Origin of the sequence: Algibacter amylolyticus, from assembly GCF_014202225.1 — a bacterium.
GTDB classification, from domain to species: Bacteria; Bacteroidota; Bacteroidia; order Flavobacteriales; family Flavobacteriaceae; genus Algibacter_B; species Algibacter_B amylolyticus.
The window spans coordinates 1-57,671 of record NZ_JACHGE010000006.1; the positions used below are offsets into that span (position 1 = coordinate 1).

At 32.8% G+C, this 57,671-nt stretch carries 56 protein-coding genes and 1 tRNA gene (1 of these 57 running past the window's edge); 22 read left to right on the forward strand and 35 right to left on the reverse strand.

What is annotated here, in order from left to right; all coding sequences use genetic code 11:
* Nucleotides 1-340: integrase core domain-containing protein (locus HNQ90_RS11920; protein ID WP_183822351.1), on the forward strand; the 340-nt coding region annotated here is incomplete at its 5' end.
* Nucleotides 341-401: 61 nt separating this feature from the next.
* The gene (locus HNQ90_RS11925) at nt 402-1,109 is read left to right on the forward strand and encodes an FkbM family methyltransferase (protein WP_144116267.1); all 708 of its coding nucleotides are present in this window, start codon (nt 402-404) and stop codon (nt 1,107-1,109) included.
* A 200-nt stretch (nt 1,110-1,309) separates the two neighbouring features.
* Here HNQ90_RS11925 and HNQ90_RS11930 read toward each other — a convergent pair whose 3' ends face one another.
* The gene (locus HNQ90_RS11930) at nt 1,310-2,302 is read right to left on the reverse strand and encodes an IS110 family RNA-guided transposase (RefSeq protein ID WP_144116268.1); all 993 of its coding nucleotides are present in this window, start codon (nt 2,300-2,302) and stop codon (nt 1,310-1,312) included.
* A 260-nt stretch (nt 2,303-2,562) separates the two neighbouring features.
* Between HNQ90_RS11930 and HNQ90_RS11935 the strand changes: the two genes are divergently transcribed.
* The 3 genes from HNQ90_RS11935 (at nt 2,563) to HNQ90_RS11945 (ending at nt 4,137) form a co-directional block, all read left to right on the forward strand.
* On the forward strand, nt 2,563-2,805 hold the full coding sequence (locus tag HNQ90_RS11935; RefSeq protein ID WP_028284019.1) for a type II toxin-antitoxin system ParD family antitoxin: 243 nt from the start codon (nt 2,563-2,565) through the stop codon (nt 2,803-2,805).
* On the forward strand, nt 2,802-3,104 hold the full coding sequence (locus HNQ90_RS11940; RefSeq protein WP_144116269.1) for a type II toxin-antitoxin system RelE/ParE family toxin: 303 nt from the start codon (nt 2,802-2,804) through the stop codon (nt 3,102-3,104). The genes HNQ90_RS11935 and HNQ90_RS11940 overlap by 4 nt, the downstream gene beginning before the upstream one ends.
* A gap of 277 nt (nt 3,105-3,381) precedes the next feature.
* Nucleotides 3,382-4,137: a DUF5995 family protein gene (locus HNQ90_RS11945; protein ID WP_144116270.1), complete on the forward strand. Its 756-nt coding sequence runs from the start codon at nt 3,382-3,384 to the stop codon at nt 4,135-4,137.
* Between the two features lie 84 nt (nt 4,138-4,221).
* Here HNQ90_RS11945 and HNQ90_RS11950 read toward each other — a convergent pair whose 3' ends face one another.
* The 13 genes from HNQ90_RS11950 to HNQ90_RS12010 form a co-directional block, all read right to left on the reverse strand.
* Nucleotides 4,222-4,926, reverse strand: coding sequence for a response regulator transcription factor (locus HNQ90_RS11950; RefSeq protein WP_144116271.1), 705 nt, complete (start codon nt 4,924-4,926; stop codon nt 4,222-4,224).
* A 2-nt stretch (nt 4,927-4,928) separates the two neighbouring features.
* The gene (locus HNQ90_RS11955; RefSeq protein ID WP_144116272.1) at nt 4,929-6,461 is read right to left on the reverse strand and encodes a sensor histidine kinase; all 1,533 of its coding nucleotides are present in this window, start codon (nt 6,459-6,461) and stop codon (nt 4,929-4,931) included.
* 115 nt (nt 6,462-6,576) lie between these two features.
* Nucleotides 6,577-7,161, reverse strand: a complete 585-nt coding sequence (gene coaE / locus HNQ90_RS11960; protein WP_144116273.1) for a dephospho-CoA kinase — start codon at nt 7,159-7,161, stop codon at nt 6,577-6,579.
* Nucleotides 7,158-8,114 (reverse strand): CdaR family protein, encoded by a 957-nt coding sequence (locus HNQ90_RS11965; protein WP_144116274.1) that lies wholly within the window; start codon nt 8,112-8,114, stop codon nt 7,158-7,160. Before HNQ90_RS11965 ends, coaE begins: the two co-directional genes overlap by 4 nt.
* Nucleotides 8,114-9,121 (reverse strand): glycosyltransferase family 2 protein, encoded by a 1,008-nt coding sequence (locus tag HNQ90_RS11970; protein WP_144116275.1) that lies wholly within the window; start codon nt 9,119-9,121, stop codon nt 8,114-8,116. Before HNQ90_RS11970 ends, HNQ90_RS11965 begins: the two co-directional genes overlap by 1 nt.
* A 796-nt stretch (nt 9,122-9,917) precedes the next feature.
* Nucleotides 9,918-10,742 carry an enoyl-ACP reductase FabI gene (locus HNQ90_RS11975; RefSeq protein ID WP_144116276.1) on the reverse strand — a complete coding sequence of 275 codons (825 nt, stop codon included), beginning with the start codon at nt 10,740-10,742 and terminating at the stop codon, nt 9,918-9,920.
* A gap of 56 nt (nt 10,743-10,798) precedes the next feature.
* A complete protein-coding gene (recN, locus tag HNQ90_RS11980) occupies nt 10,799-12,451 on the reverse strand; it encodes a DNA repair protein RecN (RefSeq protein ID WP_144116277.1) in 1,653 nt (550 codons plus the stop codon).
* A gap of 64 nt (nt 12,452-12,515) precedes the next feature.
* Nucleotides 12,516-13,403: a type IX secretion system protein PorD gene (gene porD, locus HNQ90_RS11985; RefSeq protein ID WP_144116278.1), complete on the reverse strand. Its 888-nt coding sequence runs from the start codon at nt 13,401-13,403 to the stop codon at nt 12,516-12,518.
* Nucleotides 13,396-14,607, reverse strand: coding sequence for a bifunctional phosphopantothenoylcysteine decarboxylase/phosphopantothenate--cysteine ligase CoaBC (gene coaBC, locus HNQ90_RS11990; RefSeq protein ID WP_144116279.1), 1,212 nt, complete (start codon nt 14,605-14,607; stop codon nt 13,396-13,398). Before coaBC ends, porD begins: the two co-directional genes overlap by 8 nt.
* A gap of 87 nt (nt 14,608-14,694) precedes the next feature.
* Complete coding sequence (locus HNQ90_RS11995; RefSeq protein ID WP_172625860.1) at nt 14,695-15,024, reverse strand: DNA-directed RNA polymerase subunit omega; 330 nt, start codon at nt 15,022-15,024, stop codon at nt 14,695-14,697.
* Between the two features lie 11 nt (nt 15,025-15,035).
* Entirely contained in the window at nt 15,036-15,875 is an 840-nt protein-coding gene (locus HNQ90_RS12000; protein WP_144116281.1) for an outer membrane protein assembly factor BamD, read from the reverse strand.
* A 118-nt stretch (nt 15,876-15,993) separates the two neighbouring features.
* Nucleotides 15,994-16,872: a 4-hydroxy-tetrahydrodipicolinate synthase gene (dapA, locus tag HNQ90_RS12005; protein WP_144116282.1), complete on the reverse strand. Its 879-nt coding sequence runs from the start codon at nt 16,870-16,872 to the stop codon at nt 15,994-15,996.
* A gap of 3 nt (nt 16,873-16,875) precedes the next feature.
* Nucleotides 16,876-17,397, reverse strand: a complete 522-nt coding sequence (locus tag HNQ90_RS12010) for a DUF6913 domain-containing protein (RefSeq protein ID WP_144116283.1) — start codon at nt 17,395-17,397, stop codon at nt 16,876-16,878.
* 82 nt (nt 17,398-17,479) lie between these two features.
* Between HNQ90_RS12010 and HNQ90_RS12015 the strand changes: the two genes are divergently transcribed.
* The 3 genes from HNQ90_RS12015 to HNQ90_RS12025 all read left to right on the forward strand — a co-directional run bounded on the left by HNQ90_RS12015 (nt 17,480) and on the right by HNQ90_RS12025 (nt 19,589).
* Nucleotides 17,480-18,214 carry a 5'-nucleotidase C-terminal domain-containing protein gene (locus HNQ90_RS12015; RefSeq protein ID WP_144116284.1) on the forward strand — a complete coding sequence of 245 codons (735 nt, stop codon included), beginning with the start codon at nt 17,480-17,482 and terminating at the stop codon, nt 18,212-18,214.
* Nucleotides 18,215-18,217: 3 nt separating this feature from the next.
* Complete coding sequence (locus tag HNQ90_RS12020) at nt 18,218-19,135, forward strand: bifunctional metallophosphatase/5'-nucleotidase (RefSeq protein ID WP_144116285.1); 918 nt, start codon at nt 18,218-18,220, stop codon at nt 19,133-19,135.
* A gap of 67 nt (nt 19,136-19,202) precedes the next feature.
* Complete coding sequence (locus HNQ90_RS12025) at nt 19,203-19,589, forward strand: DoxX family protein (RefSeq protein WP_144116286.1); 387 nt, start codon at nt 19,203-19,205, stop codon at nt 19,587-19,589.
* A 2-nt stretch (nt 19,590-19,591) separates the two neighbouring features.
* Here HNQ90_RS12025 and HNQ90_RS12030 read toward each other — a convergent pair whose 3' ends face one another.
* The 4 genes from HNQ90_RS12030 to HNQ90_RS12045 all read right to left on the reverse strand — a co-directional run bounded on the left by HNQ90_RS12030 (nt 19,592) and on the right by HNQ90_RS12045 (nt 23,732).
* The gene (locus HNQ90_RS12030) at nt 19,592-20,323 is read right to left on the reverse strand and encodes a hypothetical protein (RefSeq protein WP_144116287.1); all 732 of its coding nucleotides are present in this window, start codon (nt 20,321-20,323) and stop codon (nt 19,592-19,594) included.
* Between the two features lie 78 nt (nt 20,324-20,401).
* Nucleotides 20,402-22,399 carry an NAD-dependent DNA ligase LigA gene (ligA, locus tag HNQ90_RS12035; protein ID WP_144116288.1) on the reverse strand — a complete coding sequence of 666 codons (1,998 nt, stop codon included), beginning with the start codon at nt 22,397-22,399 and terminating at the stop codon, nt 20,402-20,404.
* Entirely contained in the window at nt 22,399-23,244 is an 846-nt protein-coding gene (gene prmC, locus HNQ90_RS12040) for a peptide chain release factor N(5)-glutamine methyltransferase (protein WP_144116289.1), read from the reverse strand. Before prmC ends, ligA begins: the two co-directional genes overlap by 1 nt.
* Entirely contained in the window at nt 23,241-23,732 is a 492-nt protein-coding gene (locus HNQ90_RS12045) for a GNAT family N-acetyltransferase (RefSeq protein WP_144116290.1), read from the reverse strand. Before HNQ90_RS12045 ends, prmC begins: the two co-directional genes overlap by 4 nt.
* A gap of 54 nt (nt 23,733-23,786) precedes the next feature.
* Here HNQ90_RS12045 and HNQ90_RS12050 point away from each other — a divergent pair, with 54 nt between their 5' ends.
* Genes HNQ90_RS12050 through HNQ90_RS12065 form a run of 4 tightly spaced genes read left to right on the forward strand, consistent with a single transcriptional unit; the run spans nt 23,787 to nt 26,467 of the window.
* Entirely contained in the window at nt 23,787-24,242 is a 456-nt protein-coding gene (locus tag HNQ90_RS12050; RefSeq protein WP_144116291.1) for an LEA type 2 family protein, read from the forward strand.
* Between the two features lie 2 nt (nt 24,243-24,244).
* On the forward strand, nt 24,245-25,249 hold the full coding sequence (gene ribD / locus HNQ90_RS12055; RefSeq protein WP_144116292.1) for a bifunctional diaminohydroxyphosphoribosylaminopyrimidine deaminase/5-amino-6-(5-phosphoribosylamino)uracil reductase RibD: 1,005 nt from the start codon (nt 24,245-24,247) through the stop codon (nt 25,247-25,249).
* Nucleotides 25,242-25,853 (forward strand): HAD family hydrolase, encoded by a 612-nt coding sequence (locus HNQ90_RS12060; protein ID WP_144116293.1) that lies wholly within the window; start codon nt 25,242-25,244, stop codon nt 25,851-25,853. The genes ribD and HNQ90_RS12060 overlap by 8 nt, the downstream gene beginning before the upstream one ends.
* A gap of 5 nt (nt 25,854-25,858) precedes the next feature.
* Nucleotides 25,859-26,467 (forward strand): IMPACT family protein, encoded by a 609-nt coding sequence (locus tag HNQ90_RS12065; protein WP_144116294.1) that lies wholly within the window; start codon nt 25,859-25,861, stop codon nt 26,465-26,467.
* A gap of 1 nt (nt 26,468) precedes the next feature.
* Here HNQ90_RS12065 and HNQ90_RS12070 read toward each other — a convergent pair whose 3' ends face one another.
* Nucleotides 26,469-26,867, reverse strand: a complete 399-nt coding sequence (locus tag HNQ90_RS12070) for an acyl-CoA thioesterase (RefSeq protein WP_144116295.1) — start codon at nt 26,865-26,867, stop codon at nt 26,469-26,471.
* A gap of 187 nt (nt 26,868-27,054) precedes the next feature.
* Here HNQ90_RS12070 and dnaA point away from each other — a divergent pair, with 187 nt between their 5' ends.
* The 4 genes from dnaA to HNQ90_RS12090 are packed head-to-tail and all read left to right on the forward strand — an operon-like array spanning nt 27,055 to nt 31,142.
* Complete coding sequence (gene dnaA, locus HNQ90_RS12075) at nt 27,055-28,482, forward strand: chromosomal replication initiator protein DnaA (protein ID WP_144116296.1); 1,428 nt, start codon at nt 27,055-27,057, stop codon at nt 28,480-28,482.
* Nucleotides 28,483-28,497: 15 nt separating this feature from the next.
* Nucleotides 28,498-28,947 carry a low molecular weight protein-tyrosine-phosphatase gene (locus HNQ90_RS12080; RefSeq protein WP_144116297.1) on the forward strand — a complete coding sequence of 150 codons (450 nt, stop codon included), beginning with the start codon at nt 28,498-28,500 and terminating at the stop codon, nt 28,945-28,947.
* 59 nt (nt 28,948-29,006) lie between these two features.
* Complete coding sequence (locus HNQ90_RS12085) at nt 29,007-30,425, forward strand: PQQ-dependent sugar dehydrogenase (RefSeq protein WP_144116298.1); 1,419 nt, start codon at nt 29,007-29,009, stop codon at nt 30,423-30,425.
* Nucleotides 30,426-31,142, forward strand: coding sequence for an SAM-dependent methyltransferase (locus tag HNQ90_RS12090; protein ID WP_144116299.1), 717 nt, complete (start codon nt 30,426-30,428; stop codon nt 31,140-31,142). It begins immediately after the preceding gene.
* A 6-nt stretch (nt 31,143-31,148) separates the two neighbouring features.
* Here the strand turns inward: HNQ90_RS12090 and HNQ90_RS12095 are convergent, their stop codons facing one another.
* The 5 genes from HNQ90_RS12095 to dapF form a co-directional block, all read right to left on the reverse strand.
* Complete coding sequence (locus tag HNQ90_RS12095) at nt 31,149-31,808, reverse strand: lysozyme family protein (RefSeq protein WP_144116300.1); 660 nt, start codon at nt 31,806-31,808, stop codon at nt 31,149-31,151.
* A 112-nt stretch (nt 31,809-31,920) separates the two neighbouring features.
* Nucleotides 31,921-32,793, reverse strand: coding sequence for a DUF2279 domain-containing protein (locus HNQ90_RS12100; protein ID WP_144116301.1), 873 nt, complete (start codon nt 32,791-32,793; stop codon nt 31,921-31,923).
* Nucleotides 32,794-32,831: 38 nt separating this feature from the next.
* Nucleotides 32,832-33,875 (reverse strand): endolytic transglycosylase MltG, encoded by a 1,044-nt coding sequence (gene mltG, locus HNQ90_RS12105; protein WP_144116302.1) that lies wholly within the window; start codon nt 33,873-33,875, stop codon nt 32,832-32,834.
* Nucleotides 33,876-34,400, reverse strand: coding sequence for a GNAT family N-acetyltransferase (locus HNQ90_RS12110; RefSeq protein ID WP_144116303.1), 525 nt, complete (start codon nt 34,398-34,400; stop codon nt 33,876-33,878).
* Nucleotides 34,397-35,170, reverse strand: a complete 774-nt coding sequence (gene dapF, locus HNQ90_RS12115) for a diaminopimelate epimerase (RefSeq protein ID WP_144116304.1) — start codon at nt 35,168-35,170, stop codon at nt 34,397-34,399. The genes HNQ90_RS12110 and dapF overlap by 4 nt, the downstream gene beginning before the upstream one ends.
* 313 nt (nt 35,171-35,483) lie before the next feature.
* On the opposite strand from dapF, the gene HNQ90_RS12120 reads away from it, so the two are divergent.
* The 3 genes from HNQ90_RS12120 to HNQ90_RS12130 all read left to right on the forward strand — a co-directional run bounded on the left by HNQ90_RS12120 (nt 35,484) and on the right by HNQ90_RS12130 (nt 39,305).
* Nucleotides 35,484-36,887, forward strand: coding sequence for a trypsin-like peptidase domain-containing protein (locus tag HNQ90_RS12120; protein ID WP_144116305.1), 1,404 nt, complete (start codon nt 35,484-35,486; stop codon nt 36,885-36,887).
* A 181-nt stretch (nt 36,888-37,068) separates the two neighbouring features.
* On the forward strand, nt 37,069-38,517 hold the full coding sequence (locus tag HNQ90_RS12125; protein ID WP_144116306.1) for a glyceraldehyde-3-phosphate dehydrogenase: 1,449 nt from the start codon (nt 37,069-37,071) through the stop codon (nt 38,515-38,517).
* Nucleotides 38,518-38,675: 158 nt separating this feature from the next.
* Nucleotides 38,676-39,305 (forward strand): tRNA (guanine-N1)-methyltransferase, encoded by a 630-nt coding sequence (locus HNQ90_RS12130; RefSeq protein WP_144116307.1) that lies wholly within the window; start codon nt 38,676-38,678, stop codon nt 39,303-39,305.
* A gap of 60 nt (nt 39,306-39,365) precedes the next feature.
* On the opposite strand, the gene HNQ90_RS12135 is transcribed toward HNQ90_RS12130, so the two are convergent.
* The 4 genes from HNQ90_RS12135 to HNQ90_RS12150 all read right to left on the reverse strand — a co-directional run bounded on the left by HNQ90_RS12135 (nt 39,366) and on the right by HNQ90_RS12150 (nt 44,871).
* On the reverse strand, nt 39,366-40,667 hold the full coding sequence (locus HNQ90_RS12135; protein WP_144116308.1) for a leucine-rich repeat-containing protein kinase family protein: 1,302 nt from the start codon (nt 40,665-40,667) through the stop codon (nt 39,366-39,368).
* A gap of 307 nt (nt 40,668-40,974) precedes the next feature.
* A tRNA-Tyr gene (locus HNQ90_RS12140) sits at nt 40,975-41,056 on the reverse strand.
* 174 nt (nt 41,057-41,230) lie between these two features.
* The gene (locus HNQ90_RS12145) at nt 41,231-43,963 is read right to left on the reverse strand and encodes a TonB-dependent receptor (protein ID WP_172625862.1); all 2,733 of its coding nucleotides are present in this window, start codon (nt 43,961-43,963) and stop codon (nt 41,231-41,233) included.
* A gap of 29 nt (nt 43,964-43,992) precedes the next feature.
* Entirely contained in the window at nt 43,993-44,871 is an 879-nt protein-coding gene (locus HNQ90_RS12150; RefSeq protein ID WP_144116309.1) for a GLPGLI family protein, read from the reverse strand.
* Nucleotides 44,872-45,062: 191 nt separating this feature from the next.
* Here HNQ90_RS12150 and HNQ90_RS12155 point away from each other — a divergent pair, with 191 nt between their 5' ends.
* Both HNQ90_RS12155 and HNQ90_RS12160 read left to right on the forward strand, forming a co-directional pair.
* Nucleotides 45,063-45,842, forward strand: a complete 780-nt coding sequence (locus tag HNQ90_RS12155; protein ID WP_144116310.1) for a hypothetical protein — start codon at nt 45,063-45,065, stop codon at nt 45,840-45,842.
* A 4-nt stretch (nt 45,843-45,846) separates the two neighbouring features.
* On the forward strand, nt 45,847-46,461 hold the full coding sequence (locus HNQ90_RS12160; protein ID WP_092852665.1) for a deoxynucleoside kinase: 615 nt from the start codon (nt 45,847-45,849) through the stop codon (nt 46,459-46,461).
* Between the two features lie 3 nt (nt 46,462-46,464).
* Here HNQ90_RS12160 and HNQ90_RS12165 read toward each other — a convergent pair whose 3' ends face one another.
* The 7 genes from HNQ90_RS12165 to HNQ90_RS12195 all read right to left on the reverse strand — a co-directional run bounded on the left by HNQ90_RS12165 (nt 46,465) and on the right by HNQ90_RS12195 (nt 57,390).
* A complete protein-coding gene (locus HNQ90_RS12165) occupies nt 46,465-48,210 on the reverse strand; it encodes a hypothetical protein (protein WP_144116311.1) in 1,746 nt (581 codons plus the stop codon).
* Nucleotides 48,198-49,394 (reverse strand): DUF4249 domain-containing protein, encoded by a 1,197-nt coding sequence (locus HNQ90_RS12170; protein WP_144116312.1) that lies wholly within the window; start codon nt 49,392-49,394, stop codon nt 48,198-48,200. The genes HNQ90_RS12165 and HNQ90_RS12170 overlap by 13 nt, the downstream gene beginning before the upstream one ends.
* A gap of 2 nt (nt 49,395-49,396) precedes the next feature.
* Nucleotides 49,397-52,171 (reverse strand): TonB-dependent receptor, encoded by a 2,775-nt coding sequence (locus HNQ90_RS12175; protein WP_144116313.1) that lies wholly within the window; start codon nt 52,169-52,171, stop codon nt 49,397-49,399.
* Between the two features lie 22 nt (nt 52,172-52,193).
* Nucleotides 52,194-52,910, reverse strand: coding sequence for a hypothetical protein (locus tag HNQ90_RS12180; protein ID WP_144116314.1), 717 nt, complete (start codon nt 52,908-52,910; stop codon nt 52,194-52,196).
* A 337-nt stretch (nt 52,911-53,247) separates the two neighbouring features.
* A complete protein-coding gene (locus tag HNQ90_RS12185) occupies nt 53,248-54,246 on the reverse strand; it encodes an App1 family protein (RefSeq protein ID WP_144116315.1) in 999 nt (332 codons plus the stop codon).
* A gap of 83 nt (nt 54,247-54,329) precedes the next feature.
* Nucleotides 54,330-56,726, reverse strand: coding sequence for a sodium-translocating pyrophosphatase (locus tag HNQ90_RS12190; protein ID WP_144116316.1), 2,397 nt, complete (start codon nt 56,724-56,726; stop codon nt 54,330-54,332).
* A 130-nt stretch (nt 56,727-56,856) separates the two neighbouring features.
* Nucleotides 56,857-57,390 carry an inorganic diphosphatase gene (locus HNQ90_RS12195; protein WP_144116317.1) on the reverse strand — a complete coding sequence of 178 codons (534 nt, stop codon included), beginning with the start codon at nt 57,388-57,390 and terminating at the stop codon, nt 56,857-56,859.
* A gap of 216 nt (nt 57,391-57,606) precedes the next feature.
* Between HNQ90_RS12195 and HNQ90_RS12200 the strand changes: the two genes are divergently transcribed.
* Nucleotides 57,607-57,671, forward strand: the beginning of a protein-coding gene (locus HNQ90_RS12200; protein ID WP_144116318.1) for a M1 family metallopeptidase. It continues 2,155 nt past the right edge of the window; only the first 65 of its 2,220 coding nucleotides appear in the window; its start codon is at nt 57,607-57,609; the stop codon falls past the right edge of the window.

Sequence of the window (57,671 nt, forward strand, 5' to 3'; positions counted from 1 at the left end):
GAGAGCGCTTAATAAAGCCATAAATCAATCTAAAGATATTAAACATCTTATTCATCATTCAGACAGAGGCATACAATATTGTAGCAATGTATACAAACAAATACTTAAAAGAAAAAAGATAAATATTAGCATGACAGAAGAAAATCATTGCTACGAAAACGCAATGGCTGAACGTGTAAATGGAATTTTAAAAGATGAATTTTATCTCGACCAGACCTTTCATAACATGGCTCATGCAAAGAGAGCTGCAAAAAATGCAATTAATTTATACAACGAAATAAGATTACACTTATCTTTAGATTATAAAACACCAAATATGGTATATAAATTATCAGCTTAATTCAATTTTAACCTGTAGCCATATTTCAGGACATGACATTTAAACGAAGAAAATACTACCTATGAAAAGAGAGATTAGAAAACTTATTAGAAAGTTTGGTTTTGATATTACAAAATTCCAAAAAGATAAAATGGGAATTTACCCGTTTTACGATATGGCAAAATTTGTAAAATCTAATAACCCTATTTTTTTAGATATCGGAGCGAATACCGGACAAACTGTTAAAGACATCAAAGAAGTTTTTAAAGAGGCAACAATACATGCTTTTGAACCTAGCCCAAGTACATTTGAAATTTTAAAAAAGAACACTTCAAGTTTTAAAAATATACAATATTGGAATTGTGGTATTGGCTCTTCTAATAATGTGCTAATATTTAATGAATATGCGCTTTCAAACATGAGCTCTTTCTTCGAGTTACAAAATGTAAACCCTAGTGATTTAAAAAATAAAATTAAAGTCAATGTTACATCAGTTGATCAATTTATCGTTGACAATCAAATCCAAATGATTGATGTCTTGAAAATTGACACAGAAGGTTTTGAGCTTGAAGTTTTTAAGGGTTCGATTAATTCCTTTAAACAAGTAAAAATTGGAATGATTTTGTTTGAAGCGAGTTTCTCATTAGGAAATGAAAATATGCCATCATTTACAGATTTATATGATTTTGTGATTGAAAATGATTTCGAGTTGGTTTCCATATATCCTGTGATTCACAGAAATAATATGGGGGCTTACACAAATATTCTATTTAAACATAAAAGCTATTGAACAAGAGTTTATCAATGCATGAACCTTACTGAAACTATGCAAAACAATGGCTATACATAATGCGAGCGGAAGGACTGATATGAAAGTAATTACATTAAATGAACCAAATGCTAAATTGAAAGGTAAGTACATTGAAATCCCGCACTACGCATAGCCGATACCGCGTCCAAGATCAAATCCTAATAAATTAGTCTTTTTTTTTAAGCTGCATGTTGTTGAAGAACCACATAAGGTGTTCCTCTTTTAACAACCGCAAAAGCTCTGGCTATTAATGTATTTCTAACATTATTTATAGCAAGCATTTTATCTTTTCCTTCTGCTAATTTTCTCTGATAATACAATCGTAGTTCAATATCATGTTGTATAGCACTTACACTTGCCATACTTAATAAACTTTTCATCTTTCTATCTCCTAAATAATGACATTGTTTTCGTCGGTGAATACTGGTTCCAGAGCGATGCTCGAAAGGTGCTGTGCCGCAATAACTTGAAAACGCACGCCAACTGTCGAAGCGTGTAAAGTTTCCTGTATGATAAATAAGCTGACATGCGACAACCAAACCAACTCCTTTGAGGCTTGTAAGTAATTCGTGATTTTTATTCATAGAATCATCCCCTGAAATGATTTCCTTAATTCTAGACTCTATACCTTTTACTTGTTTTGACAAGTAGTCTATACTTCGTTTTAAGCTTATACAACCAAAATCGGTTGTTGGACTAGATAAAAGCACTTTCAGCTCTTTTAATGTTCCTTTAAGACCTGCATTGTTTCTTACTAATTGATCACGTAAAGCTAATAACCTCCCTAACTCTAAATGAGACATACTTTTTACTGTACTTGGGCTTAACTCTTCTCTATAAAGCCAAGCAAAACGAGCGATTATACTCGAATCCAATTTATCTGTCTTTTCTTTTACAATACAAGATGAACGCTTGATTTTCAATGGACTTTCTTCTACATAAACAACTCCTTGACCATGTAAATAAAGGGCTAGCTTTAAGGAGTAATAATCCGTATTCTCAAAACAATAAAAAACCTTGCTTGATTGTGTCTCTTTAGAAACCCATTTTAATAGACTTTTATAACCTATTAAATCATTAACAAACTCCTTGTGTACTTGCCCATGATAGCAATAAGCATCAATCATCTTTTTTGATACATCAATTCCGACTACTTCATCATAATTTTTCATATTATTACAATTAGAGTGAATAAATATGTTGCTTTAACTACTTCCTTTATCGGGAGTTTATACTCTTGGTATTCCAAATGGTTCTTGGCAACTGTATAGAAAGAGAGGACTCGTACGTGTACTGGATCGCTATTCTAAAACACGTTATAGTTCTCCTCTTTTTCTATATAAAGATATTTATTACAAACTAAAGAAACACGTTGTGTGCTATTTGGCTACGTTACCAAGATTTGGTATTTTTGAGTAAAAATATAGTCAAAATGGGAAAAAACACATCAATATCACTCGGAAATCATTTTGAGGATTTTATAAGAGAAGAAGTAAATTCTGGAAGATATGGTTCGGTTAGTGAAGTGATTCGTTCTGCTTTACGATTGTTAGAACGTGAAGAAAAAAAGGAAAGGGAACTGATTAAAGCTCTCGAGGTTGGTGAAAATAGTGGATTTGTTGAAAATTTTGACCCAAAACAACATCTGAAAGAATTACATCGTAAACACTTATGAGCAAATACAAATATCGCATAAGTCAACAAGCGATTGAGGATTTAGATAAAATTTGGATTTATACGCTCAATAAATGGTCTAAAGAACAAGCTGACAGATATTACGACTTGATAATTACGGAAATTGAATTTATAGCTGACAATTTTATGATTGGAAAGTCAGCGGAACAAACTCGAAAGAATTATCGAGTGACTAAAATAAAATCCCATTTGATTTTTTATAGAAAAGTGGAAAATGATATTGCGGAAATAGTTAGAATTTTACACCAGCGAATGGATATTAAAAAACGACTGAAATAAAAAAACTGCACACAACAATGGCTCTAAGTAATTGCTTGATGTCGCCTACTTCCGAAAATCCTCGAGGAATTTCAGTATAGTGTGAACTTGCTAAGTTTAACGCTAAACCACGCAAGTAACCATAAACAAAACCTTTATAACCAAAGACTATATCCCTACTTTTATAACCAAAGACTATATCCCTACTTTATCCTACCAATTTTATAAAGCAAAAAGCTTTTACATTTCTATAAATTATTTTGTATATTTCTAGTTGTAAACTAGTTACAATAAAACTATGCCACGCGCAACCACCATACAAAGTGTTTTAACCCAGCTTGATGATATTATTAACGAGTGTGTAAAAACCAACAGCAGACTTGGCTTATTTGCATATATTTATAGAAGAACAACTACCGAAATAGCCTCTGAGATTGCCTTAGGTCGCTTTGAAGACAATGCGCGTTTAGAAATCCTAGACGTTGAGTTTGCTAATTTATATTTAGATGCTTACAACGCTTATAAAACTAATCAAACCATAAGCGATGCTTGGAAGTTTGCTTTTATAAATGCCCAAGAACCATTAACCATTGTCCAGCATATCATGTTGGGTATGAATGCGCATATAAACTTAGATCTTGCTTTAGCGACTGCTAAAACTATGACTGGTTTAGAGCTTAATGATATTCAAAAGGATTTTAATAACGTAAACGATATCCTGTTCCAAATAGTTAATGAGTTGCAAGATCGTCTAAGCCGCGTTTCGCCATTAATGATATTGTTAGATTGGGTTGGGCAAAATGAAGATGAAAAACTAATTGATTTTAGTATGCGTAAAGCTCGAGAACAATCTTGGAATTCGGCAAATTTATTATGGTCGTTGGGAAATGAACATAATGCAAACACCAAAAAGAATATAGATACACTCGTTGTTAAATTGAGCGAAATAATTAAAACCCCAAAAACAAGGTTGGTTCAATTTTTATTAAAACTAATTGCTAAGTTTGAAACTAAAGATGTAGGACGAATAATTTCTAAACTAAAAGCAGATTAAAATTTATATTAATAAACCTAAATAGTATTTCATAAAAAAATCCAACTGTAAAGTTGGATTTTTAATATCATAAAGTGTATTGTCTTAACTGTTTACAACCAAACGAAAGCCTTCGCCGTGTATGTTAAGTATTTCTACTTTTTCGTCTAATTTTAAGTATTTACGAAGCTTAGCAATATACACATCCATACTACGTGATGTAAAATAATTATCGTCGCGCCATATTTTTGTTAAAGCCAATTCACGTGGCATTAAATCATTTTCATGCAATGCTAATAAACGTAATAACTCGTTTTCTTTTGGCGATAATTTTACTGGATCTGCACCATCAAATTTTAAGAAACGTAATTTTGAGTTTAGATCGAAACGACCTATTTTAAACTCAAACTGTTTGCTATCTGAAATCGTTTCGGTAGCCTTACGTTGAATAATAGCTTTAATCTTCATTAAAAGCACCTCACTATCAAACGGTTTGTTTAAATAATCGTCTGCTCCTACTTTATACCCTTTTAAAACGTCTTCTTTCATCGTTTTGGCGGTTAAGAATATTATGGGCACATCGGTGTTTTTTTCTCTTATCTCTTTAGCTAACGTAAAGCCATCTTTATAAGGCATCATAACGTCAAGGATACATAAATCGAAATCGTCTTTTTTAAATTTCTCAAAACCTTCCATACCGTTTTTGGCATGGGTAACTTCATACTCATTCATCATTAAATAATCTTTAAGTACGGTCCCAAAATTTGGATCATCTTCAACTAATAATATTCTTTTTTTAAATTCTTCCATAGTTATGATATTAGCGGTAGCTTTATAATAAATGTGCTTCCCTTATCTTTTTCTGATTCTACTGATACATGACCTTGATGGTCTTCCACAATTCTTTTAACATAAGCCAAACCTAAACCGTGGCCTTTTACGTTATGAATATTTCCTGTGTGTTCTCTATAAAATTTTTCGAACACACGTTTGGCAGCTGCTTTACTCATACCACTACCATAATCTTTAATTTTTAATAAAATATTTGTTCCTGCATTTTCGGTATAAACCTCAATTTTAGGAGCTTCTGGAGAATACTTAATGGCATTATCCAAAATATTAACTATAACATTTGTAAAGTGAGTTTCGTTTGCTAATACCGATGATGTTTCGGCATCTAAAAAGGTTTTAATATACCCTTGTCTATCTTCCACTATTAACTCTACATGCGTTAAAGCATCTTCTACTAAGTCGTGCAAGTCTACTCTATCCTTACTTATATTCAGCTCATTTTTTTCTAGTTTAGATATACGCAACACATTTTCTACCTGCGCGTGCATACGCTTGTTCTCTTCCTTTATCATTCCAAGATACCTTAAAACCTTTTCCTTATCGTCTATAATTTTTGGATTCTTAATAGAATCTATTGCTAAATTAATAGTAGCGATAGGCGTTTTAAACTCATGCGTCATGTTATTGATAAAATCTGTTTTTATTTCTGAGATTTTACGTTGTTTAACCAACTGAAATAAAGCACTTGAATACGCCAAAATGATAATAGATGTAAATGTTATGGATAACAAAATCATACCAATAACACCCGATAAAATAAACTTTCTGTCGTCTGGAAAATTTACATGTAATCTATATGGTGTTTGATTATTTTCATCATAAAAAATGGGCACTTTAAAACTAGAATTAGGATCGTACTCAAAATTATCACTTTTAACCTTAGTTGCTAAATTGTTACTATAAATAGCAAATTCAAAGTCAATATCGATATCATCCTTTTTAAGTTTTTCGGTAAGCAGTTTTTTAATTTCATTTTCTGAAACACGCTTATGTATTGGATATGTTTTTCGCATTTCCTTAAACCCACGTTCAAAACTTAAACGCTGCGCTTCATCAATACTACCACTTCTTATAATTTTTGATATTGGGCTTTTTATATCCTTATCAGAATCGCCATTACCACTATAAATTTCGGTAGTAGATTTTGTTGTGATATTTTTAATATCAATACTATCTAAACCAATGTCAAAGAGCGAAGAAGTAAGTTTATAGTTTTCTTCTAAAACATCACCTCTGTAAACAAACATTTCTTTTGTGCTGTTGTTTTTTTGATAAATTAACAACTGCGAAACGGCATCTTCATCTGCTTTTTTCTCACTATCTAAGCCTAAAAACTTAGAAAAATATTGTTCCGATTCGTTTTCCTCGATTGTATTAGAAACGTAATTAAGTGCCTTAATAACGTTAAACTTAAAACGCTCTTTTTCGTTGTTAACCGAATCGTTAATATAATAAGCTTGAATTGCTATAATACCTATTAGAGATAAACTCATAAGTATTATTAACAAAATGAATAATTTTTTGCCCATCAATCAAAATTAACATTTTAACATTTAGCAATCTTATGTTTTAACCTTACATTAACAAAAATGTTAAATTTTAACGTATTTATTGTTTAATAAGAAGTTTCTTATGGATTTGAAGCACTTGATTTAAGGTTTCTTCAAGATTGGTGTTTTCAATTACGAAATGAGAATGTTTAATTTTTTCTTCATCTGTCCATTGATTTTTCATGATAGCTTCAATTTTCTCTTTGGAAGTATCATCGCGTTTTAGCAAACGCTCTACCCTTATTTTTATAGGCGCAGTAACTGTAATTACATAATCGCAAGCTTTATCGCCTCCGTTTTCAAACAAAATAGCCACCTCTTTTATTACGTAAGGAGCCTCTTGTTTTAATGCCCATTTTTGAAAATGCTTTCCCACTCTAGGGTGCACAATAGCATTCATTTTTTGCAAATACGATTTATCATTAAAAATGATATTGGCTATAAATGGTTTGTTTAATTGGCCATCTACATAAACCTCTTCGCCAAATAAAGCGATAAGTTTTCTTTTAATTACTTTCGATCTTCGCATTAAAGCCTTAGCCTCATTATCTGCAATGTAAATAGGTACTCCTAACTTAGCAAACTCTTTTGCTACGGTGGTTTTACCACTTCCTATACCGCCTGTAAGTCCTACTACAATCATTTTGTAATTATAAATTCTATGCGTTGTTGGCTAATTTTAGCATGCTGAACCAATTCGGGTGTTTGTATCAACTCCGGAATTAAAAAAGATTGCTCTTGGTTGGTTTTATTAAAATCGCAAACCACCTTAAAGTCTTTTGCTTTTATGGCTTTAAAATTAGCTAAACTTACATAATATGAAACACTTACAAATTTAGGAAAATATTTAATCTTTGTATTTATGGGCGCATTTATAACCGTAAACGGAATTTTAAGTGTGCCTTCTGTAAATTTTTCTATTTTAGCCTTTAATTCTACTTGGCTTGCCGAAAATTTTAAATCGGAGACATTTTCGGGTAGCTTAAGTAAAGCTGTTTTTGAAATATTGGTTCTCACATCATTAAAAACAAGGCTTTCGGTTTCTACACTATTAATTTTGGACACCAAAATATCGGGACCAACCACGGTTACCGAATCTGGATTAGCCGTAATTTCTCCAGTTATATTAAAACCTGGAGCAAAATTAATATCGGTTTGAAATTTAACGGGTACTTTTTTCACCATATTAACGCCATACCTAAACGTTATGGGATCTGGCGATATATTTAGTATCTCTACATCTTTATCAAATTGGGTGTTGTTTAAATAGGCTTTGGATTTGTTCCAAACAAAAACAGATTCTTTTTTAAAGACATCCTCACTAAAATCTATAGTAATTTTTGGTTGAGTCCAATAATAAGATAACCACCTAAAACCATGGGTTTTTAATGTGATATTAATTTGAGTAGAATCGTTTAAAATAACATTTTCTTGCGGAATGTTTAGTTTTTCTACACTAAAAGGAATGGTATTGGTGTATTGTTTTGATAGTTTGGTAAACATTAAAATTACAAACGATACAAACAGAAAAATAAAGAACACATTAATTCTTTTATTTTTAAAGGCTTCTATGATGTTAGCTTTTATTTTCTTCATTATTTTAATTTGAAAAATAATTTAGGAAAATGTGTTTCTGGTGTTTTGTTTAATACTGAAACAGCTAATGTAGATTTAAAAAATCCATAACCATAACCAAAAAACTGAATTAAGATTGCAGGAATTGCTAATACTGAAACTACGATGTTTTTAGTATTGAATACAGCCAAAACAAATGCTAAAGCAAAGTAACACGCATACCCTAACAAAAACCACTTAAACCCTGTTAAAAACAACAAAACGGATACTATTAAACCTAAACTAAACAGCGTAGGAAACCAATAGGTTATTTTTTTAGTTGAAGGATGCCATTTGTTTAAAATAGGACGCACCAAACCAAATTTATTAACTTGTTTATAAAAGTTGCTCCACGATATACGACGCTTATGGTACACAAAAGCTTCTGGTATTAACTTGGTTTTATAACCCAAATTCCAGAGTCTTATGGATAAATCTGGGTCTTCGCCTGGGTGAATTCTACCAAAACCTTTGGAGTCTTGAAATGCTTTTTTAGACAGCCCCATATTGAAACTTCTGGGTTGAAAGGTATCGACGCTATTTTTATTTCCTCTAATACCACCGGTAGTGATAAAGGATGTCATGGAAAAATTAATGGCTTTTTGCAGGTTTGAAAACGACTCGTGTGCCGCATCGGGACCACCAAAACAATCTACATAATTGGCTTTTAAACTTTTATCGGCCTCTACTAGATAGTTTTCGGGTAAAATGCAATCGGAATCTAAAATGATAAAATAGTTGCCTTTGGCCTGTTGCATGCCAAAATTACGAGAATCTCCAGGTCCGGAGTTTGCCTTAAAATAATATGAAATATTTAGTTTACCTTTAAAGGTATCAACTACCGCTTTTGATGTTTGGGTAGAGCCATCTTCTACAATTACAATCTCGAAATCGATAGCGCCCTTTAAAGCTTCAAAGCTCTGTAAAAGCTCCTGAATTTCGTCTGGACGGTTGTATACCGGTATTATAAATGAATATTGTAATTGCATAGTACAAATGTAATTAATCCTGTTTACCTGTGTTTTAAATTTTGATATAAATTATAAGGGTAATTTAGTAATGAAGTCCGCTTTGTAATTAGAATTAAGAGTAGACCGCAACTATGCCATTGCGAGTGTCTTACTCGTTGCGGTTTTAGTCAAGTAAATCGAACACAAACAATTAATAGGACTGTTTAGAATATAAGTTTAGCCTGTTTGACGGCACAAGCAAGATGCTTGCGCTAGCAAAGGGAATAAAGTCCGCTTTGTAATTAGATTTAAGAATAGACTGCAACTATGCTATTGCTAGTGTCTTGCTCGCGACGGTTTTAGTCAAGTAAATCTAACACAAACAATTAATAGAATGGTTTAGAATATAAGTTTAGTTTGTTTGACGGCACAAGCAAGATGCTTGCGCTAGCTAAGGGAATAAAGTCCGCTTTGTAATTAGAATTAAGAGAAGACTGCAACTATGCTATTGCGAGTGTCTTGCTATTGACGGTTTTAGTCAAGTAAATCGAACACAAACAGTTAATAGAACGGTTTAGAATATAAGTTTAGTTTGTTTGACGGCACATGCAAAATGCTTACGTTAGCAAAAGTAAACAACAACTAAAACGGTTTGCTCTTTGTTAGCAAATACTCCCGCGCTAGGGATTGTAGCGACATCCTTTTTTTGCTGCTATAAATGGCAAAAAAAGATATAGCGGAAAGCCCGACCCTTGAGGTAGCGCCCTTATTTTTTAAGCAAAAAAAAAAGAGCACCGTAATTAGGATGCGCTTTTTTTTTATAAATTATTGTTTTCTATTTTTTGTCTTCGGCATCTACAAAAGCACTCATTACAGCGTCGCTTACTCCCATGTTGCTAAAGCCTCCATCGTGAAATAAGTTTTGTAATGTTACACGTTTTGTTAAATCGCTAAACATTGATACGGTGTAGTTTGCACAATCTAGAGCGGTTGCATTACCAAGTGGCGACATTTTATCGGCGTAGGCAATAAACCCATCGAATCCTTTTACTCCACTACCTGCTGTTGTTGGTGTTGGCGATTGCGAAATGGTGTTTACACGTACTTTTTTATCTCTACCAAAGAAGTAACCGAAACTACGTGCTACGCTTTCTAGATATGCTTTATTATCGGCCATATCGTTATAATCTGGAAAAACACGTTGCGCTGCCATATAGGTTAAGGCCACGATACTTCCCCACTCGTTCATAGCATCTGCTTTGTAAAGCGTTTGCATAACTTTATGAAAAGACATTGCAGAAACATCTGTTCCTTTTTGTGTCCATGCATAGTTTTGGTCTGTATAATGTTTTCCTTTACGCACGTTTATTGACATACCGATTGAATGTAAAACGAAATCGATTTTTCCACCAAGAATTTCCATAGATTGGTCTACTAGGTTTTTTAAATCTTCTTCTGAAGTTGCATCGGCAGGAATAATTTGAGAACCTGTTTTTTCGGCTAACTCATTTATTTGTCCCATTCTCATGGCAACCGGAGCGTTTGTTAAAACAAATGTGCCTCCTTCTTCATGAACACGTTCGGCAGTTTTCCAAGCGATTGAGTTTTCATCTAAAGCTCCAAAAATAATTCCTCGTTTACCTTTTAATAAGTTATACATATGTATTGGTTTGTAAGTTGATTTTATAATTTGTTTTTAGGTGTCAAATATACTAATTAATTGAGTAATTCTTTGGCATGAGCTATTGCAGATGATGACATTTCTGTACCACCCAACATTTGCGCTATTTCTACAATACGCTCATCGTGATTTAGCTTTACTAAATTGGTTTGCGTTACATCGTCCACATCTTCTTTATACACTTTAAAGTGAGAGTGTCCTTTGGCGGCCACTTGTGGTAAATGTGTAATAGAAAAGACCTGCATTCTTTTACTCATTTGCAACATAATATCGCCCATTTTGTTTGATATTTCGCCGGATACACCCGTATCGATTTCATCGAACATAATGGTTGGCAACTGAATGTATTTTGCTAAAACTGATTTTATGGCTAGCATGATTCTAGAAAGCTCACCACCAGAGGCTGCTTTTTTAAGCTCGTTAAAACTACCGCCTTTATTTGCTGAAAACAGGAATGATAACTCGTCTTTTCCGTTTGCAAAAAAAGTTTTACCAAACTGTGCCTCTATTTTAAACTGTGCATTTGGCATTCCTAAATCTGCCAAAATAGTTTCTAACTGCTTTTTTAACTCTGGAATAACCTTTAAACGCTTGTCGTGAATTCCTTTAGCAATGGTATTTAATTGACTTTCTTGCGCTGTGATTTCTTCGGATTTCTTTAAAATATTAGCATCTAAATTTTCGGTTACCGAAACTTTTTCTTCTAGCTGATTTTTAATTTCTATTAATTCTGAAACGTTTGATGCTACATGCTTTTGCTTTAAACTATGAAGCATTTTAAGCTTAGCATCGACTACCTCTAGCCTATTTGGATCTGCATCAATATTTTCTTGATGGTCGTTAACCTCGCTATACAAATCGTCCATTTCTATTAAGCTACTGGTTGCACGATTGTACAACTCCTCGTATTTAGAGGAATATGTAGCCAATTTTTGAAACACATTTTTTAAGGTTGTAAGCGCTGTTATAACACCTACTTCGTCTTCACTTAAAAGATGGTCTGCCTCGGCAAGTTTTTCTTTTATACCTTCTATGTTGTTTAAGGTTTCGTACTCTTCTTCAAGACTTTGCTCTTCATCTTCAACTAAATTAGCTTCCACTAATTCGTTTAACAAAAACATATTATAGTCGTGTTCCTTAATGGCTTCAGCTTGAAACACTTTAAGTTCTTCTAATTCTTTTTGAAGTGTTTTATAAACCTTAAGTTCGGTTTTATAATTTAATAAAGCGCTGTAGTTATTAGCCAAGGCATCGATAACTTGAAACTGAAAATCGTTACTTGTTAATTGCAGTGTTTGGTGTTGCGAATGCACATCAATTAATCGTGCTCCCAAAGCTTGCAGACTAGACAAATTTACAGGCGAATCGTTTACAAAAGCTCTTGATTTACCAGATGGCAAAATTTCTCTTCGGATTATGGTTTGCTCTTCATAATCAAAATCTTCTGCCTTAAAAAGTGCTTTTAGCTTATAATTAGAAATATTAAAAACAGCTTCGATTACACATTTTTGTGATGCATCTTTTAAGCTACTTAAATCTGCTCGCTTACCTAAAATTAAAGATAATCCGCCAAGTAAAATAGATTTACCTGCACCAGTTTCTCCTGTAATTATTGAAAACCCATCGTTAAAATCGACATGAAGTTTATCAATTAAAGCGTAATTTTTTATTGAAAGTTGAGTTAACATATTTCGCTATAGGTATGAAGTATTTTGGTTTAAATAACCAAGTAGTGTATCTTGAATCTTATTATTACAACTTAATATTTTGCCATTTACTGCTGTGCATTGGCGCTACTTTTTGTAGTGTTTCATTTAAAGCAACAATATCAACTTGTGGTCCATCTGAAAATATTTGTTGGATTTCCTCGGCTTTAGCATCAAAAAATGTACGTAGTAAAAAAGAATTAGGTCTACGACTATTCATTTCCTTAAAAGACTGTAAGGCCGAAGCAATTTCACTTTTCCCTTCTTTTACATTAGTACTCATAACATCTAATCCGTTTCGGTGGTAATTATACATTACCTGTCTAAACTCTTTAAATGTTGGAGATAAGATATTATCTATTAATGCAAATCGACTTTGTAAACCATCTTCTAACTTCCAACCTTTAAAATTACCTTGTTGTGAATAGTTGGTAATTACTTGTGCTTGCTTAAAGTATTCATCGCCACCCTTATCTGAAAACGAATCGGCATCTAAGCCTAAAACCATATTAATATGAAACGCTAAAACAGAAATTAAATTAGACTCAAACTGTGTTGGGTTATAGATTAAATTTTGAAATTCAAGGTATCTGAAATTAAAATCTTTATCGTTAAAATTATAAACAGGTGTACTATAAGATGAGCCATAAACTGGTCGTGAAGACTGCACCTGCAATGTACCTTGAAAAGACTCGCCACTATAATTTGTAATGTTTAAAAACAAGTTACAGTTTATACGCTCTTGATCTTTAAAAGTTTTTTTAGTCCATTTGGTATTATTAACAAACTCGGTAAGTTGTTTTTCTAGAGTTTTAAAAATGGGAAAGTTTTCGTTACCTGTTTGTTCTGCATTTACAACAACACTACAGTTTAACTCTTGAGCAAACCCTTTAATTCCGAAGCAAATTATTAATACAAGTAGAATATTACGCATCAATTTCTGATATAATTTTATTTAATAAATCTGAAGCAACTTCTGTTTTAGACTTTAACTGAAACTCTAAGATATTATCCTTATCATCAATAAAAGTTACTTTATTGGTATCTGTTTTAAAACCAGCACCTTTGTCATTTAACGAATTTAATACAATTAAATTTAAATTCTTTCTTTTTAATTTTCCTTTTGCATTTTCAAGCTCATTGTTTGTCTCTAAAGCAAAACCAACTAAAAATTGTTCTTTTTTAATTGCGCCTAAGGATGCCAAAATATCTTTAGTCTTTTCTAGCTGTAAAGTTAACGTATCGGACTTCTTTTTTATTTTCTGACTAGCAACTTCTTTAGGAGTAAAATCTGCTACTGCTGCTGAAAGTATAGCAATATGAGAGGTATCAAAATGCTTGTGTACTTCATTATACATATCTTCTGCGCTAACCACAGGACAAACTTGAATACTAGAATGTGATGTTTTTTGATTTGTTGGACCAGAAACCAATATAACTTCTGCGCCTAAGTTAGCTGCAGCTTTAGCAATTTCGAATCCCATTTTACCACTAGAATGATTACCTATAAAACGTACAGGATCGATGGCCTCGTAGGTTGGACCAGCAGTAATTAAAACCTTTTTACCACGAAGCGGTAATTTACCTAAAACATCTTGCTCTATAAACGTAACAATATCTTCGGGTTCTGCCATACGGCCTTCGCCAACTAAACCACTAGCTAATTCTCCTCTTCCTGCAGGAATCATGATATTATTAAAACTTTTTAGCTTTTTAAAAGACTCTAGAGTTGATGGGTGCTTATACATGTCCAAATCCATTGCTGGAGCAAAATAAACAGGACATTTAGCCGATAAATAGGTTGCCAACAATAAGTTATCGCTGTTTCCATTTACCATTTTAGCTAAGGTATTTGCTGTGGCAGGAGCTATTATAAATAGATCTGCCCATAACCCTAAATCTACATGATTATTCCAAATGGCATTATCATCGTCTTCATTAGTAAAGGTGGAATGCACGGGGTTTTTAGAAAGCGTAGATAAAGTTAACGGCGTAATAAAATCTTTTGCAGATGGCGTCATTACAACTTTTACGTTGGCACCAGATTTTATAAACAAACGAACAAGCGAAGCTGTTTTATAAGCAGCAATACCACCAGTTATACCTAATAATATGTTTTTTCCGCTTAATATACTCATAGCAACTTTCTTTAATAAGCAAACAAACTCCAAGACCATTTGGTAAAACGGTTTTGGAGTTTATTTAATGGTGTTTAAATTTAGAAATTATTCTTGACTATCTTGGTCAGTATTTCTAAAATAAATTTTATCAGTTAACCATTCTTGAACAGCTAACGCATGAGGTTTAGGTAATTTTTCGTAAAATTTAGAAACCTCTATTTGCTCTTTATTTTCAAAGATCTCTTCAAGACTATCATTGTAAGTAGCAAACTCTTCTAACTTATCAATAAGTTCTTTTTTAATCTCAGTGTTAATTTGTTCGGCACGTCTTGCTATGATAGAAATTGATTCGTAGATATTCTCTGTTGGCTCATCAATTTGATTTCTGTCATACGTTACCGTATTAACTGGAGCATTGGTTTTTTTTAAATCCATTATTTTATAATTTAACTTTTTGCGCTGTAATTTTTTAACTCTTCGTTTATTTCTGTAATCATACTATTAACATCTTCTGTATACTTAGAATCTGAAAATGATTTTATAAAGGCTTCCGAATATTCCTTGGCATCTTCTAAACGTTTCTTTTTCAAGTAAACTAAACCCGATTGAAGCGTTCTTTTAACTTCTACACTATTTACCGCTAATTTATAAGCCGAATCTAGTCTATAATATAAAGCCTCTTCACGTAATTTAGAACCAGGAAAATCAAAAATAAAATTATCAAACGATCTTACTGATGCTGGATAATCTGAAATTTGATTGAATTGCTTTGCTATTTCGAACGCTTTCTTTTCTAATTTAAAATCCAGTTCTTGCACCAAAGTGCTTGCTTCTGATACATGATTAGATTCTGGATATACGTTGATAAACTCTTGAAGCTTTTCAATAGCCTCTTTAGTTTCTGTTTGATCCTTACTAAAAACTGGAGATAACATATAAGCACTTTTAGCACTTAAAAAGGCTGCCTCTGCTACTTTTTCGCTTTTAGGATAACTTGAAGCAAAACGCTCAAACTGATAACCTGCTACGTAGTAATCTCCCATTTGATAAAATGAGTTAGAATACAAATACATGAGCTTCTCTGCTTGTGGTTTACCTCTGTAACTTGGTACAATTTGAGCAAAAAGCTTATTGGCTTTTGCAAATTTACCTTCGTTATAAAACTCCTCTCCCATTTTAAATTTTGTAGCTATAGCTCCTTCTCCATCGGCTTTTAACACCTTTTGATACTCACTACAACTGCTTAAAACAGTAAGAAACACTAATATGTAAAAAAATTTGTTCATAGATTTTTAATACAGCACGCAAAAATACGCTATTTATATGGATTTTAAAAATAATATTTAAGCGCTAAAATAACAGCTAAAACACAGTAATTATAAGGTTTAAGTAATATTTAACACACTAAAATGATTTTACAAAATCTTGAATTTTTGCTTTTAGAGCATTAGATGCAGGAACTATTGGCAACCTTACCGTGTCTTTACACAAATTTAAGGCTTCAAAAACCGCCTTAATTCCAGCAGGATTATTTTCTTCAAAAATATAACCAATTACATCCATTAGTCTATAATGCAAGGCAAAACCTGCTTTGGCATCGCCTTTTAATCCTAAACGAATCATTTCTGAAAACTCTTTTGGATAAGCTTGACCTATAACCGATATAACACCTGCTCCACCAGCTAAAGTAACGCTTAAAACTAAGTCGTCGTCACCAGAAATCACTAAAAAGCCTTCAGGCTTATTTTTAATAAGCTCGTAATATTGTGCCATGTTATTCCCAGCTTCTTTAACCCCAACAATATTTTTAAAATCGTTGGCTAAACGTAAAGTTGTATCAACTTCCATGTTTTTTGAAGTTCGACCAGGAACATTATATAAAATGATATCTATTGGACACGCCGTAGCAATGGCCTTAAAATGCTGATAAATCCCTTCTTGTGTTGGCTTACTGTAATATGGCGAAACAGATAATATAGCATCAATTCCACTTAAATCTGTAGAGTTAATTTCCTCTATAACGCCCATTGTATTATTACCACCAATACCTAACACTAACGGTAAACGCCCGTTATTGGCTTTAGAAATAGTTGCAATGACATCCTTTTTCTCTTGTTTTGTTAGTGTAACACTCTCTGCTGTTGTGCCACAAATGACCAAATAATCTGTACCATTATCAATATTATAATTAACAATATTGGCTAAGGCCTCATGATCTATACTTAAATCTGAATTAAATGGTGTAACTAACGCAACTCCCGTTCCTACAAACTTATTATTCATTACTTATTTAATTTTTTTTAAAATGGTTAAATATTTAAACACTTCTTCTTTAAACAGATCGAATTGTTTTAAATTGGTTTTTATAATTAAATCATTTAAACGCTCGTCGGTTTGTAAAATTCCTATTTTAAATTTTGCTTTAGACTCGGCCGTAATTAATTTTAATTCTAAAATTTCTTTTTCATAATAACTAATCAATACATCAAACTCCTTGTTTAAAAAAGTTTGTAATTCTGTATTTTTAATTGCTCCTTTCCATCCAAAATCCTTAGGATTATAACAATCATCCCAAGACAGTAAACTTTGTTTTTTAACAGAAGAAAAGGCAATAACCTTCATTCTATTTGGTCTAATTTTAATGTAATCAGCAAGTTCTCTAAAGACCTCAAAATCATCAAATTCATCAACATTTATAATAACACCTAGGCTTACAACCTCGCTATTATTAACAATAACCTCACGGTTAGCTAACAATTTGTTCAAGTACTTTTTAATAGAATTTTCTTTAAAACCCTTTAAAATCATTTATCTTTATAACTTTGCGCAAAGGTAGCAAAAGTACATTCAAATTATAGGTTTTCTAATGAGGTTTACACATTTCTTTTTTTTGTTATATTTTTTAGTTTTTCTTAATTGCGAACAGGGAAAATTACGACTTTCTAAAATTGAAGGGACACAAATAGCAATTTCCGATTCTATAACTACAGATTCGGAAATAGAATCATTTATAAAGCCCTACAGAGTTAATATTCAAAAGGATTTAGACAGTGTTTTGGCTTATTCCGCTGGTACTTACTCAAAAAACGATGGCGAATTTAACACTGCTCTAGGAAACTTTATGGCCGATGTTATTTATAGCGAAGCCAACCCGATTTTTAAATCTAGAACTCAAAAAGATATTGACATGGTTTTACTAAACCATGGAGGAATAAGAGGTCTGCTAAATAAAGGTAATGTATCTAAAAGGACCGCTTTTCAACTTATGCCCTTTGAAAACAGTATTGTTGTAGTAGCCCTTAAAAAACCCCAAATTGATAGCTTAATTGATTATCTATCTACACAGAAAAAAGCACACCCAATTTCAAAGCTAAAACTAACTTTAGATAAAAATTATAATGTTATTGAAGCGAAAATAAAAGGAAAGGAGATTACCAACAATAAAACTTATTACGTAGCCACAAGTGATTATTTATATAACGGTGGAGACAATATGAACTTTTTTAAACCTAATGACACTTTATATAGATTAGATTATAAAATTAGAAACGCCATAATTGATAATTTTAATAAACTTGATACTATTAATCCTGTAATCGATAATCGTTTTACACAAATAAAATAAGACATGAAACGTAGAAATTTTATCCGGAAAACCTCTGCAGGAACAGCACTAATGGCATTAGGAGGTCTTGGACTTCAATCTTTTTCGAGAACAAGCGCGTCTACTAAAATTACAATTTTACATACTAACGATGTACATAGCCATATTGACTCTTTTAATCCTAATGATGCTAAATACGCCAATAAAGGCGGTGTTGCTAGACGAGCCACTTTGGTAGAGTCTATCCGACACGAAAACCCAAATACGCTATTATTAGATGCTGGTGATATTTTTCAAGGCACCCCTTACTTTAATTATTATGGTGGCGAATTGGAATTTAAACTCATGAGCAAGTTAAAATATGATGCTGCTACCTTAGGAAATCATGATTTTGACAACGGTATTGATGGTTTATATGCGCAATTACCTCATGCTAAATTTCAATTTATAACGGCTAATTACGACTTTTCTAACACGATAATGGATACACATACTAAGCCTTATAAAACTTTTTTTAAAGACGGTATTAAAATAGGCGTTTTTGGTTTAGGTATAAAATTAGAAGGACTGGTAGCACCAAATATGTTTAAAGAAACCAAATATTTGGATCCTATTGAAAGTTGCCAAGAAATGACTCGTATTTTAAAGGTAGACGAAACTTGCGACCTAATTATATGCCTATCGCACTTAGGTTATTATTATAAAAACAACCCAAACAAAATATCCGATTTAGCGCTTGCCAAAGCCACAAAGGACATCGATTTAATTATTGGTGGACACACCCATACATTCTTACCAAAACCAACTATTGTTAAAAATATTGAAAACAAAAATACACTAGTAAATCAGGTTGGTTGTTATGGCATTAACTTAGGTAGAATAGACTTTTATTTTGATACCGATAAAAACAAAACGGCTAACGGAACATCGATTATTGTTTAACATGCTGTCATGATTTTTGGTTAAATACGTCTAATCCTTAATAGACCTATTTACTATCCAAAACAACATGAAAAAACACATACCATTCATTTTAAGAATACTAGTTTCCGCCATTTTAATTCAAACCCTACGCTTTAAGTTTTTGGCACACCCAGACAGTATTTATATTTTTAAAAAAGTAGGTATAGAACCCATTGGAAGAATAGGAATAGGTGTTTTAGAATTAATTTCTGGCATATTAATTCTTATACCAAAAACCGTTTGGATTGGAGCTAGTTTAGCCATAGGCATTATTGGAGGCGCAATTATCATGCATTTAACCGTACTTGGTATTACCGTAAAACATGATGGCGGACTACTATTTGGAACCGCAGTTCTTACTTTTATACTAGCGTCTATTATACTTTTTTTATACAGGAGGGATATTCCATACTTTGAAAAGAATAGAAACTAAACTTAGTAAATAAAATTATTAACTTTATTATCAACGTTTGGCAATGAAGTTTGATAGTAAAACAAATTAAAGGCTAACAACATAAATGTTGTAGACAGAAAATTAAGAAGATGTCTGTCATCTATATAGATATAAGCAATATCCATAACCTCAGACAAAACAATACTTAAAGACCCCAGGAATATAAAAAGTGATTTTCGATTATCTCGACAGAAAAAGTTTATCATACCTACAAAAAACAAAGTAAGTACAATCACGTTATAGATAAACTCAAAATAATAATCTGCTTGATAAATTAAATTTGGCTCAATAAAACCAGTAAGCGCATAAAACAAATAAACATTTAAAAACACTAAAACAATGCTATGTATTTTTAAATTTTTAAAAACATAAACAAAATTAGTTAAACGTACTATTCTGACAATTAGAAATATATAAGCTAAAATATAGAGTGAATTCCCCACGAAGTATTCAAAATCATTTGCAAACATTTGCGAAGAGAAAGTTATTTTCCCCATCATTATAGTTAACAAATCTGACAACGAATAGCATATTAAAAAAGCCCAAAACAAGTTATCTTTAGGATAAACATAAAAGCTATACCCTATGGTTATAAAAGGAACCAGCAACGAATGCAGATCGAGTGCTAAAGTTTCATTACCGTTAAACTCACAAACAGTAAATAAAACATAACACATTAAAACAATTCCAACCAAAAATTTTGGCTTAAGCATGAGAGAGAATTAAAATTTCAAGACAAATATATGTAATTTACCGAATAAAATCTACTCTTTATCGATTTAGTGCAAAAATCAATTTATTTTCTGTAGGAATTCAAATTCACTTATTATAGAAATATTAAGTTTTTCTGCTTTCTCTTTTTTACTAGGCCCCATATTACTTCCTGCAACAATATAACTTGTTTTAGAAGAAATTGAACTACTCACCTTTCCGCCATTATCCTCTATACATTTTTTAAGTTCATTTCTAGAAATCGACTCAAAAACACCGGTAACCACGATAACATCCCCTTTAAGCAACTCCGTTTGTCCGCTTAATTGTTCTTCTGTTAATTCAAACTTTAGTCCAAACGTTCTTAAGTTATTTATAATTTCTATATTTTCTTCGGCATCAAAAAAGGCAACAACACTTTCTGCTATTTTAATTCCGATTTCATCTACATTAATTAACGCTTCTTGAGTCGCATTAATAACCGCATCAATATTCTTATAATGTTTGGCTAGTTTTTTAGCTACCGTTTCGCCAACGTAACGTATGCCTAAGGCAAATAAAACACGCTCAAAAGGTACTTTAACAGATTCTGCTATACCGTTTATTAAATTATCGGCACTTTTTTCGGCCATACGCTCTAAGGGCAAAACTTGCTCCTTTGTTAATTTATATAAATCGGCATAGTTATTTATCAAGCCTTCATTAACTAAAAGCGCTACAGTTTCGCCTCCTAAACCATCAATATCCATAGCTTTTCTAGATATAAAATGCTGAATTCTACCTATAATTTGAGGATTACACCCATTATAATTAGGACAATAATGCTGTGCTTCGCCTTCTTGCCTTACTAATTGTGTGTCGCACTCTGGACAGGTTGTAATATAAATTGTAGGTTCTGAGTTTTCTGGACGTTTAGTTAAATCTACACCCAAAATTTTTGGTATAATTTCGCCACCTTTCTCCACATACACTTCATCATTAACTCTAATATCTAATTTCGCAATTTGATCGGCATTATGTAATGACGCTCGCTTAACAGTAGTTCCTGCTAACTCAACAGGTTCTAAATTAGCTACCGGCGTTATAGCACCCGTTCTACCAACTTGATAAGTAATACTGTTTAGGCGCGTAGAAACCCGTTCGGCTTTAAATTTGTATGCCATAGCCCAACGAGGTGCCTTAGCGGTATACCCCAACTCATCCTGCTGCTGTAAATTATTAACTTTAATAACTACACCATCTGTCTCGTAAGGTAAGTCATGACGATGCACATCCCAATATTCAATAAACTCCAATACGCCATCAATAGAATTAACCAATTTAGCAGCATCAGGTACTTTAAAACCCCATTGTCTAGCTTTTTCCAAACCTTCAAATTGCGTATTAACACCTAAATTTGTTCCGGTTAAATTATATAACAAACATTCCAAAGGGCGTTTAGCGACTTCGGCACTATCTTGTAGTTTTAAACTTCCAGATGCAGTATTCCTTGGGTTCCTATAAGGCTCTTCACCTATTTCAATGCGCTCCTCATTCATTTTAATAAACCCTTCAAAAGGCAACACAATTTCTCCTCGTATATCGAATTTTGGTGGATAATCGCCTTTTAATTGCAATGGCACCGACTTTATTGTTTTAATATTAGCCGTTACATTATCGCCCTGAAAACCATCGCCTCGAGTTACAGCCTTAATAAGTTTACCATCTTCATAGGTTAAACTAATAGATGCGCCATCATATTTTAATTCGCAGGTGTATTGAATATCGCCATCTATTAATTTTTTAATACGTGTTTCCCAGTCTTGCAAATCTTCTTTAGAGTATGAATTATCTAAAGAATACATACGATGCTCATGAACTGTAGTTTCAAAATTTTTAGTAACAGCACCACCAACACGTTGCGTTGGCGAATTAGCATCGAAAAACTCTGGGTGTTTAGCCTCTAAAGCCTGGAGCTCTTTTAATTTTATATCGAAATCGAAATCTGAAATAGTTGCATTATCAAGAACATAATAGTTATAATTATGCATTCTTAATTCGTCTCTAAGGTTTTGGATGTGTTGCTCTACTGTGTTCATTAAATTTTATCACCTTTTATCATTCTATCTTTCTTAAAGATATCTTGTTTTAACTCTATATTCTTAAAATTGTTATCGTTTAATAAAGTAATCATACTTCGACCTAAAAACTCATTAATTTCAAAATACAACTTACCTTTTTCCTTTAAATTTACTGTTGCAAAATCTGTTATGGCTTTATAAAAAAGTAAAGGATTTTCGTCTTCTACAAATAATGCCAGATGCGGTTCATGCTCTAATACATTTGGTTTCATTTGCGGTTTTTCCTTTTCTCTAACGTATGGCGGATTGGACACAATAACATCAAATTTTAAATCTTGAATACGATCTGCATTTAAAATATCGACCTTAAAAAAAGTAACATCTACCCCATTTAACTTAGCGTTTTGTTTCGCCATTTCTAAGGCATCCTCACTAATATCCAAGGCATAAACCTTAACGTTTTCTAGGTTTTTGGCTAAAGAAATAGCAATACAACCACTTCCGGTGCCAATATCTAGAATGTTTACAGCAGGATTATTATCGGTTTGTTTTATAACACACTCTACCAGCTCTTCGGTTTCGGGTCTTGGAATTAAAACACTTTCGTTTACCTTAAAAGTTAAACCATAAAACTCTGTTTCGCCAATAATATATTGCACAGGTTTTTGCTCTTTTAACAATTGCAAAGCTTCTAATATCTTTTCTGTATCCTTTACTTGGTAACCCGAATCCATGGCTAATTGAATTCTAGACACATTAAAATAAAAGTCGATTAGCATAAAAAAGAAACTATCCACTTCTTCTTTACCATAATCGGCATCTAAAACCTCATGAAACCTGTATTGTATATCTTTTAACTTCATAAATTCTTAATCATCCATACACCACAAGAATAATGGCCCGTATTTCCTAATGCGCCTTCTAAATGTTTAAAACCGTAACTTTCATAAATATGAATAGCGGCCTTAAGTTGCGATGCAGATTCTAAATAGCATGTTTTATAACTTAACGCCTTTGCTTTTTCAATACATTTTTCAAACAAGGCGCGTCCATAACCTTGACCTCTTACCTTTTTAGAAAAATACATCTTTTGAATTTCACAAGTATCAGTATCCGAAAGCGATAATGGTTTTACGCCTCCACCGCCTTCTACCCTACCATTACACTCAATTACAAAATAAGCATCGTTATCATTTTGATAGGACTGAAACATTTTCGAGGTTTCAGGATCGGTATATGCTGTACCTTCCAAAGGAATATCAAACTCATGAAAACAAGATCTTATCACAGCTTCAATTTCTGCATTATCTTGAGGTTCAATTTCTCGAATAACTATAGTATCTTTACTCACTTTTAAAGGTCAATTATAAAGAAGTGAAGATACGCTAAATCGAAAAAAACCGGAATGAAAAATCTAATAATCTTATCAACAATCTGTTTTCTATTTTTGAATTGCTCGGTTAATGAAAAACCACAATTTATAGGTTTAGAAAATATTAAGATTTCAGAATCCACTTCAAAATACATTACGGTTACGGCCGAAGCTAGATTTATTAACCCTAATGATATTGGAGGTGAATTGCAAACCGATGAAATAAAGGTTTTTATAAACAATAACGAAATGGCCACAGTTTCTGCAGAAAATTTTGAAGTTCCCGCCAAAAACGAGTTTTCTATCCCTTTAAAAACCAAAGTACCTACCGATAGTATTTTTAGCGATAAAAATTTAAGTGGATTACTAGGTAGCCTATTTAGTAAAAAAGTAAAAGTGCAGTATAAAGGCGAGATTAAATATAAAGTTTTAGGATTTTCGCATTATTATAATGTAGATGAAACCGAAGACGTAAAAATTAAATTTTAAAAGTGAACATTCACGAAACCTACATAAAACGCTGTTTAGAAATTTCTAAAAATGGTTTAGGAAACACCAGACCAAATCCTATGGTCGGTAGCGTAATTGTACACAACAATAAAATAATAGGTGAAGGCTACACTAGTGCGTATGGCGGTAATCATGCCGAAGTAAACGCCATAAATTCTGTTTTAAACAAGGATGTATTAAAAGAAGCAACCATTTACGTAACGCTAGAACCTTGTTCGCATTACGGAAAAACACCACCTTGTAGCGACCTTATTATTAAGCATAACATACCAAATATTGTAATTGGCTGTATAGACGATAACGAAAAAGTAGCCGGAAAAGGTATTAAAAAACTAAAGGAAGCCGGTTGCCATGTTACAGTAGGCGTTTTAGAAAAGGAATGCAAAACCCATCACAAGCGATTTTTCACGTTTCACAATAAAAAACGGCCTTATATTATTTTAAAATGGGCAGAAACCAACAATGGTTTTATTGCTCCAAAAACAAAAAACGAACAAAAACCTGTTTGGATTACCAATAGCTATTCTAGACAACTTGTACACAAATGGCGTACAGAAGAACAAGCTATTTTGGTAGGCACAAACACGGTTTTACAGGACAATCCAACCTTAAACGTTAGAGATTGGACAGGAAAAAACCCAACACGACTAGTTATCGATAAAGATGAAAAACTTCCTAAAAAGCTAAACATTTTTAATGCTGAAGCCGAAACCATTGTATTTTCTAAAAACAATATAGATTTCTCTAAAAACATAGGGCTACAAATTTGCAATGCACTCTACAACATGGAAATAAATTCTGTGATTATTGAAGGTGGAGCTAAAACGCTTCAAACATTTATTGACGACAATTTATGGGACGAAGCTAGAGTTTTTATTGGACCAACCACTTTTTTAGATGGTATTAAAGCTCCTAAGCTAAAAGGAACCTTAATTTCTGAAGAAAAAATAGAATCAGACAGACTTAACATATACATAAATGATTAAAACTATAATTTTCGATTTTGGTAATGTATTTATTAACTTAAATATAGAAGCCGCTCACAAACATGCCTTAGAAGCTTTTAATATTGAAGCGTTATCAGACGAAATGCTAGGTTTTAATAGTTTTTATGAGCAAGGGTTAATTTCTACAGAAGAATTCCTCGACTTTTATTCCCAAAACTTCCCGAAACTATCAAAGCAAGAACTTATTGATATTTGGAATTTTATGCTGAAAGATTTTCCGGAAAGTCGATTAACCTTTTTAAAGGAATTAAAGCAGTCTTCAAAATATAAATTGATTTTATTGAGTAACACCAACGAACTTCATATTGACTTTATTAAAACAAATGTTTCATTTTACAATGAATTTAAAAACTGTTTTGATGCCTTCTACCTATCTCATGAAATAAATTTAGTAAAACCAAATCAAGATATTTTTAATTTTGTTTTAAATGAAAACAAGCTTAAAGCTGAAGAATGTCTTTTTATTGATGATAATAAGGACAATATTGAAGCTGCAAATACTTTAAATATAAAAACCTGGTTAATTAACCCTGAAACCGAAGATGTTAAAAATCTATTTACCACTAAAAAAGACTTGTTTTAATACATTTGATAGAAAAAGACACATATAACACCATAACCAAAGCCACAGAACCTGTTATACACAAAGATAAAAACAGTAAGTTTTTTGGATATGCATTTCCTGTAACCCAAGAAGAGGACATAAAACTACACCTAGAAGCGTTAAAAAAAGAACACCACTCGGCACGACATTGGTGTTATGCGTACCAGATAGGTACCGAAACCATATCTTATCGCGCAAACGACGATGGAGAACCCAGTAATTCTGCAGGCATGCCAATTTATGGACAAATTCAATCTTACGATCTTACTAACATATTAATAGTAGTAGTACGATATTTTGGCGGTGTTAAATTGGGCGTTGGTGGATTAATTAGTGCTTATAGAACGGCCGCACAACTTAGTCTTGATGCCTCTAACATTATTGAAAAAACAATAAACATAGATTACCTAATAACGTTCGATTATAAAAACATGAACACTGTAATGCGTGTTATAAAAGAAAAATCTTTAAACATTATTAATCAAAAATTAGAGCTAGATTGCAATATCACCATTTCGGTTAGAAAAAGTGAAGCCCAATCTATTCATGCCATTTTTGATCGTCTCTACGAGATTAAAATAAAAAAACTGTAAGCTATTTCTCTAATAAATCTAAAAAATATTGAGGTGCTTTGGTTGGTCGCCCTGTTTTCATATCCACAAATACTAAAACAGTACTCGCTGTTGTTAAAATTTCACCTTTTTCATTAGTAATTTCATACTCAAATTCAATCTTAACATTGGGTGTGTTTTTTAGTTGAGTTTTTACATTAATTACATCATCATAACCCGCTGATTTTTTATAGTTTACATTTAAAGAAACTACAGGCAGCATAATACCATTCTCTTCCATGGACTTATAAGAAATACCAAGTTTCCTTAACCACTCGATTCGCCCCATTTCAAGATATAATGCATAGTTACCATGGTAAACTACACCCATTTGGTCGGTTTCACCGTACCTCACTCTTATTTGTATTTCATCGAATTTCATAAGCATATTTAAATATTTTTTTGTAGCTTCGGCTAGAGCTTAAACATGAGGAATTATTTCTAAAAATTCAATAGAAAATCATTTTTTTTTTAAGAATTTTGTTCACATATTTGCCACACCTTAAAAAAGGGTTATGAAACGCTATTTTTCATAAAAATCTAACAAAAAAAGTCACAAAAAATAAAACATGAGTGTAACTGCGCAATCGGTTTGGAATAACTGTCTCGAATTTATAAAGGATAATATCCAACCGCAAGCTTACAAAACTTGGTTTGAACCAATCAAAGCAGTTAAACTTACTGACACGTCATTAAGTATTCAAGTACCTAGTAAATTCTTTTACGAATGGCTAGAAGAACATTATGTTAAAATCTTAAAAGTATCACTTACTAAGGAATTAGGGGAAACAGCCAAATTGGTTTACATTATTAAAATGGAAAACACATATGGTAACAAACAACCGTTTACTGAAAAAATTCCTAGTGCTAATAGAGGTGCTTTAAAATCGCAAGATGTTGATGTTCCTTTAAACAATAAAAGTCCAGAGTTACGCAATCCTTTTGTTATTCCTGGAATTAGAAATGTAAAAATAGAATCTCAACTTAATCCAAACTATAGTTTTGAAAATTTCTTAGAAGGCGATTCTAACAGATTAGCAAGAAGTGCGGGATTAGCGGTTGCCAATAAACCTGGTGGCACATCATTCAATCCTTTATTAATTTTTGGTGGTGTAGGTTTAGGAAAAACACATTTAGCGCACGCTATAGGTGTAGATATTAAAGATAAATATCCAGAAAAAACAGTTTTATATATTTCGGCTGAAAAATTTACACAACAGTATATTGATGCCGTTAAGAAGAATAATAGAAATGATTTTATTCATTTTTATCAAATTATTGATGTTTTAATTATTGATGATGTACAATTCTTATCTGGTAAAACAGGTACACAAGATGTATTCTTCCATATATTTAACCATTTACATCAAAACGGAAAACAAGTTATTTTAACAAGTGACAAAGCTCCGGTTGATATGCAAGATATAGAACAACGTTTATTATCGCGTTTTAAATGGGGACTTTCAGCAGAATTACAAAATCCAGATTTTGAAACTCGCGTATCCATATTAAAAAACAAACTATATCGCGATGGTGTTGAAATGCCAGACGATATTATAGATTACGTTGCCAAAAACATTAAATCTAATGTTAGAGAGCTTGAAGGTGCTATTATTTCTTTAATTGCGCAATCATCTTTCAATAAAAAAGAAATTACAATTGATTTGGCTCGCGTTATTGTCGAAAAATTTGTAAAAAACACAAAACGCGAAGTTTCAATAGACTACATTCAAAAAGTGGTATCAGATTATTTCCAAATGGATATTGATACACTGCAGTCTAAAACTAGAAAACGCCACATTGTTCAAGCACGTCAATTAGCCATGTTTTTTGCTAAAAAATTCACTAAGGCATCATTGGCAAGTATTGGTTCTCAAATAGGAAAGCGTGATCACGCAACCGTTTTACATGCTTGTAAAACCGTTGACAACCTATCTTCAACAGATAAACAATTTAGAAAATACGTTGAGGATATTGGTAAAAAACTTTCTGTTTAAGATAATACAATTATCATGACTAAAATTTTAATGGTTTGCTTAGGAAACATTTGTCGTTCTCCTCTAGCTGAAGGTATTTTAAAGTCAAAACTTTCAAAAGATTTTATAGTGGATTCTGCCGGAACTGCCAACTACCATAGTGGTGCTGCTCCAGATACACGCTCAATAGCCGTGGCAAGAAAATATGGTTTAGATATTTCAAATTTAAAAGGCAGACAATTCAACGTTACCGATTTTGATACATTCGATTTGATTTATGTTATGGATCAATCTAATTACAACAACGTTATTAAGTTAGCTAGACATAATGAAGACATTGCAAAAGTAAAACTTATTTTAAACGAAGTACACGAAGGTAAAAATTACGAAGTTCCAGATCCATATTACGGCGGTGATCATGGTTTTGAAAACGTATACCAAATGTTAGATGAAGCCTGCGATGTTATAGCAAGCAGTCTTATCTAATTTTATCTTTTTCAATTAATTAGGGTCTTATTTATTAACTTTACGTAAAAAGACACGCCATGAAACCACTAACTCTTCTAATTATATGTTGTTTTTACAGCACTATATTGTTATCGCAATCTGTAAATCTTATAAGTTTTGCTTCAGGCTTTTCGCAGCCTGTTGAAATTGCAATTACCAACACAGCTAATGATTCCCGTCTGTTTATTGTTGAAAAATCTGGAGTAATAAAAATCATAAACGCAGATGGCAGCGTTAAACCTACTCTGTTTTTGGATATTACTAGTCGTGTTGGGGCTGGTGGAGAACGCGGATTTTTAGGACTAGCTTTTGCTCCAGACTATGCCTCTACAGGAAGATTTTATGTAAACTATACAGACAATACTAGCACAGGAAAGCCGAATACGATAATTGCACGATATACAGTAAGTACAAACCCAGATATAGCCAATACCAATGGCACTACCCTATTATCGTACCAGCAACCCTTTGGGAATCATAACGGCGGAAAAATAGCTTTTGGACAAGATGGCTTTTTATATATAGCTGTTGGCGATGGTGGTAGCAGTGGCGATCCCGCAGATAGAGCACAAAACACCTCTAGTCTTTTTGGAAAGTTATTAAGAATTGATGTAAGTGGCAACCTTTACTCTATACCTAGTACCAATCCGTACGCCGAATCGGCCAATGAACCAACGGACCCTAGACCTGAAATTTACGCTATGGGTTTACGAAATCCTTGGAAGTTTTCTTTCGATAAAAACAATGGCGACCTATGGATTGCAGATGTTGGACAATATTTAATTGAGGAAATTAATAAAGTTAACGGTTCTGGAACACCAGGAGACAATTATGGTTGGCGATGTTTTGAAGGTAGCAATCCTTTTAACGACCAAGGTAATTGCCCAACTGGAGGCATTAACAGCACTATAAAACCTGTTGCAGAGTATAATCATTCCGGTGGAAAATGCTCTATTACCGGAGGTTACATTTACAGAGGCTCTACGTTTTCAAGTTTTACAGGAAAATATTTTTTTGCCGATTATTGTAGTGGAGAAATAGGACTATTAACCAACACAGAAGGCAATTGGTCCATGAACCTCCAGACGCCTACAAACAAACACAATTGGACTACATTTGGAGAAGATATTAACGGTGAATTGTATATTGCAGGTGGCTCAACAGTATACAAAATTCAGGATCCTTCATTAGGTACCACAAAAGTAAAAACCACAGACTATTTTAAAATATTTCCTAATCCATCTGAAGACTATATTAAAATAGATTTGACTAATAATTACAACCAGGTTAACACAATTACTATTTTAAATATTAACGGACAAAATATTAAAACTATTACCAAACCAAATCAGAAACTAATAACCCAATCCACAAAAAATTACGCAAAAGGATTATATTTCATTGAAATTACAACGAAAGACCATTCAAAAGCCATTAAAAAACTTATCATAAATTAAATGACTAACAAAATCGGTAAATTATACCTTATACCAACAACCTTAGGCGACAACGAACCATTAGAAGTTTTACCTATTAGCGTAAAACAAGCCATAGACAACATTGACACCTTTATTGTTGAAAACGACAAAACGGCAAGACGCTTTATAAAACGCATAAGTCCGGAAAAATCGCAGCCATCATTAAACATGTTTCATTTAAATAAATTTACCGATGAAGCAGATTTACCTACATTTTTACATCCGTGTTTAAATGGTGTAGATGTTGGTTTACTTTCCGAAGCAGGTTGTCCTGGGGTAGCAGACCCAGGAGCCGATGTTGTAAAAATTGCCCATCAAAAAAACATAAAAGTAGTACCGCTAGTAGGACCCTCGTCTATTTTAATGGCCATTATGAGTTCTGGAATGAACGGACAGAGCTTTACTTTTAATGGGTATTTGCCTATTGATAAGGCTGAACGAAAAGCAGAAATTAAACGTTTAGAGCGTTTATCGTTCGAGCAAAACCAATCGCAAATATTTATTGAAACACCCTACAGAAATAACAAAATGCTTGAAGACCTTTCGGCTGTTTTGGAGAACAACACCGATATTTGTGTAGCCTGCGATATCACGTTAAGCACCGAGTTTATAAAAACCCAAACCGCAAACCAATGGAAAAAAAATAAGGTAGACCTCCATAAAAGACCTACCATATTTATTATTCATAAAAGTTAAAACCTATTATATAGCTTTAGCTTTTCTATTTGCTTTAACAAAAGAGGTATCATAACCAGAAAAACGTTTCATGTAATAGTGTACCGTAGTACCATAACCGTCTGCAAAATTATCCAAGCCGTAGCTCCTTAAGTACTTTTTTACACTTCCTGGGCCGGCAAGATGCGCTGCAGCTAACATACCTGATTCGGTAATAATAATACCGTTAATGCGTTTACCAACAAAGTTTTTAATATCTCTTCTTAAAATCCATTTGTTACGTGCAGAATTAGCAATAAATGCTTTTTCTTGTAGCTTTGGGCTTTTTAGAAACTTTTCAGGGTTATGTATACCAATAAGCTTTAATGTTTCGGAGCCAAATTGATATTTACCTAAATACCCGTAAGTATTTACACTAGAGTAATCGCCTCCAGACTCTTTAAAAGCCAAAGCCTCTTTAAAACCAACAAAAGATTTTCCTAAGTAAGGTGAGAATTCAAAATCGGAATCTGATAACTCCGATTCATTTTCGTTCACAGCAGCAATATTACTAACCGTGTAATTTAAGTCTAAGCCTTCAGTTGAGTACTTGCTTAAATCGATTGTTTCATTTGATTGAAACGACACATACAATAGTGTTAATATTGTAAGCGTAATAGTTACGAATCTTCCAATATTCCTTATCATAATTTTAAATTTTTTCGATATATATATACAAATTATATACACCGTGAAATTTGAGCGTGCAAAAGTACACCTTTTTTCAATAACTTCAAAATTAATCGATTAAGTACACTTTCTATATGTAGAATAGATGAAATACAGCCTTATTTTTATTGAATTCTAAGGTTGGAAAAGGGATTTTTATCATGTTAAAAACATCGAAAACAGACCTTAAAAGCTTAGAGTTTGTTTTTATAGCTTTTAAATTTACATCCAAACTTAAGTAGTATTGTCTATAACGCCGATTGGTGTTTATTAATTGACTATCAACACCTTCTAACCCTGTTAGCATGCCATCGGCACCATAGCCAACCGCTACATTTAGCCATTTAGGAACGCTACTTTCTTTAAAAAACGAATGTATGTTCGCGCTAAGCCAATAAGTTTGTCCGTTGTAATCTTTTAAGGTTTGCTCTAGGAAGGTTTCACCAAGCTTATCTGGACGTTGTTTGGCGTACTTAGTTTGATGAAAACTGTATTTTAAGGCAATTCGTTGCTCTTTCCATAGTAATTCTTGCCCAATATAGAGTCCTGTTCCTGCTCCGTTGGCTAAAATATCGCCCCATGAAAATCCCCATTCGGATGAAAATCCATCTAACACTTCAACAGCCGATAAAAATGAAAAACCTAAAGTAGCTCCGTAAATTAATTGATGCTTTTTGTTGACACCGCTCCAATGTAATAATTGAGCTCCATGCTTTCCTAGTTGATAAGACGTAAACGCATGTCCTAATTTATCCATTTGTAACCACTGATTATTATCGTTTGTGGTATGAAACTTGGATTGTTCGAAATCGGCATACCAAAGTTGATGTAACCCAACCAATGTTAAGCCACCTATAGCAGCTTCGGTAATAACCACAGCATTTCGGCGTGGTTTATTAAGTGTGTCGCTTGGGGTTAAAAAGGCATTTAGTTTAGATTGCGAAAAAGAAGCCACCGGCAACATAACAAAAAGAATAATATGTTTTAACGCCCAAAACCGCACTATTTATTTATGCCTTGAGATGATAAATAGCGCTGATATTCTCTAGCATTTACATTATGTTGTGCTAAGGTTTTGGCAAACTTATGGAAGCCATAACGTTTAGCATCGGCAGCAAAATATAAATACTTATGTTTTTCAAAATTTAAGACCGCATTTATGGCCGATATATCTGGCATGGCGATAAGTCCTGGAGGCAAGCCTCTATTCTTATACGTATTATAAGGCGAAGCAATGTCTTTATGGACATTAAGCACACGTTTTATTACCGTGTTTTTGTACTTAGGAAGTTGGTAAGCTGCAAATTTTAAAGTAGGATCTGCTTGAAGTGGCATACCTATACGTATCCTATTCATGTAAACACCTGCTATTCTTGGCTGCTCCGATGCTTGTTTAGACTCTTCGTACACTATAGACGCCAATGCAATAACTTGATCTTGCGATAAACCAATGGCATTTGCTTTTTTAATTTTAGCATCGGTCCAGAATCGTTTATATTCCTTTAACATACGTGCTCTAAAATCTTCGGCAGATGTGTTCCAAAAAAACTCATAGCTATTTGGCAAATACATACCTAAAGCTGTAGCCTCTTTAAAACCGTTTTCGCTTAAAAAAGCGCTATCCTTCATGGCATTTAAAAGGGATATGCTATCTGCTTCAATTTCTTTTGAAACACGACCTGCTAATTTTTCGAGTGTACTTTGATTATTAAAAGATACTTTAATTGGCAAATTTTTGCTTCTAATAGAGTTTATAATATCGTTATTGGTCATGCCCTTATTTATTTGGAAACGACCTGCCTTAACGTATTTATTATACTCTTTACGCTCGGCTAAATCATCGAACGAATCTATATCCTCCAATAAAGGTTCCAACTGCGCACGAACATCTTGATAGTTTGCTCCCGTTGGGACATAAATATAGGCGCTTTCGTTATTAAAAGCTGTGTTTGGTTTTAACATGGCTTTGTAAACAAAATTGGCGAAAAAAGCAGCCACAATAAGGCCAATAACTAAAATTGCTAAGAGTATTTTTTTTATGTACATCTATTTATTAATAAGCTGGTATAAGTATTCGTTTTTATAAGAACCATTTACATAGTTCCAGTCTTTTTTTAGTCCTATTTCTTTAAAACCTTGATTTGAAAACAGTTTGATGCTGGCATCATTTTCTTCTGAAATATTACAGTATAACTGATGTAAATCGAGATGTGTAAAACTATAGTTGATTAATAGTTTTAGAGCTTCGCGACCATAGCCTTTTAATCTATTGGTAGATTCTTTAACCAAAATCCCCACGCCTGCTCTTCTGTTTTTAAAATCGAAATCGAATAAATCAATCATTCCCAATGCCACATCGTTATAACTTGAAATAACCAATCTTAATTGTTTTACTTCAAAAATATCTTTGTGCGCATGCTCTAAATACTGTTTAATTAAAAACCGAGAATATGGGGTTTGGGTATTACTAATTTCCCAGATAGACTCATCGTTTTCGATGGTATGGATAAAATCCAAATCTTCCGGTTCTAAAGCACGTAAATATATGTTTTCGCCTTTTAGAGTAATCATATACTACCTTTAAAAATAAGTTTTGCAGGACCACTTAGCCATACATTTTTATAAATGCCGTCCTCCACATTAAAACTTACTTTTAGTTTTCCGCCTTGAACATTTAAATTAACTAAGTTTTTTTCGGTTTCACCAATATAATGCATAGCAATAGCTACGGCTGTTACACCTGTTCCGCAGGATAAGGTTTCGTCCTCTACACCGCGCTCGTAAGTTCGCACTCTAAACTCTGTGTCCGATTGTTTTTTCACAAAATTAACATTGGTACCAGCCTCATTATAAGGTTCGCCATAGCGAATATTAGCGCCTTGGGTTTTAATACTGAAATCTTCAATATTAGGTTCAAATTGCACATGATGCGGCGACCCTGTATTTAAAAACACATGGTTTTTATGGGTTTCGATTTTAGACACATCTAGCATTTGTAAATTAACGATATCTCCTTCTACAGTTGCATGATGTAAACCATCGATAGCCTCGAAAACGGCTTTATCTTTAATAACTCCCAGTTCCTTAGCAAAAGCGACTAAACAGCGCCCACCGTTACCACACATGGTACTTTCGTTACCATCCGCATTGTAATACACCATTTTAAAATCGTGTTCTGGATGGTTTTCTAGTAAAATTAATCCGTCTGCTCCTACTCCAAACCGGCGGTCGCATAAAAAAGCAACGCGTTTGGTATCGTTTTTATTGAATGTTTGCTGACGATTATCAATCATCACAAAATCATTCCCTGTTCCTTGGTATTTATAAAAAGTTTGTTGCATAATGTAGCACAAAGATAAAGAAGTGATTTAAATTTTTTGGGGTAATATTAAAGCTAGTTAATAATTACTACACTTTATTGGTAAGTGCGCTAGGGATAGCAATGGAAAGCCCACAGGGAGGTACGACCGAGGACTTGAAATGAATAGCCCGACCCTTGTGGTAGCGCCCAAATTATTATTTTTTTTTGGAGTGTTAAATGAGCGTTAAAGTTGGCGTTAAAAAAAGTTAAAACGAATTTATGTATTCAATAAATAATTAATTTTAATCGTTAAATAGATTGAAATAATTTTAAAACATACAAGATTAACGCATATGAAAAAGATTTTAACATTAGTATTCGTATCGGCTTTGGGTGGCATTTTCACCTTAGGAACCTACAAGTTTTTTTTAGAAGAAAAGCAACCTGTTGTTATTGCTGCAGCTGCCGAAAACCCTACATTTTTACCAACAAGCAACACACGGCCTTTATTTAGTGCCGAGGATAAAATAGATTTTACCATAGCTGCCGAAAATACTGTAAACGCGGTGGTACACGTTAAAAATGTTACACTTAGTAAAGGGACATACACCATGCAAGATTTGTTTTCGGGACGATCGTCTGAACGTGCACAAACGGGCACGGGATCTGGTGTTATTATTAACGCCGATGGTTATATAATTACCAATAACCATGTTATTAAAAATGCCCACGAATTATCGGTTACCTTAAACAATAATAAAACGTATACAGCGGAATTGGTTGGTGCCGACGAAAAAACGGATATCGCGCTTTTAAAAATCGATGCCGACGAGGAATTACCATTTGTAACTTTTGCGGATTCTGATAATGCTAAAATTGGCGAATGGGTATTGGCTGTTGGTAACCCATTTAATTTAACATCGACTGTTACGGCGGGTATTATTAGTGCAAAATCTAGAGATTTATCGGGTACAAGCAGACAATCGTTTATTCAAACAGATGCGGCAGTAAACCCAGGAAATTCTGGTGGTGCTTTAGTGAATACTAATGGTGAATTGGTAGGAATTAATACCGCTATAACATCGCAAACGGGCTCTTATGTAGGATATTCTTTTGCTGTACCTAGTAATATTGCTAGAAAAGTGATTGAAGATATAATGGAGTTTGGAAACGTACAAAACGGTATTTTAGGTATACAAGGTGGCGCTTTAAATAGTATGAATGCTGAAAAAATTGGAGTTCCTGACACCGAAGGTGTTTATATTGATGATGTGGTTGCAGATTCTGGAGCTGAAAAAGCAGGTATTAAAAAAGGTGATATAATTAAAGAAATTGATAATATTAAAGTATCTAAATTCTCTGATTTAACCGGACATTTAAGCGCTAAACGCCCTAACGATGTGGTAAACTTAATAGTATCTAGAGATGGCGATTTAAAAACTATACCTGTAACGCTAGCAAAAAATGACACCTTTACTATGCCGCTTGTAGGACGAATTAAAGATGCTAAGGCTAAAGACCTAAAGAAATTTAATGTGACTTACGGTGTTAAAATTGCTGAACTAGATGAGCAATATGCCGAATATTGGAAAAAGAATGGTATTATAGAAGGTTGTATTATTACAGCAATTAACGATATTAAAGTGAAAAATGTAGAAGATGTGCAACGTGCTTTAAGAAATAAATCTAGATACGAAGCTTTAAGACTAGAAGTTATAAATACGAATGGCGATTTAGAACGCTATAATTTTAGATAGTTTATATACTAATTAAGACGACTAATAAGTTTTAATTACCGAAATCAAGTTCCAATTAATTTTAATAACCCTTTAAATATACTTATTATTTGAAGGGTTATTTTTTTCGTTAAAGTGCTTTACGAAAACGTTTGAAATATGGTATTTTAGCTAAAACACCACAAACTAAACTTTATACATTATGGGTTCTAATAAAACTTATGAAAAAGAATTAGCATTTCAGGCTGATCGAAGAAAAGCAACTGTAGAATTTATAAAAGCCGTAAGCGATTTATGGTATGACAAATCGATTGAATTGGTACTTTTTAGAAACCAACTAATAGATAGAAATGTGAGTCAGATTTTAAACCTGCACGAATACGCGGGTAAATTTGTGCAAAAGCCCATTTCTATTTTTGATTCGGTTGAAATTGCTCAGGCCATAAAAGCCCTTAACGTCCCTCCTGCAAAATTAGATATTGGAAAGCTAACTTACGAGTACCATTTAGACGACAATAAACATAATAACGCCAAGGCCTTTGTGTCTCATAAACTAAAAGACGCAAGTAAAAATGGAAGTTTTGAACCAAAAGACGTTATACTTTATGGTTTTGGTAGAATTGGTAGATTGGTAGCCAGAGAACTTATGACGCGTACCGGAAAAGGAAGTCAGTTACGTCTGAGAGCTATTGTTACCCGTGGGACTATTGATGCCAAAATACTAGAAAAAAGAGCTTCGCTACTGCGTAACGATTCGGTACATGGCGATTTTTCGGGTACCGTTACTATTGATGCGAAGCAGAATGCTTTGATAATTAATGGAACTACAGTACATATAATTTCGGCAAATACGCCAGAAGAGATCGATTACACTACCTATAATATTAATAACGCTTTAGTTATTGATAATACTGGCGCCTTTAGAGATAAAGAAGCCTTGAGTAAACATTTAAAATCGAAAGGCGTTAAAAAGGTTTTATTAACGGCGCCAGGAAAAGGTATTCCTAATATTGTTCATGGTGTAAACCAACAGGAAAATAACCCTGATAAAATCGATATATTTTCGGCAGCGTCATGTACTACAAATGCTATTACCCCTATTTTAAAGGTTATTGAAGAAAGTTTTGGAGTAAAAAGCGGCCATTTAGAAACTATACATGCTTATACAAACGACCAAAACTTAGTGGATAACTTTCATGGTAAATACCGCCGCGGAAGAGCTGCGGCCCTTAATATGGTTATTACAGAAACTGGAGCTGGAACTGCCGTTGCTAAAGCGTTGCCAAGTTTAGAAGGTAAACTTACTTCCAATGCTATTCGTGTACCTGTACCCAATGGATCGTTAGCCATTTTAAATTTAGAAATAGAGAATAAAACATCGCTTAATGGTGTGAATTCAGTTTTAAAAAAATATGCCTTAGAAGGCGATTTGGTAGAACAAATTAAATTTGAATTGAGCGACGAACTGGTATCTAGCGATATTGTTGGCTGTTCTGCCCCATCCATTTATGATAGTAAGGCTACCATTGTTAGAAAAGATGGAAAAAACATCATTTTATACATTTGGTATGATAACGAATATGGATACAGCCATCAGGTTATACGCTTAGCAAAATATATTGCAAAGGTTAGACGTTATACGTATTATTAATACGCCATAAATTTAAACACATTTTTAATAATCTAATATAGGATTTGAATCGTATATAAAATAGCCTCATTTTTATGAGGCTTTTTATTGATTTTTAATCGTTTAATAAACTATATTTTATAAATTCGCAAACCAAATACAACCAAAAAGCATTTAAAATGAATCCTATCAAATCTCTATGTTTACTTATATTTAGCTGTTTAATAAGCTTTAATTCATTTTCTCAAACCACTACTGAAGACGACGACCAATTATCCTTATACAAAGGAACTATTGATAATCAATTTGAATATATCCTTAAAAAGTCTGGGAATTTTAAAGGAACCAACGGTCAACCTTACGAAGCTGTAAAATTAAGTATGTTATTAGCACTTCGTGCTCATACTTTAGACTCTTTAAAAACAGTACATAAAAATTTAGCAGAAACAAAGGCTGTAGTGTCGTCTCAAGCTAAAGAAATTTCAGCTTTAAAAGCGAATCTTTCAAATACGCAATCAGATTTAGAAACCACTAATTCTGAAAAAAACAATATGGCACTCTTTGGAATGCAAATGAGTAAAATAAACTACAATGTGCTTATGTGGTCTATTATAGGTGCTTTATTAGCTTTACTAATTTTGTTTATTTATAAATTTAAAAACAGTAATGCTATTACTAGAAAAGCGAATCATAATTTAGCTGAAATTGAAGAAGAATTCGATGAGCACCGCAGAACAGCATTAGAGCGCGAACAAAAAGTGAGACGCCAGTTACAAGACGAGATTAATAAACAGAAAAAAGGAAAATAAATTCTTATTTCTACAACTTATACAAAAATCTGTAATTTTTAATTACAGATTTTTTTTTATTTAAAAGGTATTTAAAACCTCCGTAATTTCTAAAAAACTAGGTCGAGCTATAACATCTGGTTTAGTACAATCATTAATTAGTTTTAGCCAATTATTTAGTTGGCCTTCGTTAAAAGTATCTTGGTTAACTACATGTAAAACATCTTCTAACAGACACCCATAAGCTCTTACTTCTATGCGTTGTATATTTGGTGCAATTTCCCAATTTACATTATAAAAACTAGCTGCTCCAAAATCGCCTAAATAACAATCTGCTGTTTTATTTACCAAGATATTATGGGCATAAAAATCGCCATGATTAATACCCTTTTCATGTAATTGTGTACTAACTGAAGCCATACCCTTAGCTATTTTTAGCAACTGGGCTGCCGTAAAACTAGAAGCTTCATCAAATACATCTCTTGTACATGTTTCTAAACTTGGCGGATTTCCTAAATTACTATAATTGGATGCTATAAGTTCCATTATTAAGGCACTTTTACCATCAGGATGATTTTTTATTTTACCCAAAATAGGTATTAAATTCTTATGGTTTCCGGCCGCTATGGAGGCATCCATTTCATCTTCGGGTAAACCATCGCTAGTTACCGCGCCTTTAAACACTTTTATAGCAACATCCTCTTGTTTTTGCTCCCAATGTGCGTGGGAAATAAATCCAGAGGCACCCTCACCAATTAACGTTTTAATAGTAAAGTGGTTCCAATTATACGATTCCAGATTGTTCTTACATGGCATGCTTTGCGCTGCAGGATTTCCTCCAAAGCCTATCCAAGATAATTTAGGCAACTTAAATAACCAATTAGGAATACTCTTTAATTGGTTTGCCGAAATACGTAAAAGCTCCAAGTTTACACAGTTTGCCATTTCGTCGGGTAATGCTTCAATTTTATTTCCTGATAAGGCGCATTTACGGAGCCTAACTGCTTGTCCTATACTTTTAGGTAATGCCTTAATTTTATTATCAGTTAAAATAAGCCAGTTTAGTTTGGGTGGAAATGCATCCTCAGGAACTGTTGTAATTTGATTGAATTTAAAACCAATCATACTCAATTCAGGACACCGAGCTAAAACTGAAGGAAAGACTGTAAACTTATTATTTGCAAAAAATAAAATTCTTAATTTCTTTAGTTGGGCAAAACTATCTGGCAATGTAGAAAGGTCGTTACCGGATAAATCTAGAATTTCTAAGGTATCGGCTAGTTTTAAAATGTCTTCTGGAAATGTTTTTAACCCACAGGCTAATTTTAGTCTTTTAAGGCCAATTAGCTGTCCAGATTGCAATGCTTCTAAAGTATGTGTCATGAATATATTTTCTGCGTGCAAATCTAACTATAATGGATTAGAATTTACAAGTTGAAATGAGTAAAGCACAGGATTGAATATTCTTGTTCCTCTAATACCTTAAAGAAAAATTAAGAATAGAATAATAGTTTATTTTATAAGATTAAGGAAGTAGAACAGGATTACATAGCCTTGTTCCCCACTCCTGAAAATGAAAAGGAACGCAGTTACTACAGCTTACTTTTTCGTTTCTATAAAAACCCTAAAATAGGTTTTACATTTTTATATAAATAAAAAAAGTCTGCCAAGGCAGACTTTTTTTATTAAGTGGGGAGAGCAGGATTCGAACCTGCGAAGACGTAGTCAGCAGATTTACAGTCTGCCCTCGTTGGCCGCTTGAGTATCTCCCCAAAACTGACCGCAAATATATTATTGTTTCTTAATTCTGCAAAGATAAAATGAAGAATTTAATATATTTTTTTGATTTTTTCTTGTTACGCATAATTCAGCATAATAAGAAAAGAAAAACTTGCGGATTTAAAATGACATCCCGAGTGTTAATTCGGGATGCCTAACCCATTATATTACAACTCGTAACGTATTCTTAAAGTTACAAATCGAGGCTGAATAAACGTTTCTGAACTAAAAACAGACAAGTTTGTTGCACTATTTCGTACTCGAGAATCTATATCTAATAAATTAGTAGCTTTTATAACATATTCCCATTTGGAGTCCTCATTTTTTCGGTATGCTAACGAGGCATCCCAAGTTTTAAAGGATTGTGATGGGTTTACACCATCGTCCTGATTGCTATATGTAAAATCGGTTTCGAAAGTTACCGACTTCCATATGTAAGCATCAAAATTAATAGAAGGTGCCTTAGTAACAAACTTTGTAGAACTAGAACCTTGATCGTTATTTGAAACACTATAGCGGTATCTTAACCTAACGTTTGGTGCTTCTCTAAAATTAGTTCTTAATTCTGGTGTGTAGCTTTGTGTAAACTGCTCGTTTAACGACTGCTGCCCTTGAATAAACTGATTAATTTTACTGTAGTTTAAACCAGTTGTAATTCCTGCTTGCAATTTCCCAAAAGTACGTTGTACACGACCGCTAGCCGAAACACTTTCATCGGCAAAATTAGAGTTGAAAAATGTACTTGTTCTTATTACATTATCAAAATCCGTTAGACTTCGTATTTGATCGATATTCTTATTATAAGCAAGTCGTGCATACACATTAGTGTAATTAAAAAGATTAAAACTTCTGTAAAACAAACTTAAATTATGCGATAAGGCATTTTGTAGTTCTGGCTCGCCGTATTGAATACTACTAAAACTATTAAATACTAAGCCCTGTGCTAAATTTGTAACATCGGTAAACTGATTTTGCATTTGATAACGCAGTGTTAAACTCTCACTTTTTTTAAGCTGAATTCGGGTCTCGAAATCTGGTAACAGCTTAAAGAAACTATCTTCGAACGTTTCACCAAACTGGGTATTTTTATTTCCGTAGGCATGTACAGAAAACCCTGGTGTTATGGTAAACTTACCCGTTTTTAAAGTATAATGTGCTCCTAAATAAACATCGGTAAAATTATACTCGGTGTCATTTTTTGCTAAACCATCATTAAAACTTGGGGTTGGTTCAAACTGAGAGCCATCTTCTAGAAACTGAAAGATATTCGAGTTAAACTCTTGTCGGCTATAAATAGTTCCTAAGGTAAAATTGATATTACTTTTGGCATTAAGAATATTGTAATAATCAATTTTAGCATCAACTTGATTCGATTTTATACGTTTGTTTTGCCCAATATCATAATAATCTAAATTTGTTAAAAACCCTATGGCATCTGCAGTTGTATCAAAAGCATCATTGTCTTCATCCTCATTATTATCCGGATCATTTAGCAATAGTGCATTGTAAAACGGATCTTCATTTTTAATTAAATGTTGGCCTTCAAAAGCGAAAATATTAGTTTCATTTAATGTGTAATAATAATTTAAACTTTGACTAATACTAAAAGGCGTAGCTTCATCTAACTGTGTGGTATTACCAAGAACAGAAGAAAATAAGTTTTGATTTTGAGTATCTTTAGAGAATCGCCCTAAAATATCATAATCTAATTGATTATTAATATTAGGCTTATAGGCTGCACTAAGTTTTAGTAAACCTTGATTAGAACGTTCCTCGCTATTTTGCTCGGTAGCTTCGTCTGGAATCCCTAGATCGGAATCTGTATACTGCACCAAACTTTTTTCTTTTGATAAAATATTGCTACTATTAAAAATAGCAAATCCACTTAAATCTAAATTTTTGTTAGGCGAATAACTAAAATTTGTTGCCGCCAATTTGTTTTTAATTTCTAAAGCATTGTTTTGCGACGTTAAAAAATTAAGACTGTTATTACCTAAACTAATACTTGTTCCGCTGCTTCTACTTGGCGCTCTAAAACCACCACCAAAACCACGAAGATCTTCGCGCGTTAAAGCCAAATCGCCTGTATTATTTAAATCGCCAATAAAGTTTAAGCTAAACTTAGGGCTATAATAAAATAATTTTGGCTGCAAAATGTAGAGTTCATCGTCAGTTGAAGCGCCTCCTCCTGCAGTTATATTGCCAAACCAAAAATTCTCTTTTCCTTCTTTAAGTTTTATATTAATAGCAACATTATCTTGATTATTGGTAACACCACTTAATTGACCAACCTCAGAAAAATTACGGAGTACTTGTATTTTATCGACCGCATTCGAAGGAATGTTTTTAATACCTAATTTGGTATCGCCATCAAAAAAATCTTTTCCATTAACCATTAACTTGCTTACAACATTCCCTTCTACTTCTACTTGGCCGTCATCATTTATTTCGACACCTGGAAGCTTTTCTAATACATCTTCTAGTTTGCGTTCTGTTCCGTTTTTAAAAGAATCGGCATTGTAAATTAAGGTATCGCCTTTTACGGTAACAGGCATTTCGTAGGTTAACTCGATTGCATCTAAGGCGTTATCGGCTTCTAAAACAATATCCTTAACTACATCATCATTTACAGTTGTAATGGTTTCGGTATAGGTTTTCATACCTATGTAACTTACCTGTATACTGTAGGTACCATTTTTAGCTAAACTTATTCTATAAAACCCAGCCTGATCTGTAATGCCGTAGGACTGCAAGGTTTTTGTTTCTTGATTAATAGCTATTACGTTTGCCAATTCTAATGGCGCGCCTATGCTATCTTTTACAATACCCTCTAATTTAATTTGAGCCATTGCGGCATTAGCAAAGCCAATTAAAACTATTAATATGAGTTTCTTTATCATTATGGATTGGTTTCTAAAAATTTAAAAAATTAACGCCCTCTTCCGCCGCCTGGTCTTCCGTTTCCTCTACCACGATTGGCTCTGAATTCTTCCATTTTTTTAGTAACAATCTCTTTATATTCGGCTTGTGTAACAACCGATCCCTTTTTAGGGGCTTTAATTTCAGTTTTTTCTTCAGGATTAATAACAATTTTAGAGCAAAGCATAACCGTATCGCCAGCGGTTACTTCTAAAATTAAACCTGGTAATCCCCAATAATCTGCTGGTCCTTGGCTAACAGGTATTTGTGGCGTGTACCACGCTGTAACTTCAACTATTTTTGGTTCGTCCTTTTTAGCATCATCGCCTTCTTTATCATCTTTATCATCTTTATCATCATCACTAGTTCTCCTTGGTGGCCCAAACCCAACTTCATTAGATACTTTTTTAGCAGTCGCTTTAAAGCATAAATATTGACCAATTTGCTTGGTTTCTTTTCCCATAACCCACTCTAAAGGCTCCATCTCTTCTTTAATTAAAAACTGCTTTCCAAAAAACTCTTGGTCTTGTAAATACAGTTTTTCCTTAACATTTTTGTATTGTGGTCCAGGAGCGAAACTGCTTGCAAACCCACCAAAGCCTCTTCCCGAATTTACTGGAGACGATAATTTTTCATCTTCAACAAAAATGGATTCTTCCTTGTTAAAAGTTAAAACATACGTTTTTTCTAACATAGACTTAAAACGCGTTTCCAACTCTTTTTTACGCTGTTCAGTCATTTGCTCGCCACCTCTATTAAAACGACTCAAATCCATGGTTGTTTTAGAAAAATAGTAAGCTTTACCTTGAAAATCTTGTTGTGCATGTAGTGATACACTAACCAGCAAAACCAGGATTAGCGCAAAAATTGTAGTGTTATTGTTTTTCATTATCAAATTATAATAAGATTATACTTTAAACCAAAAGTAGTTTTTAAACTACGGTTTAGACCTTGCAAACCCCCAACAGTTTAATTTAAAAAAGTTAATATTTAGTTAAAATAAAACAATAAAAAAGCTGTGTAGCGTTTTATTAACAACCAGCGTATTACTGGATTGATTTTTGTATTTTTCAAGCTGCAATGAAATACACTTACTATATTTTTATATTTTTCTTCGTTTCCATTAGTGCACAAGAATCTGTAGCTATAAAGTTTATAGATTCTGTAAACTTAAAAACCGAAACCCTAATATCGGTGGATAATTTTAATACTGTGTTTTATGTTAACAACAATATTATTCATAAAAAAACAGACACTAAAACCATAACCTACAACAACTTACAACTTGGTAACTTAAGTACTGTAAATACCTTTAACCCATTAAAAATTAATCTATTCTACAAAGATTTTAATACGGTAGTTGTGCTAGATAATCGCTTAGCAGAAGTTTTTAAAATAGATTTTAGCACACTATCGACCTATAAAAACGTATCGCATATAACTACGGGTTACGATAATACACTTTGGATTTTTAACCAAGATTTACAAAAACTAGAATTGTTTGATTATAAAACTAAAACTACTCGTGCACAAACGGCTCCCGTACAAAGCGAAGTTCTAGATATAAAAAGCAACTATAACTTTTGTTGGCTATTAACAAAAAACTATTTATACACCTATAATTACTTTGGCAGTTTAGTAAAAAAAATAAAAAATACGGGTTATACCGCTCTAACTGAAAGTAATGAAAATATTATTTTAAAAAGCGAAAACACATTATTTTATATACCAAAAGACAATGATGTAAAAATCCCTATCGATACATCAAATTTATTAATAAATCAGTTTTTTGTAGTCAACGAAACCTTGTATATTTACGGCAATAATGTCCTAAGTAAATATCAACTTAAAATACAGTAACACCATGCACATTGCTATAGCCGGAAATATTGGCGCAGGAAAAACAACACTCACAAAATTATTAGCAAAACACTACAACTGGGAAGCCCAGTTGGAAGATGTGGTGGACAACCCATATTTAGATGATTTTTACACCGAAATGGCACGTTGGAGTTTTAACCTTCAGGTATACTTTTTAAACAGCAGATTTCGTCAAGTTTTACAAATTCGTCAAAGCGGAAAAGACATTATTCAAGACCGAACTATTTACGAAGACGCCCATATTTTCGCACCAAACTTGCACGCCATGGGTTTAATGACCAATCGCGATTTCGAGAACTACACCTCGCTTTTCGAACTTATGGAATCTTTAGTAAAAGGGCCAGATGTACTTATATATTTACGCAGTTCCATTCCAAATTTGGTATCGCAAATTCATAAACGCGGACGCGACTACGAAAATTCAATTAGCATCGATTATTTAAGCCGACTAAACGAACGTTACGAAGCTTGGATTCATGGTTACAATAAAGGTAAATTACTTATTATTGATGTAGATAATCTAGATTTTGTTGATAATCAAGAAGATTTAGGACATGTAATAAATACTATTGATGCCGAAATAAACGGGTTGTTTTAAGCTTTAATTTCCTACCTCAAAATACATTTTTGATATTATATATTTACCGGCATTAGAATACCCTTCTAAAGTTATTTCAAACACCCCTTTTACATCTGATGTGTAAAAGTTAATTGTACTCGAATTTGAATTAAAAAACAAATTAGGTTCCCATAATAATTGACTTCTATAATCGGGAATTCTGTTAAGTTTACTTACTTCAGAAGTATAAATGGGGTTATAATATATTTTGTTTTCTTTAATAGCATCAAGGTTTAAAAACCCAAAAGCTTCTCTATTCTTTGGTAGCTTAAAATCACTTTTCTTTGTTTTAATATCAATTATTCCATTGAATATACTAGGACCATTAAAATATATACCTCTTACGACACTAACACTTTCAATTTTATTAGAATCATAATCCAAAACATCTAAGTTATTTTGAATTAATATACCATCAAATAAAACTAAGGGATTATACTCCTTAAAAACATTATTTCGTAGTTCTTCGTAGTTATATACTTTAAAACTAAAATTATCTCCGCTCTTTCTTACAGCAGCTTCAGCTATAATTTCAACAAAAGTCTCTTTAACCGATGGAAACCTTGTGTAATCATCTAAAAAATATTTAACTGTAGGGTTACCATAAAACATCGTATTTGGACTACGGAAAACAATACTATCTCGCTTTGCATTATGATATGCACTTTCTATTTGATTATGTATGCTTTGCTTTAAAAGCCAGTCTTTAGTATTTTCATTTACTTTTATTTTTGCATACTTTAATTGATCTGCATATTTAAAAGACGAATCATCCAATAGAATATTATAATCCCCTTTATTTTTATCTAGCACTTGTATAATGACTTCACTATCATTATAGTTTTCGTGGATATTGAAATAAAATTTACCCCTTTGATCGGTTTTTACATTTTTATAAATGTAATGACTACCCGGAATTGACAATGCTACAATCATATCTGCTACGATTTTATTGTTACTTTTAGATAGCACTTGACCCGAAATAACTTCGCCTCTTATTTCAGGTAAATATTTTATTTCGTCATAATTATCAACTTTATTATTAGAGTTATGATCTGTAACTCCTATTAAATCCAACTTACGAACCGACACACTATAGTTCCCATAATTACTTTCACCAAGTAGGCTACTCATAGTAATTTCAACATTTTCTCTAAACTTATAAACCTTTTTATTAGTCTCAAGCTTAATGTCTGTATTTTTTTGAAGAACCGTAGGAATCGTTTTTTTTATCTCTTTTAGATTATCAGCGTATAATTCTTTATTTTCAAAAGAATCATCGTTAGGTATAAATGGATTGATAATATATACATCAGATTGAAAAAATGGATTAGCGCTATTATTGTTCATCCATTTAGTGTAAGCTACAAGCTTGTAATGCCCCGTTTCTATATTTGGTGGTATAAAAAAATCTCCATTAGCTAATCCCTTATTCAGTTGTAGCTTATGTTTAAACAGGTTCTTTTTATTAGCTCCAATTAATTCAACATAACCTATTTTACTAGCCAAACTTAATTTCCCTGTACTGCTTAAGCAATACAGCTTATAGAATAAAGTTTCTCCTGCCAATATAGTATTGGTATTTGCCTGAAGCACAATATTTTCTTGAGGAATAATAGCTTTGAAAGCTTCAAAACTCTCCTTATCTATTTGGCATGTGGAATCTAAGCAAAACAAACACAAAGCTACTCCAACTACAAATTGTATTCTTTTAATTAATCTTCCCAAAATGATGGTTTTAAGTTTGATGAAAATGTTGTACAGTCGCCACACTCCGGACTTGCCAATTGGTAAACAGAGCTACTTCCTGAAACATATTTATAAGGGTTATACCTGCTTAACAAATATAAAAGTATAGCTCTTTCATTTTGCTCTGGTGGGTTATCACTACCTACTTTATCATAGTCTAACAGTCTTAAATCACAGTCATAAAAATATGGTGGTAAATCTAAATTAAACTCCGTATAATCGAAATAAATTCTTTTAGACGACACTGAACTTAAATCAAAAAACCCAATAACTTTATCAGAAACGTTTTGTGAAGAAAAGATGTTACCTTGTATAAAACCTGGTTGATTACCTACAAACGCACTTTCTCCATCTGAATTTAATTTTTTTAAAACTTTATAAAACGTATTGGCATCAGCAGACTGAACATACTGCCTAACTAAAATACTATATCTCTCTCTTAGAGTTGGACTATTCATTGAAATAAATCGAACTGGAAATTTTGAAATACGATTCTCTGCTAAACCACTAACACTTGTTAAAATGATTTCGCTTGAGGAATTGCTTGAATAGCAAACCTCTTCACCCGGATCTCTAGGTACTAATTCAATAAACTCGTCTGCAATAACTATAGCATCAAGATTTTTGTAATACGGAGCAACTATCTTATAAGTTTCCTCATATTCATACCTGAAAAAATTAGCATCCCCTAAATTATCGTTGGTATCAACATATACTTGAACCCCTATTTCTCCATTTAAATTAACCAATTCTGCATAGAGGTTTTCCATTTCTGCTTTAGATGGTAAAAATTCACTATTTGAAATGTATTCTTTTCCATCAGTTGTACTAATTACTAATTTATAGGCAACGTTAGGTACTGCTTGAAATGCCGAATTAGACAAGTATAAACCATTACCTGTTTCGCTAAAATTATAGATATTATTATTACTATCCTCAATTCTAACATTAGCATTACTTTCAAAAACAGGCGTCTCACTTTCTAATAAATAAGTTCTTGAAAGTTTTATCTCTTGTCTTTTATACTCATCAGTTATGGTGGCTTCAACAACTAAAACATCCTCAAATGATTCCGTAACCAAAGGAAATGGCTCTGTGCAACAAAAGGATATACTTAATAACACAAGTAACAATATGCTTCTATATAATTTATTCAATCTCATAATTAAAATTTAAAATTATACGTTATTGTTGGCACCGGAACAGAAAATATAGAAGATTTAAGCCCCTTTATTTCGCCATTATCATTTACAAAAAACACAGAATACGGATTATTTCTACCCAACACATTATAAACTGAAATATTCCAAAAACTATGCGCCAATTTTACGTTTTTATGATTGCCTTCAATATTAACTCCAACATCAAAACGATAGTAATCTGGTATTCTAAATTTATTTCTATCGCTGTATAATACTTGTTCTTGTCCATTGTAATTATATTTTCCAACAGGATATGTAACTGGTCTTCCTGTTTGATAATTAAAATTCATGGAAACACTGTATCGCTTTGTAAGTCTATAATTTGACACCACATTAACATCATGTGGTCTATCTTGATTTGCTGGGAAATACTCGCCGTTATTTACTTGATTCGATAAAAAATCACTATCCAACTTAACCAAAGTTTTTGAATAAGAATAACCTAGCCAGCCATTAAGTCTTCCTTTTTTCTTTTTTAATAAAAACTCTGCTCCATAAGCTCTCCCTTCGCCCTGTAAAAGTTCTGTTTCAATATTTTCGTTTAAAAGTAACTCTGCACCAACTTTAAAATCTAAAAGGTTTTTCATTTTTTTGTAATAGCCTTCTATACTTAATTCATGTACGCCATCATCAAAATTCTTATACACTCCAGCTGAAAACTGCTCTGCTCTTTGGGGTTCAATATTTAAATCTGATAGTTTCCACGAATCAACAGGAGATGCTGTAGTATTACTCGATAATAAATGAGAGTACTGAATGGTTTTATTATATCCAACTTTTAGTGAAACATTTGGAGACAAAAAATATCTTCCAGAAAATCGAAATTCTGGTCCTCCATAAGTTTTAATTACCTCATTTTTTTTGTAAGACTTAGTATCTATAACAGATTCTGAGCTTTTTGGTTGAGATGGATCGTAAACGTTTTGAGTCCCCGCACCCAATGAAGCATATAACGAGTACCTTACACCAATATCTAACAAGAGCTTTTTGTTTACCTCAATTAAATCGGAAACGAATAAGGCCGATTCTAGAGCCCTTTCATTGTCTACACTTTTTGGTTCAACAACAGACTCATCGCCTAAAGGCACTATACTTCCTGGTTTTATTCCATATATTTTACTGCTTACTCCATAACTAAATTTATGTTTTTTACTGTATAAATATTTAGCATTTAATTTTAACTGTGTTTCGTTTATACTGTAACCCAAATCAAAATTTCGGTTAAAAACACCATCATAAATAATACTAAATTTATATTCACTTGTAGCTAATTGAACAGAAGCTCTGTTTTTATCATTAAATTTATGATTCCATTTTATAGAAGCCAATCTATTGCTATAGCCATAAACAGAATCTGAAGTAATACTAAATTCATCATTACTATAATATGCTGTAGCTTGTAAATCATTTTTGTCATTAATTTTATAATTAAATTTTACAAGTGCATCATAAAAAGAAGCTTTACTATTTTTTATTGATTCTTCAGAAACAGCTTTAAGAACCCAATCGGAATAAGTCGCTCTCCCACCAACCAAAATTGACATTTTATCCTTTATAATTGGAGTTTCTATCATTAAGTTTCCTGTTATTGGGCCAATATTACCTTCGCCAGAAAACTTTTCCATATTTGCCTCCTTTGTAGAAATATCAATAACAGAAGATAAACGACCGCCGAATTCAGCAGGAATACTGCCTTTATAAATATCCACACTACCAGTTGCAAAAGGATTTATTGCTGAGAATACTCCAAAAAAGTGAGACGGGTTATACATAACCGCATCATCGAAAAGAATTAAGTTTTGGTCAACCTTTCCGCCTCTTACATTATAGCCCAAGGCACCTTCACCTGCTGTTTTTATACCAGGCATTGTTGTTGCCACTTTTAAAACATCGCGTTCTCCTAAAACTAAAGGTATATTCTTAAGGCCTTTAATATCAATTGTAGTTACTCCAACTTCAGCTTTTTTAATATTATCATCTTTATCCGATTCAATAACAATTTCATCAAGTAATTCGGCAGACTCATTTAAACTAAAATTTAAAGTTCCATTACCGTACACAATTATTTTTCGCTTACTTTTTCCGTATGATAAAGATGATGTTTCTAGTTCATAAAATCCTGAAGGCACTTCCAATTCATAAAACCCAGAACCATCCGTAGTTGCATTTACATTTTTATCTTTTATAAATACTACTAAATTATCTATAGGCTTATTCGTCTTTGAATCCCTAATACGACCAGAAACATTATATTTACTTTGAGTAGAATTGGCGTCTTCCTTTCCTATAGCATAAATATTACCATCACTTTTTACTCGGTTACTGATATATTGTTTTTGAAGAATTGGGGTTTTAGTTTTTTCATTTAGTTCTGTGTCTACTATTTTAGTACGATCAGGATCTCCGTTTTCAAAATAAAAGTCAGGTAATTTATCTATAATAGCGTTATTCTTGGTTAAAATAACTTTACCGTCAAAAATCAAATAATTTATAGATGTGTCTTCTAAAATTTCTTCAATAATAGTCCCTATTTTAACATCCTTGTAAGATTTTGATAATAAATCATCCTCAAACCACTGTGCTTCAAAGTAAAATTGATACCCCACCAATTTCTCCAATTTAATCAAAGCATCAATACGATTCGTTTGGTTAAAACTGATTGAAACTTTTTTATTCTCTTGAGACTTCCCAACTGCGCTGAGCAAGAGCATAAAAATCAAAATCACTAATTTCTTCATATATTAAAGTATAATTTTTAATCTAATTTAAGTTGGTGAATAGTTTTACAAAAAATTGATACTTATTCTTTTTGTACAAACGCCTGTTAGAATTAAAATAATCAGATATTTCAGCTTTTTTTTCGGGTATTAATTCAATAATATCTTTCTTTGAATTAATTTTTAAATAAATGTTTTTATAAAACAAAACATATGTTTCATGGTCTTTAAACACATAAAACACTTTATTTTTTGATAGTTTCTGTATACCTTCTTTTTTATACTTAACGTATAACTCATATTCTTCCCCTTTATAGGCTTCTTTAAAAAAACCGTTTTCATAAAAAGGTAAAAGCGAGGTGGTTTTAGGGAGTCTAACAAACTTGTCGTCATTCAAAACAAATTGACTAATCATATTTGAGTTTAAACTCAAATTAGCAACTTTATTATTTACAAATTCCAGAATTACCAAATCATGAAGCAAATCATACTTCATTTTAGCATTATAATAGGGTTGTTCATTATAAACAATAAATCCACTTAGAAAATCACTTGAAGCATAAAATTTATGATTTTTAATATCCAAACTTCTATAATCATCTATATATTCCAAACCATTAAAAACATTATTATTTTCATAGCTTATAAATGAATCATAAACTTTATAATGCTCAGTATTTTCTACAACCAAATTACTTTGGGCAAACCCATGCATAATGCATATTAAATAAAAAAATAGAGGAACAAAGACTTTCATCATTTTCTGTGAATTTGAAATCGAAAATAAGATATTTAGAATTCATCATCTAACTATTAATCTTTTTTAACAGATATTATAAAAATTTAATAAAACTAAGTGTAATTACAGACACTATTAATGAAATACCCCCTGAAAATTACGGATTATGCGAAGTTGCTGTTTTTAGCCATATTAGAAGGGGACCGCTTGAAGCCTGTCTTGAGCAAAGTCGAAACGTTACAACAAGTCCTCGCATTTCCTGCATCGGGCTGTGGGCTATCCTCTACAAACCCTAACGCAACTATACGCTAAAGTAATTACACAAAATTAAGTTCGGTCTATCTAAAAAAAGCCTTAGCTATTTTATAAAACCATGTGATCTAGCATGTGCTATAACAGCATCGGCATGCTCTACCAATAACACAGGAATAGTTTTATAACCATCATATAGCTCCTTTACACGTAACATTTTCTTTTTATGATTAACGCTCCTTAAATAAATAGCCAAAATTCTACCCGGAAAAGACTCCGATACCTCCTTATAGATATAAGGGTCATGCTCTCCAATATCGCCAATTAGAATAAACTTTAAATCCGGATACGTTTTTAAAATATTTACAATCTCTTTGTGCTTTTGGGGTTTTTCTCCTTTTCTCTTTTTTGTAAACGGTCTAGGAAAACTTCTAAGTATTATAGGCCCTTTAGGAAAATTGTTTTTATTTAAAAACAATTCCAAATACCTATATAAGTTCCATGGACTATGGCTAACATAAAATATTGGGTTGGCCTCCTGCCCTGTTTTACCCCGATGTAATACATGGTAAAATTCGGGAGCGCCTTCTAGAGGCAAACGTTTTCCTGCCGATGTAAGTAAGGTATTTATTAAAACCCGCCATTTTAAAATAGAGGTTAAACCAGTATGTAAAATCGTGTCGTCAATATCGCTAATAACTCCAAAAGATGCATTCTGCGAAGGAATAAGCATTTCTCCTGGAAATCTATTTTCACTTTGAATAGCTCTTTTTAAATGCTGCGTATTATACGAAATATCCATCGGCACCCAACCTTCAGTATTTGCATAATCCTCTAAATTTTCAACAATTTCATTTATTAAAAAATAGCCTTTTTTATCTGTTTTGGTATAATAAAACTTATCATCTCCAACTTTAATTCTAAGCTCGGTATTTTTTATTTCGTCGGTTTCAAAACGCTTCCATGCATTAAAAAGAAGCTTAAAAGCACCTTGTTGTTCTAGGTTTATACTTTCATCTTCTATGGCGCGACCTCTTAAATACAAATGATTCGAGGTACCGTAGGTTTGAAATGCTATTATTTGAAGCGGATCTTTCTTAAACATATGGGTTTAAAAATACAAAAAACCACGCGAATGGCGTGGTTTTTATAAGAACTCATTTTAACTTTTAAAAGTTGAGAGGATATTTAATTCTCAATAACTTTTTCTATAGCTTTTGTTTCTATTTTAAGGTTTCCATCTGCTGTATTAAAAGCCTCTACTTGAGCTCTTACTTCTGCTTCCGTTCCTTCAAAAGTCTCATAACTAGTAGAGGATTCACCATTTTTAGTAGTGACAGTTTTAACAACTGCTTTGGTGGTTCCGTCTTCATTATTGGTCATTTCAACGTTAACTTCTTTCGAAACTTCAACCTGTTCTTTACTATTTAAATTACTAGCATAATCGGCAACACCATCGGTATTCATTGCAATACTAGGTGCAATTACAAGCGCAACTACCGACATTAATTTTAATAAGATGTTTAAAGATGGACCAGAAGTATCTTTAAACGGATCACCTACAGTATCACCTACAACGGCTGCTTTATGAGCATCTGTTCCTTTCTTGCCTTGCTCCTCAATAGTTTTCTTAGCATTATCCCAAGCACCACCAGCATTCGATTGAAAAATGGCCATAAGCACTCCACAAGTAGTAACACCGGCAAGAAGTCCACCTAACATTTCAGCACCTCCTAAAAAACCAACAGCTACAGGAACGGCAATAGCCAATAAACCTGGTAACACCATTTCTTTAATAGAAGCTTTAGTTGAGATATCAATACATTTTCCATAATCCGCAACACCATCAGCTGCATCAAAAATCGCTCTATCTGCAGGAGTTGCTTTAGTCATATCAGAATCATATTTTCTCATAACACCCAAAGCTGCCTTTAATTCAGGAATATCTCTAAATTGACGACGTACCTCTTCAATCATTGCCATAGCAGCACGACCAACAGCATTCATTGATAACGCAGAAAATACAAATGGCAACATACCTCCAACTAATAATCCAGCCATAATTTTTGGCTGAGACACATCAATTGCAACAACTCCTGCAGTTTTCATGAAAGCAGCAAATAATGCTAATGCAGTTAAAGCCGCAGATGCAATAGCAAACCCTTTTCCAACGGCAGCCGTTGTATTACCAACTGCATCTAATTTATCCGTACGTTCTCTAACTTCACTTGGTAACTCTGCCATTTCAGCAATACCACCGGCATTATCACAAATTGGTCCGTAAGCATCAACAGCTAATTGAATACCTGTATTTGCTAACATACCAACCGCGGCAATAGCAATACCATATAACCCAGCAAAATGATGCGAAATCATAATTGCAGCAGCTATTAAAAGTATTGGAATCATTGTTGACATCATACCAACACCTAAACCAGCTATAATATTTGTGGCTGCTCCCGTTTCGGACTGCTCAACAATAGACATAACAGGTTTTTTTCCTGTAGCCGTATAATATTCTGTTATTTTACCAACACCTAAACCTGCCACTAAACCAGCAATTGTTGCCCAAAACACTCCCATCGCTCCAAAAGGTAAACCTTCAACAGACTCAGGGATCAATGAATTAATTATAAAATAAGACGCTACAACCATTAAACCTGCAGAACCAAATTCTCCAATATTTAATGCTGTTTGTGGATTTCCACCATCTTTTACTTTTACAAAGAATGTTCCTAAAATGGACATTAAAATACCTACAGCACCAAGAACTAAAGGCAAGTAAACAGCTCCTAAACCATCAAAATTTGGTGTTAAGATAAACGCTCCTAATACCATAGTACCAATAATTGAACCGACATAAGATTCAAATAAATCGGCTCCCATACCAGCAACATCACCAACATTATCACCAACGTTATCTGCAATAGTTGCAGGGTTTAAAGGATGATCTTCTGGAATACCAGCTTCTACCTTACCAACTAAATCTGCTCCAACATCAGCAGCTTTAGTATAAATACCACCACCAACACGCGCAAACAATGCAATAGATGATGCTCCTAAAGAAAACCCTGAAAGTACATTAAGTACCATTGATAAATTTTCTGCTCCAGGCCACATGGATTGGTATATAATAAACAAACCACTTAAACCTAAAATTCCAAGACCTACAACACCTAATCCCATAACAGCACCACCAGCAAACGCTACTTCTAGAGCGCGCCCTAGCGATGTTCTGGCAGCCTCTGTAGTTCTTACATTAGCTTTGGTTGCTACCTTCATACCAATAAATCCGGCTAAGGCCGAACAAATGGCTCCAATAATAAATGATAAGGCTACCATACCATTAGATCCTACTTCATTAGTTCCCTTAAAGAACAATAAGACCGCTACAGCAGCTACAAAAATGGCTAAAACTTTGTATTCGGCTTTTAAGAAAGCCATAGCACCATCGGCTATATTTTTAGCGATACGTGACATTTTTTCATTTCCAACGGCTTGTTTTGAAACCCATCCGCTTTTTAGAAAAACGAAAATTAAAGCTACAACACCAAAAAGAGGTAAAAATTTTACTATTAATTCCATATTAGTTAGTCGGTTTTAAATTAATTAATATTTTAACTAGGTGAAAATATGAAAATATATGTGATAAAAAAAACCACCTTTAATTAAAGATGGTTCATTTTATTTGCTGTTATTTTAAGAATCCAATAATTTAGATCGTAAAAGTGCGTTTTTTCTTGTGCTCACTATCATCATAACGCTTAACACATTCATGATAAATTTTAAGAGCTGCCTCTGCATTACCCCATCCTCCTGTATCAACTTTTTTCTTCTCCAAATCTTTATATACTTGAAAGAAGTGTTCAATTTCTTTTAATCTGTGTGGATTTAAATCTGCAATATCCATTTTATTACTCCAAATAGGATCGGAAACAGGTACACATATTACTTTTTCATCTGGTCCTTTTTCATCAGTCATATAAAAAACACCAATAGGTCTAACTTCCATTACAACCATTGGGTAAGTTGGCTGGTGCCCTAAAACCAATACATCTAATGGATCTTGATCTAACGCCAAAGTTTCAGGAATAAACCCGTAATCACCAGGGTACATCATTGAAGAAAATAACATACGATCAAATCTAATTTTGTGTAATGTAAAATCGTATTCGTATTTATTTCTACTTCCTTTAGGTATTTCAATTAACACATCAAATGTTACTGATTGTTTCTTTTTTTCACTCATATTATTATTTTTTAATAACCTTTATATATCGCTTATAAATTTACTTTTTAAGACCACAAATGTAAAGAACACTTTGCCCTTTAGCAACTTTAAAACTAGACATTAGTATTTTTTTAATTGAATGTAAATTTTATTCAACCTTATTAAGTGTTTATTATCAACTACATCCAACAATTTATTATCTTGTGCATGACTAATTCAATACCCTAAAAAATTATGCGTTTTTTCTTATTTTTTGTATTTACTTCCCTGTTTACAGTTCAGGCACAAACTAAACCTTG

What these genes read in the sequence shown, in the direction of transcription:
- HNQ90_RS11925 (WP_144116267.1), top strand. Translation starts at nt 402, where the DNA reads ATGAAAAGAGAGATTAGAAAACTTATTAGAAAGTTTGGTTTTGATATT.
- HNQ90_RS11930 (WP_144116268.1), bottom strand. Translation starts at nt 2,302, where the DNA reads ATGAAAAATTATGATGAAGTAGTCGGAATTGATGTATCAAAAAAGATG.
- HNQ90_RS11935 (WP_028284019.1), top strand. Translation starts at nt 2,563, where the DNA reads ATGGGAAAAAACACATCAATATCACTCGGAAATCATTTTGAGGATTTT.
- HNQ90_RS11940 (WP_144116269.1), top strand. Translation starts at nt 2,802, where the DNA reads ATGAGCAAATACAAATATCGCATAAGTCAACAAGCGATTGAGGATTTA.
- HNQ90_RS11945 (WP_144116270.1), top strand. Translation starts at nt 3,382, where the DNA reads ATGCCACGCGCAACCACCATACAAAGTGTTTTAACCCAGCTTGATGAT.
- HNQ90_RS11950 (WP_144116271.1), bottom strand. Translation starts at nt 4,926, where the DNA reads ATGGAAGAATTTAAAAAAAGAATATTATTAGTTGAAGATGATCCAAAT.
- HNQ90_RS11955 (WP_144116272.1), bottom strand. Translation starts at nt 6,461, where the DNA reads ATGAGTTTATCTCTAATAGGTATTATAGCAATTCAAGCTTATTATATT.
- coaE (WP_144116273.1), bottom strand. Translation starts at nt 7,161, where the DNA reads ATGATTGTAGTAGGACTTACAGGCGGTATAGGAAGTGGTAAAACCACC.
- HNQ90_RS11965 (WP_144116274.1), bottom strand. Translation starts at nt 8,114, where the DNA reads ATGAAGAAAATAAAAGCTAACATCATAGAAGCCTTTAAAAATAAAAGA.
- HNQ90_RS11970 (WP_144116275.1), bottom strand. Translation starts at nt 9,121, where the DNA reads ATGCAATTACAATATTCATTTATAATACCGGTATACAACCGTCCAGAC.
- HNQ90_RS11975 (WP_144116276.1), bottom strand. Translation starts at nt 10,742, where the DNA reads ATGTATAACTTATTAAAAGGTAAACGAGGAATTATTTTTGGAGCTTTA.
- recN (WP_144116277.1), bottom strand. Translation starts at nt 12,451, where the DNA reads ATGTTAACTCAACTTTCAATAAAAAATTACGCTTTAATTGATAAACTT.
- porD (WP_144116278.1), bottom strand. Translation starts at nt 13,403, where the DNA reads ATGCGTAATATTCTACTTGTATTAATAATTTGCTTCGGAATTAAAGGG.
- coaBC (WP_144116279.1), bottom strand. Translation starts at nt 14,607, where the DNA reads ATGAGTATATTAAGCGGAAAAAACATATTATTAGGTATAACTGGTGGT.
- HNQ90_RS11995 (WP_172625860.1), bottom strand. Translation starts at nt 15,024, where the DNA reads ATGGATTTAAAAAAAACCAATGCTCCAGTTAATACGGTAACGTATGAC.
- HNQ90_RS12000 (WP_144116281.1), bottom strand. Translation starts at nt 15,875, where the DNA reads ATGAACAAATTTTTTTACATATTAGTGTTTCTTACTGTTTTAAGCAGT.
- dapA (WP_144116282.1), bottom strand. Translation starts at nt 16,872, where the DNA reads ATGAATAATAAGTTTGTAGGAACGGGAGTTGCGTTAGTTACACCATTT.
- HNQ90_RS12010 (WP_144116283.1), bottom strand. Translation starts at nt 17,397, where the DNA reads ATGATTTTAAAGGGTTTTAAAGAAAATTCTATTAAAAAGTACTTGAAC.
- HNQ90_RS12020 (WP_144116285.1), top strand. Translation starts at nt 18,218, where the DNA reads ATGAAACGTAGAAATTTTATCCGGAAAACCTCTGCAGGAACAGCACTA.
- HNQ90_RS12025 (WP_144116286.1), top strand. Translation starts at nt 19,203, where the DNA reads ATGAAAAAACACATACCATTCATTTTAAGAATACTAGTTTCCGCCATT.
- HNQ90_RS12030 (WP_144116287.1), bottom strand. Translation starts at nt 20,323, where the DNA reads ATGCTTAAGCCAAAATTTTTGGTTGGAATTGTTTTAATGTGTTATGTT.
- ligA (WP_144116288.1), bottom strand. Translation starts at nt 22,399, where the DNA reads ATGAACACAGTAGAGCAACACATCCAAAACCTTAGAGACGAATTAAGA.
- prmC (WP_144116289.1), bottom strand. Translation starts at nt 23,244, where the DNA reads ATGAAGTTAAAAGATATACAATACAGGTTTCATGAGGTTTTAGATGCC.
- HNQ90_RS12050 (WP_144116291.1), top strand. Translation starts at nt 23,787, where the DNA reads ATGAAAAATCTAATAATCTTATCAACAATCTGTTTTCTATTTTTGAAT.
- HNQ90_RS12060 (WP_144116293.1), top strand. Translation starts at nt 25,242, where the DNA reads ATGATTAAAACTATAATTTTCGATTTTGGTAATGTATTTATTAACTTA.
- HNQ90_RS12070 (WP_144116295.1), bottom strand. Translation starts at nt 26,867, where the DNA reads ATGAAATTCGATGAAATACAAATAAGAGTGAGGTACGGTGAAACCGAC.
- dnaA (WP_144116296.1), top strand. Translation starts at nt 27,055, where the DNA reads ATGAGTGTAACTGCGCAATCGGTTTGGAATAACTGTCTCGAATTTATA.
- HNQ90_RS12080 (WP_144116297.1), top strand. Translation starts at nt 28,498, where the DNA reads ATGACTAAAATTTTAATGGTTTGCTTAGGAAACATTTGTCGTTCTCCT.
- HNQ90_RS12085 (WP_144116298.1), top strand. Translation starts at nt 29,007, where the DNA reads ATGAAACCACTAACTCTTCTAATTATATGTTGTTTTTACAGCACTATA.
- HNQ90_RS12090 (WP_144116299.1), top strand. Translation starts at nt 30,426, where the DNA reads ATGACTAACAAAATCGGTAAATTATACCTTATACCAACAACCTTAGGC.
- HNQ90_RS12095 (WP_144116300.1), bottom strand. Translation starts at nt 31,808, where the DNA reads ATGATAAGGAATATTGGAAGATTCGTAACTATTACGCTTACAATATTA.
- HNQ90_RS12100 (WP_144116301.1), bottom strand. Translation starts at nt 32,793, where the DNA reads ATGTTGCCGGTGGCTTCTTTTTCGCAATCTAAACTAAATGCCTTTTTA.
- mltG (WP_144116302.1), bottom strand. Translation starts at nt 33,875, where the DNA reads ATGTACATAAAAAAAATACTCTTAGCAATTTTAGTTATTGGCCTTATT.
- HNQ90_RS12110 (WP_144116303.1), bottom strand. Translation starts at nt 34,400, where the DNA reads ATGATTACTCTAAAAGGCGAAAACATATATTTACGTGCTTTAGAACCG.
- dapF (WP_144116304.1), bottom strand. Translation starts at nt 35,170, where the DNA reads ATGCAACAAACTTTTTATAAATACCAAGGAACAGGGAATGATTTTGTG.
- HNQ90_RS12120 (WP_144116305.1), top strand. Translation starts at nt 35,484, where the DNA reads ATGAAAAAGATTTTAACATTAGTATTCGTATCGGCTTTGGGTGGCATT.
- HNQ90_RS12125 (WP_144116306.1), top strand. Translation starts at nt 37,069, where the DNA reads ATGGGTTCTAATAAAACTTATGAAAAAGAATTAGCATTTCAGGCTGAT.
- HNQ90_RS12130 (WP_144116307.1), top strand. Translation starts at nt 38,676, where the DNA reads ATGAATCCTATCAAATCTCTATGTTTACTTATATTTAGCTGTTTAATA.
- HNQ90_RS12135 (WP_144116308.1), bottom strand. Translation starts at nt 40,667, where the DNA reads ATGACACATACTTTAGAAGCATTGCAATCTGGACAGCTAATTGGCCTT.
- HNQ90_RS12145 (WP_172625862.1), bottom strand. Translation starts at nt 43,963, where the DNA reads ATGATAAAGAAACTCATATTAATAGTTTTAATTGGCTTTGCTAATGCC.
- HNQ90_RS12150 (WP_144116309.1), bottom strand. Translation starts at nt 44,871, where the DNA reads ATGAAAAACAATAACACTACAATTTTTGCGCTAATCCTGGTTTTGCTG.
- HNQ90_RS12155 (WP_144116310.1), top strand. Translation starts at nt 45,063, where the DNA reads ATGAAATACACTTACTATATTTTTATATTTTTCTTCGTTTCCATTAGT.
- HNQ90_RS12160 (WP_092852665.1), top strand. Translation starts at nt 45,847, where the DNA reads ATGCACATTGCTATAGCCGGAAATATTGGCGCAGGAAAAACAACACTC.
- HNQ90_RS12170 (WP_144116312.1), bottom strand. Translation starts at nt 49,394, where the DNA reads ATGAGATTGAATAAATTATATAGAAGCATATTGTTACTTGTGTTATTA.
- HNQ90_RS12175 (WP_144116313.1), bottom strand. Translation starts at nt 52,171, where the DNA reads ATGAAGAAATTAGTGATTTTGATTTTTATGCTCTTGCTCAGCGCAGTT.
- HNQ90_RS12180 (WP_144116314.1), bottom strand. Translation starts at nt 52,910, where the DNA reads ATGATGAAAGTCTTTGTTCCTCTATTTTTTTATTTAATATGCATTATG.
- HNQ90_RS12185 (WP_144116315.1), bottom strand. Translation starts at nt 54,246, where the DNA reads ATGTTTAAGAAAGATCCGCTTCAAATAATAGCATTTCAAACCTACGGT.
- HNQ90_RS12190 (WP_144116316.1), bottom strand. Translation starts at nt 56,726, where the DNA reads ATGGAATTAATAGTAAAATTTTTACCTCTTTTTGGTGTTGTAGCTTTA.
- HNQ90_RS12195 (WP_144116317.1), bottom strand. Translation starts at nt 57,390, where the DNA reads ATGAGTGAAAAAAAGAAACAATCAGTAACATTTGATGTGTTAATTGAA.